Source organism: Daejeonella sp. (genome assembly GCF_037719425.1).
Taxonomy (GTDB): domain Bacteria; phylum Bacteroidota; class Bacteroidia; order Sphingobacteriales; family Sphingobacteriaceae; genus Daejeonella.
In genome coordinates, this window is record NZ_JBBJNI010000001.1 from 1 (window position 1) to 57,671 (window position 57,671).

The 57,671-nt window shown below is 41.2% G+C and carries 52 protein-coding genes (1 of these 52 running past the window's edge); 16 read left to right on the plus strand and 36 right to left on the minus strand.

All coding sequences use genetic code 11. The annotated features are described in order from the left end of the window. Positions 1 to 358: 358 nt before the first annotated feature. Together WKF69_RS00005 and WKF69_RS00010 are read right to left on the minus strand one after the other, a co-directional pair. A complete protein-coding gene (locus WKF69_RS00005; protein ID WP_340378468.1) occupies positions 359 to 703 on the minus strand; it encodes a translation initiation factor in 345 nt (114 codons plus the stop codon). Positions 704 to 709: 6 nt separating this feature from the next. Further along, entirely contained in the window at positions 710 to 1,582 is an 873-nt protein-coding gene (locus tag WKF69_RS00010; RefSeq protein WP_340378469.1) for a diacylglycerol kinase family protein, read from the minus strand. A 212-nt stretch (positions 1,583 to 1,794) separates the two neighbouring features. On the opposite strand from WKF69_RS00010, the gene metK reads away from it, so the two are divergent. The 3 genes from metK to WKF69_RS00025 all read left to right on the plus strand — a co-directional run bounded on the left by metK (position 1,795) and on the right by WKF69_RS00025 (position 4,442). Continuing rightward, complete coding sequence (metK, locus tag WKF69_RS00015; RefSeq protein ID WP_340378470.1) at positions 1,795 to 3,051, plus strand: methionine adenosyltransferase; 1,257 nt, start codon at positions 1,795 to 1,797, stop codon at positions 3,049 to 3,051. Between the two features lie 69 nt (positions 3,052 to 3,120). Next, entirely contained in the window at positions 3,121 to 3,675 is a 555-nt protein-coding gene (locus tag WKF69_RS00020) for an NUDIX hydrolase (protein WP_340378471.1), read from the plus strand. A 26-nt stretch (positions 3,676 to 3,701) separates the two neighbouring features. Continuing rightward, positions 3,702 to 4,442: a lysophospholipid acyltransferase family protein gene (locus WKF69_RS00025; RefSeq protein WP_340378472.1), complete on the plus strand. Its 741-nt coding sequence runs from the start codon at positions 3,702 to 3,704 to the stop codon at positions 4,440 to 4,442. Between the two features lie 83 nt (positions 4,443 to 4,525). On the opposite strand, the gene WKF69_RS00030 is transcribed toward WKF69_RS00025, so the two are convergent. Both WKF69_RS00030 and WKF69_RS00035 read right to left on the minus strand, forming a co-directional pair. Beyond that, positions 4,526 to 5,245, minus strand: coding sequence for a LytTR family DNA-binding domain-containing protein (locus tag WKF69_RS00030; protein ID WP_340378473.1), 720 nt, complete (start codon positions 5,243 to 5,245; stop codon positions 4,526 to 4,528). A gap of 1 nt (position 5,246) precedes the next feature. Continuing rightward, a complete protein-coding gene (locus tag WKF69_RS00035) occupies positions 5,247 to 6,266 on the minus strand; it encodes a histidine kinase (protein WP_340378474.1) in 1,020 nt (339 codons plus the stop codon). Between the two features lie 211 nt (positions 6,267 to 6,477). On the opposite strand from WKF69_RS00035, the gene WKF69_RS00040 reads away from it, so the two are divergent. Genes WKF69_RS00040 through WKF69_RS00050 form a run of 3 tightly spaced genes read left to right on the plus strand, consistent with a single transcriptional unit; the run spans position 6,478 to position 8,363 of the window. Further along, entirely contained in the window at positions 6,478 to 6,654 is a 177-nt protein-coding gene (locus WKF69_RS00040; protein WP_340378475.1) for a hypothetical protein, read from the plus strand. Position 6,655: 1 nt separating this feature from the next. Then, on the plus strand, positions 6,656 to 7,561 hold the full coding sequence (locus tag WKF69_RS00045; protein WP_340378476.1) for an ATP-binding cassette domain-containing protein: 906 nt from the start codon (positions 6,656 to 6,658) through the stop codon (positions 7,559 to 7,561). A 1-nt stretch (position 7,562) separates the two neighbouring features. Then, the gene (locus WKF69_RS00050) at positions 7,563 to 8,363 is read left to right on the plus strand and encodes an ABC transporter permease (protein WP_340378477.1); all 801 of its coding nucleotides are present in this window, start codon (positions 7,563 to 7,565) and stop codon (positions 8,361 to 8,363) included. On the opposite strand, the gene WKF69_RS00055 is transcribed toward WKF69_RS00050, so the two are convergent. The 7 genes from WKF69_RS00055 to WKF69_RS00085 all read right to left on the minus strand — a co-directional run bounded on the left by WKF69_RS00055 (position 8,364) and on the right by WKF69_RS00085 (position 17,384). Then, the gene (locus WKF69_RS00055) at positions 8,364 to 9,713 is read right to left on the minus strand and encodes a M20/M25/M40 family metallo-hydrolase (protein ID WP_340378478.1); all 1,350 of its coding nucleotides are present in this window, start codon (positions 9,711 to 9,713) and stop codon (positions 8,364 to 8,366) included. It lies immediately after the preceding gene. Positions 9,714 to 9,779: 66 nt separating this feature from the next. Further along, a complete protein-coding gene (locus WKF69_RS00060; protein ID WP_340378479.1) occupies positions 9,780 to 11,213 on the minus strand; it encodes an MBL fold metallo-hydrolase in 1,434 nt (477 codons plus the stop codon). Between the two features lie 155 nt (positions 11,214 to 11,368). Continuing rightward, a complete protein-coding gene (locus WKF69_RS00065; protein ID WP_340378480.1) occupies positions 11,369 to 12,136 on the minus strand; it encodes a succinate dehydrogenase/fumarate reductase iron-sulfur subunit in 768 nt (255 codons plus the stop codon). A 107-nt stretch (positions 12,137 to 12,243) separates the two neighbouring features. Beyond that, positions 12,244 to 14,178: a fumarate reductase/succinate dehydrogenase flavoprotein subunit gene (locus WKF69_RS00070; RefSeq protein WP_340378481.1), complete on the minus strand. Its 1,935-nt coding sequence runs from the start codon at positions 14,176 to 14,178 to the stop codon at positions 12,244 to 12,246. Positions 14,179 to 14,221: 43 nt separating this feature from the next. Then, a complete protein-coding gene (locus WKF69_RS00075; RefSeq protein WP_340378482.1) occupies positions 14,222 to 15,007 on the minus strand; it encodes a succinate dehydrogenase cytochrome b subunit in 786 nt (261 codons plus the stop codon). A 137-nt stretch (positions 15,008 to 15,144) separates the two neighbouring features. Then, complete coding sequence (gene pdeM, locus WKF69_RS00080) at positions 15,145 to 15,774, minus strand: ligase-associated DNA damage response endonuclease PdeM (RefSeq protein WP_340378483.1); 630 nt, start codon at positions 15,772 to 15,774, stop codon at positions 15,145 to 15,147. A 104-nt stretch (positions 15,775 to 15,878) separates the two neighbouring features. Beyond that, positions 15,879 to 17,384 carry a Do family serine endopeptidase gene (locus WKF69_RS00085; protein ID WP_340378484.1) on the minus strand — a complete coding sequence of 502 codons (1,506 nt, stop codon included), beginning with the start codon at positions 17,382 to 17,384 and terminating at the stop codon, positions 15,879 to 15,881. A gap of 237 nt (positions 17,385 to 17,621) precedes the next feature. Here WKF69_RS00085 and dapF point away from each other — a divergent pair, with 237 nt between their 5' ends. Both dapF and WKF69_RS00095 read left to right on the plus strand, forming a co-directional pair. Next, positions 17,622 to 18,410 carry a diaminopimelate epimerase gene (gene dapF, locus WKF69_RS00090; RefSeq protein ID WP_340378485.1) on the plus strand — a complete coding sequence of 263 codons (789 nt, stop codon included), beginning with the start codon at positions 17,622 to 17,624 and terminating at the stop codon, positions 18,408 to 18,410. A 195-nt stretch (positions 18,411 to 18,605) separates the two neighbouring features. After that, positions 18,606 to 21,503 carry an SNF2-related protein gene (locus WKF69_RS00095; protein WP_340378486.1) on the plus strand — a complete coding sequence of 966 codons (2,898 nt, stop codon included), beginning with the start codon at positions 18,606 to 18,608 and terminating at the stop codon, positions 21,501 to 21,503. 63 nt (positions 21,504 to 21,566) lie between these two features. On the opposite strand, the gene WKF69_RS00100 is transcribed toward WKF69_RS00095, so the two are convergent. The 13 genes from WKF69_RS00100 to WKF69_RS00160 all read right to left on the minus strand — a co-directional run bounded on the left by WKF69_RS00100 (position 21,567) and on the right by WKF69_RS00160 (position 32,141). Beyond that, positions 21,567 to 22,172, minus strand: a complete 606-nt coding sequence (locus tag WKF69_RS00100) for a trimeric intracellular cation channel family protein (RefSeq protein WP_340378487.1) — start codon at positions 22,170 to 22,172, stop codon at positions 21,567 to 21,569. Beyond that, positions 22,173 to 22,832, minus strand: a complete 660-nt coding sequence (gene aat / locus WKF69_RS00105) for a leucyl/phenylalanyl-tRNA--protein transferase (RefSeq protein ID WP_340378488.1) — start codon at positions 22,830 to 22,832, stop codon at positions 22,173 to 22,175. A gap of 311 nt (positions 22,833 to 23,143) precedes the next feature. Next, the gene (locus WKF69_RS00110; protein WP_340378489.1) at positions 23,144 to 23,836 is read right to left on the minus strand and encodes a TonB family protein; all 693 of its coding nucleotides are present in this window, start codon (positions 23,834 to 23,836) and stop codon (positions 23,144 to 23,146) included. 28 nt (positions 23,837 to 23,864) lie between these two features. Further along, complete coding sequence (locus WKF69_RS00115; protein WP_340378490.1) at positions 23,865 to 24,569, minus strand: peptidoglycan DD-metalloendopeptidase family protein; 705 nt, start codon at positions 24,567 to 24,569, stop codon at positions 23,865 to 23,867. Further along, complete coding sequence (locus tag WKF69_RS00120; protein ID WP_340378491.1) at positions 24,566 to 25,195, minus strand: hemolysin III family protein; 630 nt, start codon at positions 25,193 to 25,195, stop codon at positions 24,566 to 24,568. The genes WKF69_RS00115 and WKF69_RS00120 overlap by 4 nt, the downstream gene beginning before the upstream one ends. Positions 25,196 to 25,198: 3 nt before the next feature. After that, complete coding sequence (gene rbfA / locus WKF69_RS00125) at positions 25,199 to 25,573, minus strand: 30S ribosome-binding factor RbfA (RefSeq protein WP_340378492.1); 375 nt, start codon at positions 25,571 to 25,573, stop codon at positions 25,199 to 25,201. Positions 25,574 to 25,591: 18 nt separating this feature from the next. After that, on the minus strand, positions 25,592 to 26,779 hold the full coding sequence (gene hflX, locus WKF69_RS00130) for a GTPase HflX (protein ID WP_340378493.1): 1,188 nt from the start codon (positions 26,777 to 26,779) through the stop codon (positions 25,592 to 25,594). Between the two features lie 116 nt (positions 26,780 to 26,895). After that, positions 26,896 to 27,714, minus strand: coding sequence for an indole-3-glycerol phosphate synthase TrpC (trpC, locus tag WKF69_RS00135; RefSeq protein ID WP_340378494.1), 819 nt, complete (start codon positions 27,712 to 27,714; stop codon positions 26,896 to 26,898). A 13-nt stretch (positions 27,715 to 27,727) separates the two neighbouring features. After that, positions 27,728 to 28,291 carry an aminodeoxychorismate/anthranilate synthase component II gene (locus WKF69_RS00140; protein WP_340378495.1) on the minus strand — a complete coding sequence of 188 codons (564 nt, stop codon included), beginning with the start codon at positions 28,289 to 28,291 and terminating at the stop codon, positions 27,728 to 27,730. A 111-nt stretch (positions 28,292 to 28,402) separates the two neighbouring features. Next, positions 28,403 to 29,812, minus strand: coding sequence for an anthranilate synthase component I family protein (locus tag WKF69_RS00145; RefSeq protein WP_340378496.1), 1,410 nt, complete (start codon positions 29,810 to 29,812; stop codon positions 28,403 to 28,405). A 269-nt stretch (positions 29,813 to 30,081) separates the two neighbouring features. After that, on the minus strand, positions 30,082 to 30,537 hold the full coding sequence (locus WKF69_RS00150) for a cytochrome B (protein WP_340378497.1): 456 nt from the start codon (positions 30,535 to 30,537) through the stop codon (positions 30,082 to 30,084). A 60-nt stretch (positions 30,538 to 30,597) separates the two neighbouring features. Beyond that, positions 30,598 to 31,596 carry a hypothetical protein gene (locus WKF69_RS00155; RefSeq protein ID WP_340378498.1) on the minus strand — a complete coding sequence of 333 codons (999 nt, stop codon included), beginning with the start codon at positions 31,594 to 31,596 and terminating at the stop codon, positions 30,598 to 30,600. A gap of 164 nt (positions 31,597 to 31,760) precedes the next feature. Continuing rightward, positions 31,761 to 32,141 carry a response regulator gene (locus WKF69_RS00160; RefSeq protein WP_340378499.1) on the minus strand — a complete coding sequence of 127 codons (381 nt, stop codon included), beginning with the start codon at positions 32,139 to 32,141 and terminating at the stop codon, positions 31,761 to 31,763. Between the two features lie 1,375 nt (positions 32,142 to 33,516). Here WKF69_RS00160 and WKF69_RS00165 point away from each other — a divergent pair. After that, positions 33,517 to 33,990, plus strand: a complete 474-nt coding sequence (locus WKF69_RS00165; protein ID WP_340378500.1) for an Lrp/AsnC ligand binding domain-containing protein — start codon at positions 33,517 to 33,519, stop codon at positions 33,988 to 33,990. Between the two features lie 48 nt (positions 33,991 to 34,038). Here the strand turns inward: WKF69_RS00165 and WKF69_RS00170 are convergent, their stop codons facing one another. The 5 genes from WKF69_RS00170 to WKF69_RS00190 all read right to left on the minus strand — a co-directional run bounded on the left by WKF69_RS00170 (position 34,039) and on the right by WKF69_RS00190 (position 43,828). Next, the gene (locus tag WKF69_RS00170; RefSeq protein ID WP_340378501.1) at positions 34,039 to 35,028 is read right to left on the minus strand and encodes a pyruvate dehydrogenase complex E1 component subunit beta; all 990 of its coding nucleotides are present in this window, start codon (positions 35,026 to 35,028) and stop codon (positions 34,039 to 34,041) included. A 94-nt stretch (positions 35,029 to 35,122) separates the two neighbouring features. Next, positions 35,123 to 35,608 (minus strand): IS200/IS605 family transposase, encoded by a 486-nt coding sequence (gene tnpA, locus WKF69_RS00175; RefSeq protein WP_340378502.1) that lies wholly within the window; start codon positions 35,606 to 35,608, stop codon positions 35,123 to 35,125. A 255-nt stretch (positions 35,609 to 35,863) separates the two neighbouring features. Further along, entirely contained in the window at positions 35,864 to 38,740 is a 2,877-nt protein-coding gene (locus WKF69_RS00180) for a PD-(D/E)XK nuclease family protein (RefSeq protein ID WP_340378503.1), read from the minus strand. After that, a complete protein-coding gene (locus tag WKF69_RS00185) occupies positions 38,740 to 42,048 on the minus strand; it encodes a UvrD-helicase domain-containing protein (RefSeq protein ID WP_340378504.1) in 3,309 nt (1,102 codons plus the stop codon). Before WKF69_RS00185 ends, WKF69_RS00180 begins: the two co-directional genes overlap by 1 nt. Before the next feature lie 64 nt (positions 42,049 to 42,112). Then, positions 42,113 to 43,828 (minus strand): glycoside hydrolase family 3 N-terminal domain-containing protein, encoded by a 1,716-nt coding sequence (locus tag WKF69_RS00190; protein WP_340378505.1) that lies wholly within the window; start codon positions 43,826 to 43,828, stop codon positions 42,113 to 42,115. Positions 43,829 to 44,276: 448 nt separating this feature from the next. Between WKF69_RS00190 and WKF69_RS00195 the strand changes: the two genes are divergently transcribed. Next, complete coding sequence (locus tag WKF69_RS00195) at positions 44,277 to 44,888, plus strand: porin family protein (RefSeq protein ID WP_340378506.1); 612 nt, start codon at positions 44,277 to 44,279, stop codon at positions 44,886 to 44,888. Between the two features lie 68 nt (positions 44,889 to 44,956). Here WKF69_RS00195 and WKF69_RS00200 read toward each other — a convergent pair whose 3' ends face one another. Next, the gene (locus WKF69_RS00200) at positions 44,957 to 45,085 is read right to left on the minus strand and encodes a hypothetical protein (RefSeq protein WP_340378507.1); all 129 of its coding nucleotides are present in this window, start codon (positions 45,083 to 45,085) and stop codon (positions 44,957 to 44,959) included. A gap of 322 nt (positions 45,086 to 45,407) precedes the next feature. On the opposite strand from WKF69_RS00200, the gene WKF69_RS00205 reads away from it, so the two are divergent. Beyond that, positions 45,408 to 45,998, plus strand: coding sequence for a porin family protein (locus tag WKF69_RS00205; protein ID WP_340378508.1), 591 nt, complete (start codon positions 45,408 to 45,410; stop codon positions 45,996 to 45,998). A gap of 65 nt (positions 45,999 to 46,063) precedes the next feature. Here WKF69_RS00205 and WKF69_RS00210 read toward each other — a convergent pair whose 3' ends face one another. The 5 genes from WKF69_RS00210 to WKF69_RS00230 all read right to left on the minus strand — a co-directional run bounded on the left by WKF69_RS00210 (position 46,064) and on the right by WKF69_RS00230 (position 53,374). Next, entirely contained in the window at positions 46,064 to 46,510 is a 447-nt protein-coding gene (locus tag WKF69_RS00210) for a nuclear transport factor 2 family protein (RefSeq protein ID WP_340378509.1), read from the minus strand. Next, the gene (locus WKF69_RS00215; RefSeq protein WP_340378510.1) at positions 46,510 to 47,022 is read right to left on the minus strand and encodes a glutathione peroxidase; all 513 of its coding nucleotides are present in this window, start codon (positions 47,020 to 47,022) and stop codon (positions 46,510 to 46,512) included. Before WKF69_RS00215 ends, WKF69_RS00210 begins: the two co-directional genes overlap by 1 nt. Positions 47,023 to 47,345: 323 nt before the next feature. Then, the gene (locus WKF69_RS00220) at positions 47,346 to 50,663 is read right to left on the minus strand and encodes a vitamin B12-dependent ribonucleotide reductase (RefSeq protein WP_340378511.1); all 3,318 of its coding nucleotides are present in this window, start codon (positions 50,661 to 50,663) and stop codon (positions 47,346 to 47,348) included. 802 nt (positions 50,664 to 51,465) lie between these two features. Then, positions 51,466 to 52,896, minus strand: coding sequence for a pyruvate kinase (pyk, locus tag WKF69_RS00225; protein WP_340378512.1), 1,431 nt, complete (start codon positions 52,894 to 52,896; stop codon positions 51,466 to 51,468). 58 nt (positions 52,897 to 52,954) lie between these two features. Continuing rightward, positions 52,955 to 53,374 carry an IPExxxVDY family protein gene (locus WKF69_RS00230; RefSeq protein WP_340378513.1) on the minus strand — a complete coding sequence of 140 codons (420 nt, stop codon included), beginning with the start codon at positions 53,372 to 53,374 and terminating at the stop codon, positions 52,955 to 52,957. A 146-nt stretch (positions 53,375 to 53,520) separates the two neighbouring features. Here WKF69_RS00230 and WKF69_RS00235 point away from each other — a divergent pair, with 146 nt between their 5' ends. The 4 genes from WKF69_RS00235 to WKF69_RS00250 all read left to right on the plus strand — a co-directional run bounded on the left by WKF69_RS00235 (position 53,521) and on the right by WKF69_RS00250 (position 56,617). Continuing rightward, entirely contained in the window at positions 53,521 to 53,757 is a 237-nt protein-coding gene (locus WKF69_RS00235) for an acyl carrier protein (protein WP_008508386.1), read from the plus strand. Positions 53,758 to 53,778: 21 nt separating this feature from the next. Then, complete coding sequence (gene fabF / locus WKF69_RS00240) at positions 53,779 to 55,032, plus strand: beta-ketoacyl-ACP synthase II (protein ID WP_340378514.1); 1,254 nt, start codon at positions 53,779 to 53,781, stop codon at positions 55,030 to 55,032. A gap of 74 nt (positions 55,033 to 55,106) precedes the next feature. Continuing rightward, a complete protein-coding gene (gene rnc, locus WKF69_RS00245) occupies positions 55,107 to 55,835 on the plus strand; it encodes a ribonuclease III (RefSeq protein WP_340378515.1) in 729 nt (242 codons plus the stop codon). Between the two features lie 35 nt (positions 55,836 to 55,870). Beyond that, positions 55,871 to 56,617 (plus strand): lysophospholipid acyltransferase family protein, encoded by a 747-nt coding sequence (locus WKF69_RS00250; protein ID WP_340378516.1) that lies wholly within the window; start codon positions 55,871 to 55,873, stop codon positions 56,615 to 56,617. On the opposite strand, the gene WKF69_RS00255 is transcribed toward WKF69_RS00250, so the two are convergent. Continuing rightward, complete coding sequence (locus WKF69_RS00255) at positions 56,614 to 57,381, minus strand: hypothetical protein (RefSeq protein ID WP_340378517.1); 768 nt, start codon at positions 57,379 to 57,381, stop codon at positions 56,614 to 56,616. The two genes, WKF69_RS00250 and WKF69_RS00255, sit on opposite strands and share 4 nt — an antisense overlap. A 107-nt stretch (positions 57,382 to 57,488) precedes the next feature. Here WKF69_RS00255 and WKF69_RS00260 point away from each other — a divergent pair, with 107 nt between their 5' ends. Next, positions 57,489 to 57,671 carry the beginning of a YicC/YloC family endoribonuclease gene (locus WKF69_RS00260; RefSeq protein WP_340378518.1) on the plus strand. It continues 693 nt past the right edge of the window, so only the first 183 of its 876 coding nucleotides appear in the window; its start codon is at positions 57,489 to 57,491; its stop codon lies off the right edge, out of view.

Genomic DNA, 57,671 nt, shown 5'->3' on the forward strand with positions numbered 1-57,671 from the left:
AACAAAAATATAATTTTCGACTTAATAAAAAATTATTTGTGAATTTATTAATTCTATTTATTCGTTCCTGTTCGACCCCTCCTCAGAATCAAGCAAGAATTTGCTGTTCTAAAAGAAGATAGCCCTTGCTAGACTATCATTTTACAATGAAAACTATTTTTTATTGTAAAAGCAAATTTACCGTTTGATTTTAGCGAATATACAAAGATTACGTTCACGCCTTCACATATAAGTGCCTGATTTTTAGATAATTTATTTATATGCTTAAACTTTGATACTTAAATTATGATCATTTTAGACTTTTTTCAGAGCCTAAGTCATCATCAACGATCAAAAAAATAACAGGGATAGTGCCTTTTTAACCTCCGGCCTTTTTCACTCTATATCCTTCTGTTTGGAGCAAGAGCATGATCTTGTCTCTAAAGTCGCCCTGAATCAGAATTTCTCCGTCTTTTGCTGAGCCCCCTACGCCACACTTTTGTTTAAGTTTTTTTCCAAGTAAAGCCAGGTCTTCGTCAGTACCCCGAAAGCCCGTGACAAGGGTAACAGCTTTACCGCCTCTTTGTTTCCTATCGAGCTGAACACGAAGATCCTGCTCCCGCGGCAGCGGAGTGTCATTTGTCCCATTGGACTCTTCCTGGTACTCAAAATCCGGATTTGTTGAATAAACTACACCGGATAATCCTTTGCTTTTTTTTGACATGTGTAATTAAACTAACACAGATAATGATAAGGGGTTTATATTTATTTGCAACTCGGAAGCCATCTCATACGGTTCACCATCCAGATGAATAGCGCCTAAACCTTCTCTTATAATCCGTATGTCTTTCCCTTTTATTATCTCAACATATTTAGATCTGTGCGTGCTCCGGCTGAACATTTGGAATCCCAATACCGGAAACTGATATAATGGAAATGGTTTAGTAATAACCACGTCGAGAAGACCGTCCTTTAGAGACGCGAAAGGAGATATATGCGCATTATTACCAAACTGGGAAGAGTTAGCAATACTTATCATAAATGCATCGCGTGCTATGCGTTTCCCATCTATTTCCAAAGTATAATGTTGACATTGATAATTTGATATTTCATTAATGGCAGTTTTTACATATCCGCTTAAACCTCTTGTAACATTGTTGGCAAAAATAGCGCTTATGTGCGCGTCAAAACCAATCCCCGCCATATTAAAGAAGTTTTTCCCGTTAAAAATGCCGGTGTCTATCTGATTAACATTCAGCTTATTCAATGTTTCCACTGCAAACCTATCATTCAATGAAATTCCCAGCGAGCGAGCCAGTCCGTTTCCGGACCCATGGGGTATAATTCCCATGACTTTTCCGGATCCCTGTATACCAGACGCGACCTCATTTATAGTGCCATCGCCGCCGACTGCAACGAGGATATCCGCATTTCCCTTAACCAATTCAATAGCCATTTCGCGAGCATGCCCCGGCCCATCTGTGAAAACATATTTAGCATCGAATATGCTTCCATCTAGAAATTTTGCTGCCATGGCAGCAAAATTTAATTTGCTTTTCCCTCCGGAAATTGGGTTAATAAGAAATATAATATTTTTCTTCAATAGTATTTGCTATTAACTGCGAAAATACCGTTAATTTTTTTCAGAACTTAAAAATTATCATACTTTTGCAGTGCAAAAAAAGTGGATCGATTTGCGTTGATTGCAACCACGTAAAAAAAAGTGCTAAAACATACTCTGATTTTTACCCCTCTGCGATCAATTCTTCTTTCTTCGGGATCAAATATTAACGATTTTTAACAAACAAAATTTTTATGCCTTATTTATTTACCTCAGAATCTGTTTCAGAAGGACATCCTGACAAGGTTGCAGATCAGATATCTGATGCTTTAATTGATAATTTCCTCGCCTGGGATCCGGATTCGAAGGTAGCTTGCGAGACGCTTGTTACAACAGGCCTTGTTGTTCTTGCGGGTGAAGTAAAATCACAAACGTATTTAGACGTTCAAAAAATTGCACGTGATGTAGTTCGTAAAATTGGATACATAAAATCTGAGTACATGTTTGAAGCTGACTCTTGCGGAGTAATTTCGGCCATTCATGAGCAGTCTGCAGACATCAATCAAGGAGTTGACAGAGTACAAAAGCAGGACCAGGGAGCTGGAGATCAGGGAATGATGTTTGGTTACGCAACGAGCGAAACAGACAACTACATGCCTTTGGCACTTGATTTAGCTCACAAGATCTTAACCGAACTTGCTGCTCTTCGCCGTGAAAATACTTCTATAAAATATCTTCGTCCTGATGCTAAATCACAGGTAACGATCGAATATAGCGATGATCACAAGCCAATCCGTATCGATGCAATAGTTGTATCAACTCAGCACGATGATTTTGATAGCGAATCAGCTATGCAGAAGAAAATCCAGGAGGATATCATTTCTATTCTGATTCCAAGGGTTAAGGCTCAATTAAAAACAGAGCTTCAGTCATTATTTACTGACGCTATTAAATACCATATTAACCCAACCGGTAAATTTGTTATCGGTGGACCTCACGGAGATACCGGATTAACAGGCCGGAAGATCATTGTTGATACTTACGGCGGTAAAGGCGCTCATGGTGGCGGTGCCTTTTCAGGAAAAGATCCTTCAAAAGTGGACCGTTCCGCTGCATATGCTACCCGCCATATTGCTAAAAACCTTGTAGCCGCAGGTGTTTGTGATGAAATACTGGTCCAAGTGTCTTATGCAATCGGTGTTAAAGATCCAATGGGAATTTTTGTTGATACGTATGGAACGGCGAAAGTTAGTTTCAACGATGGAGAGATCGCTCAAAAGATATCTTCAATATTTGATATGACTCCGTACGGCATTGAAACTCGCTTAAAATTACGTAACCCCATATATTCTGAGACTGCTGCTTACGGACATATGGGCCGTAAGAATGAGACAGTAACGAAAAGCTTCACAGGATCTAACGGTGAGAAAAAAACTGTTGAAGTAGAACTATTTACATGGGAGAAACTGGATTTTGTAAGTACAGTAAAAGAAGCTTTCAAGATCAGCTAACATTTTAGCTATTAAACAAAAAAGCCTTCTTTCATATCTAAAGAAGGCTTTTTTGTTTAATATTACGCGATGTCTAATCTGAATACGAATCCATGGGTAACTCTCTCGGAAAAAATGATCTACGACAACCCGTGGATCAGCCTTTCTGAGCATCAGGTGATCAATCCCGGGGGCGGTGAAGGTATCTATGGAAAAGTGCATTTCAAAAATCTGGCCGTGGGCGTAGTTGTGTTGGATGATGATTACAATACATGGCTTGTCGGCCAATACCGTTACCCACTTGACCAATATAGTTGGGAAATACCGGAGGGAGGAGGTTCGCTGCAAACTGACCCGCTTGTATCAGCCCAAAGAGAACTATTTGAAGAAACTGGCATAACAGCTACCTCGTGGACCGAAATTCAGCGGATGCATCTCTGCAATTCTGTTAGCGATGAGTTAGCTATTATCTACCTTGCCCGCGATTTGACTTTCGGTCAGTCAAGCCCCGAAGAAACCGAACAACTTACTATAAGAAAGCTGCCTTTTAATGACGCTTTAGATATGGTAGTTAACGGCGAAATCACTGACTCAATGAGTGTTGCGGGTTTACTAAAAGTGAAGTTACTAAATATTGTTCCTTAATAAATAAGCTTATACTTTTGCTGGATATGAGAAAGCTCCTGGGCTACCTTTTCACTCCGATACATTATTTTTTTTTTGGCTTGGTTCTCTGCCTGTTCCATCCGGTACAATGGATTTCGCTTAAACTTGGGGGATCGGAAGCGCATAAAAAATCTGTTGATTTGATGAATCTTTTTCTGGTGGGAACATATTTTATTCTTGGCAGCCGGATCAGATTTACCAATAAGTTTGATTTACCCCTTAACAGGCCAATCATCTTTATATCTAATCACCAGAGCATGTATGATATACCCCCTCTGATCTGGTTTCTTCGTAAATACCACGCTAAATTCATCTCAAAGATCGAGCTGACACGCGGCATTCCAAGCATATCTTTTAATCTGAAATATGGTGGCGGAGCAAATATCGATCGTAAGGATAGCAAACAGGCTATCGCAGAGATCCTGAAATTGGGTGAACGGATGAAACACCAAAATTGGTCGGCGGTTATTTTCCCGGAGGGTACCCGCTCCCGCGATGGTAAGCTAAAACCATTCGCGGTGGGCGGTGTTGCAACTCTGTTAAAAAGATGCCCGGATGCATTGATTGTTCCGGTTGCGATAAAGGGCTCCTGGAAATTCGTCCAGTATGGAGCCTTTCCATTAAGCTTCGGAGAAAAAATGAGCTGGACTGTTCTTGAACCGCTTGAAAACACAGGCGGGCCGCTTGAAGAAATGGTGTTAAGGGTTGAAGGCGCTATTGGGCAAAAGCTGAAAGCGGAAAGCTAATGTCGAGGCGGGTTTAATTTAAGTCAGATTACATTGTTAAATGGAAGTCTTGGTTCTTTGATCCTGGTTCGTGGTTCTGTTTCTCAACCAATATTCTTATCCTCAATCTGTTTGAAGAAATATTCACGATAGGTATCCCCAATCGGAATTATCTTATCCCCAATCTGAATTCGGCTTCGCTCGATGCTTTCTATCTTTCCGACTGCAATTATGTAAGATTTGTGTACCCGAATAAAAGATTTCGCTGGTAAGGACTCCTCCATCTTTTTCATGTTTTGAAGCGTAATGATCCGTTCCGTTTTGGTGAAGATTGAAATATAGTCTTTGAGTCCTTCTATATATAGTATATCATCCAGATAGATCTTTTGAATCTTGTGTTCTGTCTTAACAAAAATGAAATCATGGCTGCTTGATGCCGGCGCCTGTTCGGGCGGCGCGGCATTTCCGTTACCGTGATTTTGAAGCACCTTCTGAGCAGCCTTATAAAACCGATCAAACGCAATAGGTTTTAACAAATAGTCTACTACATCAAGTTCATACCCATCTAACGCATACTGTGAATAAGCCGTTGTTAGGATCACATCACATTTTCCGTTTATGATCTTTAAGAATTGAATACCCGTTAATTCAGGCATCTGCACATCAAGGAATACAAGATCTATAGCATCACTCTGAACAAGCGACAAACCTTCGATAGCGCTCGTTGTAGTTTTAACAAGAGTTAAAAAGGGTACTTTACTTATATAATCTTCAAGGATATCAAGCGCAAGAGGCTCATCATCAACAACAAGGCAGCGTATCATTTTATAAATCTAAATATAATTCACAATTATACACCGCTTCGTTATCCTCAATATGAAGACGATACTCTCCTTTGTAAAGAAGATCGAGGCGCCTTTTCACATTTTGCAAGCCAATACCACCTGTTTCGTCCTTGTTTAAATTGCTTTTCTTATTGATGACCTGGAAAAAAAGTTTATTGGAAGTAACATTTAAAACTATTGTGAGAGGATTATCCTTATCGGTGGCAATACCGTGTTTAAAGGCGTTTTCGACAAATGATATTAGGACAAGTGGTGTGATTTTTTTATCATGCGTATCACCATCAATTTCAAACTTGATATAAACTGTGTCTTTAAATCTCAATCTTTGAAGTTCGATGTAATTTTCAACGTATCGGATCTCGTCATCCAACTTCACCAGGTTTTCGTTACTCTCATAAAGCATGTACCTCATAATTTCAGAAAGTTTCAAAACTGCCTCTGGCGTTTTATCGGATTTCTGATAGGCGAGGGAATAGATATTATTTAAAGAGTTGAAAAGAAAATGGGGGTTAATTTGTGATTTCAAAAAAGCCAGCTCGGAAATCAATTTCTCATTTTCCAGGTTGCTCTTTATTTTTTCATTACGGAACCAGTCTATGATAAACTTCAGAATGGTGCTTAGGAATATGAAGAAACAGCTGACCAACGTCGCGCTAAGGAAGTATTCCCAGAAATTAAGTACCCATTTCCGCTTTCCGCTTACCCTCGTTATGATAATATCGTAGAAATAATATGCCAGGCCACATTTAATAAAAGCAAAGAAGATAACAACAAACAGTATTGCCAGGCCGCACCACAAATATTTTTTACGATCCAGAAAAGTGGGGAGTATAAAAAGGTAATTGATATAGAATATTGAAATATTAACAATACCGAAATAAACGAAAATTATTATAGTAGTGCGAGTGATGTTTCCTCCATTCGTATGCATAAACATAAACATCAATAGAAGAGACACCCAAACAAAAATATGAAGCAGTATCTGCCGGAAACTATTCATATTTAAAAGTACCAGTAACGACTTTAAAATGGGCGTTGTTTCGACGAACGGGCAAAATCAATCTGCCAACGCCTTTAATTACGCCCTCTGCTGCTGGAGACCTCAATATTCCCGTTCGTCTGCATAAAAGGCTCCTTGGTCTAATACTTTTTCCAATCAATTTTATTAAGTATTTCTTTGTTTCACTAAATCAGACACAAACTAAGCAATAATGAAAAAACTTACTAATATCGCATCACCATTTATTATGCTATTGGTTCCTTTGTTTTTACTTATAGGACTACTGGCGATGAATGTCAATAATGAAATACCAGCCGAAAAACAAAGAGCCAGTATTAGCCTGCAGGTTCCAGCTCTTAAAAGCTTTATCCAGACAGCTTTAAAATAATATGCCGGCTGATCTTGTAATTGAAACAAGGGATCTCTCTTATCTTTTTGGTGAACAAAAGGTTTTAGATCAAATATCCTTAAAAGTAAGTCCCGGCAGCATTTATGGCTTTCTCGGCCCTAACGGTGCTGGGAAAACAACCACCATAAAGATCCTTCTCAACCTACTGCATTCGGCGGAAAAGAATGTGTTTTTATTTGGAGAGGAATTAAATAAAAACCGGGTGAGCATTTTATCAAAAATTGGTTCACTGATCGAACAGCCAGCCATATATGGCCACCTTTCAGGTCGCGAAAATCTGATCAATCGTGCACGATTGGTCGAGGTACCTGCAAAGAGGGTTGAAGAAATTCTTAGCCTGGTCGATCTTACCGAAAGTGCTGGGAAAAAAGCGAGCAAATACTCCCTGGGTATGAAACAGCGGCTTGGCATCGGTCTGGCACTTTTACCGGATCCACCACTTCTTATTCTTGATGAGCCAACTAACGGCCTGGATCCAAACGGGATAATCGAGGTTCGTCACCTTCTTCAAAAACTTGTTAAGGAGCAGGGAAAAACTGTTTTCATATCCAGCCATCTACTTTCCGAAGTGGAAAAAATGATAACACATGTTGGTATAATTAATCGGGGAAAATTGCTGTTTCAGGGTACGCTTGAAGAACTTCATGACGTAAGTAAAACCCAGATTGTTATTGTTACCGATAATCTTGCTGAGAGTGCGAATTTGTTAGTGAGAAGCGGATATTTCGCTGAAATTATTACTGACTCGATCCGTATTCCATATACCACTCTTTCAGAAGTTGCCGACGTGAATGCTTTACTTGTGGGCAACAAACATAAGGTGTACAGCATCGGACAAAGCAGACAGAATTTGGAAGATCTATTTTTATCTATAACCCAATCATAAGATGCAGGGATTTTTACTTTCGTTACAGTCTGAGTTTTATAAAACCCGCAAGACGCTCGCATTCTGGTCAGCTATCTTATTCCCTTTAGTTTTATGCTGTCTTATCTCATTCGGATTTTACTCGAATTCAGCTAAACTAATACCATTCCCGGCAGAAACCCAATGGTTTAGATTTGCTGGTGCTTTCATTGGAGTAATGGGCAGCCTTTTGATCCCGATGTTAGTAATATTCCAGACGTTCTCCATAAATAACATTGAACACAGAGCTGAGATGTGGAAGAGCTTATTTTCCCTTCCTATACCTAAATGGAGTATTTACTCAGCAAAATATCTTTATGCGGTTTTCCTAAATGCGCTCTGCATAGGCTTGTTCGCCACTTTCATACTAGCCTCTGGGTATTTACTGAACTTTTTTGTTCCGGAGTTTAAGTTCAATCAATACGATATTTCCGGACTTTTATTTAAAATGCACTTGAAGCTGTTCCTTGCATCCATGGGTATTTTATCCATACAATTCGTGCTCAGCCTTCTATGGGCAGACTTTTTAAAACCAATGGGAATTGGCTTCCTTTTTACCGTTTTCGGAATTATAACAGCCAATCTTGGCTGGAAATACGCGTATACCATCCCGTTTGCAAATCCAATGCTGGCATTGCAGAGTATTATGGGACAGATCATGGGGCGCAAAGATCAACAGCGAATTTTTGACCTGATGGGTAAAGAGATCTATGTGAGCTTAGCAGTAGCCGTGGTTATGTTTATTCTCGGCTATTTCGTGATAAACAAAAGAAATATGAAATAGCTATCGCACGGCTTTCGGAGTAATAACCAGGCTTTCGTGTCCTTCAGCGTCCACAGACTGCACGCCAAAGAAGTAATTATCCTTGGAGTAGTTAAGATCTGCCGTTGTATCAGTGACAAAAAATTTCTTTTCCCAAACCGGACTGCTGGTTTCCCTCATAACAACATAATATCCAGCAGGAGATTCGCCTTTTGGCTTTTCCCATTTAAGAACGGTTTTATTGGTTAGCTGGCTGGTAACTACACCGACGTTCTCCGGCTCGCGTGGCGACAAAGCCAGGTTAGCAAGGGATGCAAGATTCATTCTCGCTACCTTTTGTGTATATGCATAGTCCACAAATTCAGGAAGATCCCCATAATCTACGCCATTTTCCTTCCGTACAGTCTGATGTTGACGTTCAAAATTTTCGTTCATCTCTGTAACCCGGATGCCAGGAAATCCTGCTTGTGAGAAAGGTGTGTGATCACCTCCGCGAAGATACCGGTCACGACGGTAGATTAGTTTAACATCAAGCTGATCCACATATCGTTCACCGACTTCTTTTAGATATCTGGCGAACTGCCTTGCCTTTCCATCGTTCTCAGATCCCGTGCTTGTACGTACAGCGGCTTCTGCCGGGGTCTCCACAACTGATACCCCTTCGCTAAAAATCCTCACGCTATTATTATCCTTCAAACCGGTTTCCATTCCATAGGTATTACCCACAATATCATTAGTGATCATTCCCGCAACGTTCCATTTCGAATCTTTAGCTCTTTTCGCAAGATTGACCGCGCCGTACAACCCTTGCTCTTCAGCAACCATAGCGACAAAAATTATAGTACAATTAAATTTGTACTTGCTCATTACCCTCGCCAGTTCCATAACAGCGGAAGTTCCAGAGGCATCATCGTTTGCTCCAGGCGCGAATATTTTTGGATCGTTTACATCGCTTGCCCGTGAATCGTAATGGCCTGAAACTATGAAAACTCTATCGTCTAATGGATCTGTTCCTGGCAGAATTCCCAGCACATTCTTCATAATGGTTGGAACCGGGACCCTCCGGCCGTCAGCGGGCTGAGTGAAGACATCAAATTCTGCCTTTAACCGGCCCCCCGATTCGGTGGAATATCTCCCCATTTCCGATCTTATCCAGTTCCTCGCTGCGCCAATACCTGTTGTACCACTGGTGGTATCACTAAGGCTATTACGTGTTTGGAAACTTACCAGCTTCCTGACATTCGCTTCGATGTTCTTTTCGGATACTTCGTCAACCATTTTTTTGATCTGCTGATCCTGTCTAACGATTGCAGGCTGAGCAAAAGAATATATTGAAGAGAAGAGAAATAGAGTATAAAGTAAATATCTCATATTTAAAAAGCTGATGGTAAAACAGTTAAACTTAAAAAACATGATCCAGCATTTACATCATCGAATCTAGTTATTTAGATCTATATGCTCGTGACGATCCGGTATATCGACGTTTTTAAACCCTTTGTCAATTAATCTGCTCCTAAAAGATTGTTGAACGTCATATTCCCCGTGAACAAGAAATATCTGTTTAACCTTAGCAGGATCCTGACAAGATACAAAATTCAGTAAGTCTTCGTAATCTCCGTGAGCGCTCATTGATCGTATTGATTGTATGTCAGCCCGAACTTCGTACTCTTCCCCAAAGATATGTACGGTTTTATTTCCGTTAAGTAGCCTACCAGCAAGGGAAGCAGGCTCACAGTAACCAACCATCAAAATAGTATTTTTCTCGTTGCCTACGTTGTTTCTGACATGATGTTTAACTCTTCCTGCTTCAGCCATACCTGAGGCCGATATAATCACACATGGTTCCGGGTTTGTATTTAATGCTTTCGATTGAACAGAATCCTGAATAAACGTCAAATTTTTAAAATGAAACGGGTCATCGTCCGTCTTCATAACCTCATGTACATCTCGATTCAGTTCGTCTGAATTATTCTTTACCACGTTCGTCGCTTTTGCCGACAGCGGACTATCCACATAATACTTTACGTCCGGTAGAATACCTTTTTCTTCCATTCCGTTTAACAAGTAAAGCAATTCCTGAGTTCGGCCGACACTAAATGCGGGAATAATAACCTTCCCCTTTCGAATACCGCACGTTTGGATAATAATATCTCTCAAAAGGCCTTCGGCAGCCACGGCATCTTTGTGTAAGGTATCTCCGTAAGTGGACTCAAGTAAGATATAATCAGCTTGCGGGAAACGCTGCGGGGCTTTAAGAATGAGATCATCATAGCGGCCCACATCGCCACTGAAAGAGATTCGTGTAGCCTTTCCATTTTCCTGAATGCTGACGTGTACTGCAGCGCTGCCTATTATATGTCCCGCATCCGTGAAGCTAACCGTTATGCCTTCAGTAATTGGATGATCAGTATTATACTCTACAATCTCAAACTGACGGATTGCACGAATGGCATCCTCTTCACTATAAAGCGGCTTTATTAGTTTCTCGCCTTTACGCAACCGATTCTTGTTGCTATACTCAGCATCTTGTTCCTGAATTTTCGCTGAATCCATCAGCAATATCCTGGTAAGCTCCATTGTGGGAGGAGTACAAAATATTTGACCGGTAAAACCTTGAGAAACTAAACGTGGAATAAGACCGCTATGGTCGATGTGCGCATGGCTCAGTATAAAGTAATTAACTTTCGCCGGGTCGAATCCAAAATACTCATTGAGTTCATCGGTTTCTTCGCCCATACCCTGAAACATACCGCAGTCCAGCAAGATTTGAGTTCCATTATCTAAAGTAATCAGGTGTTTACTGCCGGTAACATTTCGGGCGGCACCGTGGAAGCTTAAGCGCATATTTTTTTTGACTCTATATAGCAACATACCTGCCAATTTTGCGGTAAAATTGACAATGCAGAAGATTCCGTAAAAACCGTAATAAGGATAGTCAAAAACTATGGTGCATAAAAAAGTTCCGCTTTCGCAGGACTTTCAATAATTGGGGATAGTTTAATTAATTTCGATCAGTTATGAGTCTTCTATACTTCTTCTTCCTTAAATAACTTTGCAGTAAAATAATCCCTGTTCATCCGGGCGATGTTAGTGATGGAGATTTCCTTAGGACATTCTGCCTCACAAGCTCCAGTATTGGTGCAATTTCCGAAGCCTTCTTCGTCCATTTGAGCGACCATTGCCTGCACCCTGCGGTAACGCTCCGGCTGACCCTGTGGCAATAAAGCCATTTGAGAAACTTTTGCTGAAACGAATAACATGGCAGACGCATTTTTACATGCCGCAACGCAGGCACCACAGCCTATACATGTAGCAGAATTAAATGCTTCATCAGCTATAACTTTAGGGATTGGGATAACATTTGCATCCGGCACACCTCCAGTGTTAACAGAAACAAAACCTCCGGCAACTTGGATCCGGTCAAATGCCGACCTGTCAGTTGCAAGATCCTTTATCACGGGAAATGCCTCCGCGCGCCAGGGCTCTATCACGACGGTATCATTGTTTTTGAAACTGCGCATATGAAGCTGGCACGTTGCGATACCCTGCTTAGGCCCATGAGGCCTTCCATTGATATGTAAAGAGCATGAACCGCAGATACCTTCGCGGCAGTCATGATCAAAATGGATGGGATCGTCACCCTTTTTTACCAAATCTTCATTAACCACATCAAGCATTTCCAGGAATGACATGTCCGGAGATACGTGGTCGGCTTTGTAAGTAACGAAATTACCCTTAGTGTCGGCATTTTTTTGACGCCAAACCTTTAACGTCAAATTCATATTTTCACTCATTTGTGTAGTATTTAGTAGTTGGTTGTTAGTAGTTAGGTCCCGTTTCAGTTTATCATAGAATTTAGTAATTGAGAATCGTCTAATCACTAAATACTAATCACTAACTACTACTTATAGCTCCTCTGTGATAATTTAACATTTTCAAATACCAGCTCTTCTTTATGTAGTTCTTCAGGCTGGTTATCCCCTTTGTATTCCCATGCAGCTGCGTATGCGTAATTTTCGTCATCACGCAAGGCCTCTCCCTCATCGGTCTGGCTTTCCAGGCGGAAGTGACCTCCGCATGATTCATTCCGGTCCAACGCATCATCCACCATTAATTCACCAAGTTCCAGGAAGTCCGCAATACGGCCTGCATTTTCGAGATTTTGGTTGAACTCTTCGTTGATGCCGGAAACCCGTGCATTTTGCCAAAAATCAGCTCGCAGCGCCCTAATCAATCCCTTTGCCTTAATCAAGCCATCTTCCGTACGAGCCATACCGCAATATTCCCACATAATATGGCCAAGCTCACGGTGATATTCATTAGCAGTTTTTGTTCCTTTTAAGGACAGTAACTTATTAATGCGTTCAACTACATTTCTTTTGGTTTCTTCAAAAGCAGGATGGCTGGTGTCAACGCCTTTGGGTCCGATAGTAGCCAGATAATCTCCCAGGGTATAAGGGATCACAAAATATCCATCTGCTAAACCCTGCATTAAAGCAGAAGCACCTAAGCGGTTGGCACCATGGTCAGAGAAGTTGGCCTCACCCAGGCAATAAAGTCCTTTAACCGTTGTTTGTAAATTATAGTCAACCCAAAGACCGCCCATAGTATAGTGAACAGCAGGATAAATCCGCATTGGTTGCTTATATGGATTTTCGTCAGTGATCTGCTGATACATGTCGAAAAGGTTACCATATTTTGCGCGAACTGTATCTTCTCCCAAGCGGCCTATTGCTTCAGCGAAATCAAGATAAACAGCAATGCCAGATGCACCCACACCTCTGCCTTCATCTACCATCTCTTTTGCGTTACGAGATGCCACATCGCGGGGAACCAGGTTCCCAAATGCAGGATATTTACGTTCCAGGAAGTAATCCCTGTCTTCTTCTTTGAGATCTGTAACCTTTAATTCTCCTTTACGAAGCTTCTGCGCAAGTTCAACTGTTTTAGGAGCCCAAACGCGTCCGTCGTTACGTAATGACTCAGACATCAGCGTCAATTTCGACTGATGGTCACCAGTTACAGGGATACATGTTGGGTGGATTTGAGTGAAACATGGATTTGCAAAATAAGCACCCCGCTTGTGTGCCTTCCATACAGCTGTCACATTGCAGCCCATCGCATTGGTTGAAAGGTAGAAAACGTTGCCGTATCCACCTGTACATAAAAGCACCGCGTGTCCTCCGTGTGTTTCGATGGCTCCGTTGATCAGATCACGGGTTACGATACCTTTAGCTTCACCGTCAACAGTAACTACATCCATCATTTCATGACGGGTGTACATCTTCACTTTACCAAGATTGATTTGACGGTTTAGAGCTGAATATGCTCCCAGCAATAATTGTTGTCCGGTTTGACCGCGAGCATAAAACGTACGCGATACCTGTGATCCACCAAACGACCGGTTATCAAGCAAGCCACCGTACTCCCGGGCAAATGGAACACCCTGAGCCACACACTGATCAATTATATTTACAGAGACTTCGGCAAGCCTGTATACATTACCTTCACGTGCACGATAGTCACCTCCTTTAATTGTATCGTAGAATAAGCGGTGAACGCTATCACCATCATTCTGATAATTTTTAGCAGCATTTATTCCTCCCTGTGCAGCGATTGAGTGCGCACGTCTCGGACTGTCCTGAAAACAAAATGCTTTTACGTTATAGCCAAGTTCCGCCAGAGAAGCCGCAGCCGAAGCTCCGGCTAAGCCAGTACCCACTACAATTACAGTATACTTTCTCTTGTTAGCCGGATTAACCAGTTTCAGGTTAAATTTATGTTTTGACCACTTTTGGGCCAACGGCCCTTCAGGAATTTTAGCATCTAATTTCATCTCAGAAATTTATTTTAATCTGATTGCTCAGAGAATGTAATTCTTATTTTAAAAAGTAAAAATAAACTGGCATTGCAGCAAAGAGCACGGGGATCAGTACACCAAAAATCCAGACACCCAAAAATCGTATGATCGGCACATATTTTTTATTATCCCACCCAACAGTTTGAAAGGCGCTTCTAAAACCATGTATTAAATGGAATGACAATGCAGCCATCGATATAACATACAGCAGCACATACCAGCCTGTTTTAAACGAATGTGAAACTACTTTATAAAGATCCTTTGAAACAATAACCTGTTTGCCAGCTTGAGTGTCAACATAATCGGAATGAACAAGTCTTTTCGCATCCCATGGAAGTTCTGAAACTGTAATATTACTTGGATCGTCGAGGCTGATTTCATATTTCGCATAGGGTAATTCCGCGTTATGATATTTCCACCAAAAATTACTCATGTGAATTACGATGAATACGAGAAGCACCGTACCCAAAATTCCCATATTGCGCGATGTCCATGGGCTATTCTGATTGCCGGCCTGAACCGCATATCCGATAAGGCGTGCTTTTTTATTGCCCATTGTGATTACCAATGCATAAACAGCGTGTATTATGATTGACGCGTACAGTAAATAAGATACAACTTTGATGGGAACAAAATGTGTCATGAAGTATGCGTAAGCATTAAATGCCTGCCCTGCATCATCTTTAAATAACTGAAGGTTCCCAACTAAATGTACGATCAGGAAAGTGCAGAGAAATAAGCCTGTAGCGGCCATTATCAGTTTTTTTCCCAATGAGGATGAGAACGTTTTTGCGAAATTGCTCATTACCTGGTGTTATAATATTTATTCAGGAGCAAATTTATCATTATATGGTAAAAAATTCTCTGCAACAAAAGGTATACGCGCAAATACTATCTATTTAGAATCGATCTAAATTTTTACGAGAAAAGGTGTTTTGAGGGTTAAAAGCTGATAACTTTATTTTTCACAACAGCAAATACTTTGTCGCCTCTAACATTCTTCACACATACTTTACCAGTAAACCTTCCGAATGCGGGAATGATAGCCTGTTTACTTCCAAAGTGGAAACAAGGCAAGGTTAACATTTGCCTCGCGCCACCTTTCAGTGTTACCCCGGGATGAATATGTCCGGATATCACATACGCGACATCCTGGAGAAGAGCCTTAGCTTTTAAAGGTTCATGAGAAAACAAAAAGGGACCAATGTTCAATGTATCGTGGAGCTCGAAATTCAAATCCGTGTAGAACTTGTTATTGAGTATATCATGATTGCCGAGCACCAGTACCATGTCGATCTTTTTGAACATGGAACGCCACAAGACCAGCCAACCCCAGTCATTATTCATATCACTGTGGAAAAGATCTCCCAGAAAGATGATTTTTACGGGTTTATGCTCATGGATAAGGTCCGAAATAAGGGCAAGATCATCCTGCTCCATTTGTTTGGGAATTCCAATTCCTGCTTTCCTGAAATGCCCTACCTTACCCAGATGGATATCTGCTATGATCAACGTTTTTTCTTCATCCCAGAAAATTGCTTTCTCGGGCAAAAGAAGAAGGGTCTGATTCAAAAAATTGAAAGAAAGAGGCTCGGAGATCATTCATACAAAAATACGAAAGCCTCCCCAAAGATTGGGAAGGCTTTCATATTTAAGATTAGCGCAATGCTGAAACCTTATCTTCTTATTGGAAATTGATATTTCATTGAGCCACCGTCGGGGGTAAATCCACTGATGGTCACCATGTTATTCTTGCTGGAAGTTATCGCAGTTTCGATATCTTGTGTTTTGTTCACCGACTGCCCGTTAACTGTTGTGATAACAGTACCCTGCGCAACTTCGATCTGGTCAAAATAACCTCCCTGCTGAACACTTGTAACTATAACACCCGATCCTATGTTGTATTTCTTCTTAAGGACATCGCTTACCGGAGCAAAGCTTGCACCCAGATTCTTGGTAACAACGCTTGCGGTTCTGGTGTCATTACTTTTAATTGAGTCCTCACCTTTCAATGTAACAGTCTTGCCATATTCCTTACCATCTCTCAGATAAGTTAAGTTGACCTTGTCACCAGGCCCCAGACGACCGATCCGTTCCTGAAGATCCGAAGGGTCGTAAATTTGTTTACCTTCTACTTTAATTATGATGTCGCCTTCTTTCAATCCAGCCTGAGCAGCACCACCACCGGGCACAACACCGTTTACATAAAGTCCATTGATTTCATTAACACCAAAGCGTTTAGCCTGCTCAGCATCCAGACCGGTAAAATTAACGCCTATAAACCCTCTTCGCACGGAACCGAATGATTTGAAATCATCCAATACCTTTTTAGCCAGGTTAATAGGGATAGCAAATCCGTAACCTTCATAGTTGCCGCTCTGAGACGCTATTGCAGCATTAACTCCAATTAGCTCGCCTCTTGTATTTACAAGCGCTCCACCACTGTTACCACGATTAATTGCCGCATCTGTCTGAATGAACGATTCGATTGCAGTCCGTGCCTGAGGCTCTCCATTTTCCGCAGGCTCTGCATTATCAAGGATTCCAATCTGTCTTCCTTTAGCACTTACGATCCCGGCCGTGACAGTTGTGTTTAACGCAAATGGATAACCCACGGCCAGAACCCATTCGCCTATGCGAACATCATCCGAGTTGCCCAGCTTTACAATAGGATAACCTGAACCTTCGATCTTAATCAACGCCAGGTCAGTATTAGCATCCCGGCCAATAACCTTGGCAACTAATGAACGCTTATCTGGTAGGATAACATCTATCTTATCTGCTTTATCAACTACGTGATTATTGGTAACGATATACCCATCAGTAGAGATAATTACACCCGAGCCCGAACCCATTGCCGGGCCACGTGAACGGCGGCCACCTCCACCAAAGAAATCTTCAAACATATCCTGCATCTGATCACGACCTCCGCTTGTGCCCGGATTATTATAAGTTGTTTTGATGTGCACTACCGCTGGCGTAACCGCAGCCGCAGCTTGTGTAAAATCCAGATCTCCTGTCGACGAGTTAACAGCCGGCATAGGGTTATTTGTAAAATGAACCTTTTGCTTTTCTTCAAACGACATTCCGTCCTGATACTTGTTTTCGATCAGCTTGTAAGAGCCGACAGCAACTGCCCCGCCAAGGCAAGCTGCCAAAAATGTAACACCTATCTTCTTCATATTTAAAATTATTATTTTCTTTTATATCTGTAAGAGCTGTTCAAAATTAGTACCACATAAACGTAGATCATACATTTGATGTATCGAAAATATGTTAAAATATGTTAAATACATCCTATTGTTACAGTGATTTTTACATCTCGCCGATGTTGGCTTTAAATTATAATTCCGAAATTTAAGAAATGTTTAGTGACATATTTTATTCTAAGAAAATTATCGGCTGTTGATCCTGAAAAAATGAATTTAAGGTTTTATAAATATGAAGGTGCCGGCAACGATTTTATCGTTCTGGATAACAGAAAAGGAGAATTCAACTCCAGTTTAAACCCGGAAGCGATAAAAAAAATGTGTGACCGGCATTTTGGTATTGGCGCTGACGGTCTGATGGCACTCCAACTAAAAGACGGTTATGATTTTGAGATGCTTTACTTCAACGCTAACGGCAATGAAGGAACAATGTGTGGGAATGGCGGACGCTGCATAGTAGCATTTGCCGAGTACTTGCGTTTAATAAATGGCGAAACTAACTTTCTGGCAGTCGACGGGCTTCACTATGCCAAAATTTCAGAAAAAGGAGGTTGGGTCAGCTTGAAAATGATCGACGTGACAACGGTCGATATAGATAATGAGGCTATGGTTTTAAATACCGGATCACCTCATTATGTTCTGCTAACAAACGACCTTCAAAATAAAGATGTATTTAAAGAAGGACAAGGGATCCGTTATAGCGATCGATATGTAGACGCAGGGATCAATGTAAATTTTGTCGAAGATATGGGCACCCATTATTTCGTAAGAACGTACGAAAGAGGTGTAGAGAATGAAACCTATGCCTGTGGAACGGGTGTTACCGCAGTCGCTATGGCAATGGCAAAGACTAAAAGCCAAACAGGCGATATCGCCACTTCTTTGCGTGTTCTTGGAGGAGATTTAAAAGTGAGATTTAATTATGATGGAAAAAGCTTTACAGAGGTTTTTCTTGAGGGACCGGCAACTTTTGTGTTTGAAGGGGCTATTAAACTATAATAAAAATTCTGATTGTCTCCCAAACTACTCAGCAAATTGGCCTCCACACGACATTTTGCGTCATATTCCTGTAACATTGTGTTATTTTTTTACTAAAGGTCAAATTTCTCATCTATTAACTTGAAAACGGCTAAAATTCTACTTAAATTTAGAATTTTTTAATGCTCAACTTGCTTAAAATTTGTCTGAATACCTATGTTAAGAGTTGACAGCAGCAAACCCTGTAAAATTGTGTACTCTATATGCAAGCATGATTTCCTCGGATTTCTGATTGAGCCGCATATTGTACAATTAAATTCAGATGGGGGCTTCTCTTTAACGTATCAACGAATCTTCAGCACTACCGCAAGCGAATTTGATTCTCAGCTCGACGAAACTGACCATAAGCTAATCAAGCTGCTGGAAGAGACTGAACAGGGGCACATTATTAAACGCTATCATAAAAAAGCTATCCGGCCGCTGGAATACTTCAGTACGATCTTTAACGAAAAACTTTACGAAACCCTAAGGCCGAAGATCGAAAAAAGGTTGGTCGAGGCTTTTAAACTCCTCGCCGACAAAGAGCTTTATTTGATGAGTAAAGAAGGCTGGCCGGTAGAACGCCAAATAACTATTGCGGCAGAGCCTGCCTCCGTGTTATTCCATTTCAGAAGGGGAATGACTGAAACACGATATTTCCCAACGATTAAATTCCAGGGGCTGCGCATTGAATTCATGTTCAAGGATGCGCAGATAATTTGCAATCAGCCGGCCTGGCTTCTGCTTGACGACGTACTATATTATTTTGAAGAGGAAGTAGAAGGTAAAAAACTGCAGCCTTTTTTAAATAAGCGATTTATTTCCATTCCCAAAACATCTGAGAAAACGTACTTCGAAAAGTTTGTAGCACCTCTTATCGAAAAACATGCTGTATATGCAGAGGGTTTTGAGATACGTACAGAAAAATTTGACGCCACTCCGGTCCTGAAATTATTATATGTAGACAGTGAAAAGCCACAGCTCCAGTTATATTTTAGGTATGGGGATTATATCTTTCCGGCGGGAAGCGACCGGAGAATATCGGTAAGGACCGAAAAGAAAGATAATGATTATATTTTCCATCGTATTAAGCGTTCCCTTAGCTGGGAAAAAAACAAGCTTAACATACTCCAGGAACTCGGGCTTAAGTCAACCGGATCTTTGTTCTTCAGTGTATTCACAACGGACCCGACAAGCCCCGAAGAAGATTCACCATTCAGCGTGATCAACTGGCTAAACGAGCATCACGACGAGCTTGAAACGAAAGGATTTACTTTCGAGCAGACGGATGGTGAAAAACGCTTTGTAATAGGCAAAAGTAAAATTGACCTTGAGATACGGGAGAATAACGATTGGTTTGATATCCATGCCGTGGTACATTTTGGCCCTTATCAAATTCCATTCATCGATCTTAAGAATCACATTATAAATAAGATTCGGGAGTTCAAACTGCCGTCTGGAGAAATTGCGGTTATTCCCGAACACTGGTTCGCTCAATACAGCAATCTCCTTCAATTTACCGAAGGGACGAAAAACCTCAAACTAAAGAAACACCATATTGGGCTGGTGAATGATTTTGCCAACAGTGAACTGGCAAATGTCAGCATGGACAGGAAGCTCCAGAAACTTTCAGATTTCGAAGAAATTGAAGATTCTGACATTCCCAAAGCATTTAATGGAGTTCTGCGTCCTTATCAAAAAGCTGGTTATAATTGGTTTCATTTCTTACGCAAGTACAATTTTGGAGGGTGCCTTGCCGATGATATGGGTTTAGGTAAAACTGTTCAAACACTTGCATTACTTCAAAAGATCAAGGAGGAGAATCAGGAAGAGGGGATACATACAACCTCGCTTATCATTATGCCTACTTCTCTTGTTTATAACTGGCTAAATGAAGCCAAGAAGTTCGCGCCTAAGCTGAAAATACATCCCCATACGGGAAGCTTCCGTAATAAAGAAGTTGAGTTGTTTTCAAATTACGATGTAGTGATCACAACTTATGGAATAACGCGGGTTGACATTGAGCTTTTAAAAACACTGTACTTCAACTATATAATTTTGGATGAAAGCCAAAATATAAAAAACCCGGCTTCAAAATCATTCAAAGCGGTGAAGACCCTCAAGTCAAAGCATAAGCTTATCCTGAGCGGAACACCGGTTGAGAATACAGTAAATGATCTGTGGACACAGATGTCATTCATAAATCCCGGCTTACTCGGAAACCAGCACTTTTTCTATACTGATTTTGTCGTTCCGATTGAAAAGAAAAAGGACGAAGAAAAAGCAGCGAAATTACAGGCATTGATCAAACCTTTTGTCCTGAGGCGTACCAAAGCGCAGGTGGCAACGGAACTTCCGGCTAAAACAGAGAACCTTTTCTATTGCCAGATGAGTGAGGATCAAAAAGAATATTACGAAAAGATCAAATCTGAATACAGGAATGCTTTGCTTGCTAACCTCGAGGACAGTTCTTTCAAACGATCTCAGATCCAGGTATTGCAAGGACTGACCAAGCTTAGGCAGATAGCTAATCATCCACGGATGATCGATGAAGGGTATGAAGGCGATTCCGGAAAATTTGAAAACGTGATACACACCCTTGAAAGTGTCCTCTCCCGTGGCCACAAAATTCTGGTGTTCTCTCAATTCGTAAAACAGCTGGATATTTACAGAAGATATTTTAACGACCAGCATATTCCGTTCGCATACCTTGACGGTGCTACATCAAAACGCGGCGAGGTTGTTAAGGAGTTTCAGGCGAACAAGGATATAAAGCTTTTTCTGATCTCAATAAAAGCCGGTGGTGTCGGATTAAATTTAACTGAAGCTGATTATGTCTTCATTCTGGATCCATGGTGGAATCCAGCAGTTGAACAGCAGGCTATAGACAGAACTCACCGCATCGGACAGGATAAAAATGTCTTTATCTATAAATTCATCACCAAAGATACTGTTGAAGAAAAGATCCTTGCCCTGCAGAACAGAAAGCGAAAGGTCGCTGAATCTCTCATTACCACTGAAGAGAGTTTTGTGAAATCATTGACAGCTAAGGACATCGCAGATATTCTGAGTTAGAGGTTTTGGTTGGCCGTTGTTAGTTGTTGGCCTAGACGCCCAGCCCGGCAACTGACAACTGACTTACCGGGATTTAGGCAGAGTCAGCTGGTATTTAACAGATATGACCCTGATGAGGATAATAATGAAGACGCTGACAAAGGAATTAATGTTATCATCGACTTCCAGAAGCTTTAGACCAACAAAGATGGCTGCTCCCGATAAGCAGGCAGTTGCATAGATCTCCTTCTTAAAAATAAGAGGGATTTCATTTATCAGGGTATCCCGTATCACACCACCCATTACCGCCGAAAACATTCCCATGATTATCGCTGCCAAGGGAGAAACTCCATGTTCAAGTGATTTCTGAACACCAACCACAGTGTACAGAGCAATTCCTATTGTATCGAACAGAAAAAATGTCCGCCGATACTTGATTATATAATATTTGAATGTCATCGCAAATAATACTCCAATAGTAATGGCTATCAGATAATTACCATCCACAACCCAGGTAGGCCGCACTCCCAGGATCATGTCCCGGAGCGTACCACCGCCGACCGCCGTTACAAAACTCGTAAACGTTACCCCGAAAATATCCTTATACATGTTTTTGTCTGATGCCGCCAGCGCACCGGAAACAGCAAACACGAGTGTTCCTAAAAGATCGATGTAATAAGGTAACTGCACCTAATATTTCTTTTGAGGTAATTTATAAATTTTCTTCAGATATGTCAGATACTCCTGTCTGCTGATTAATTCGGCACCCATGCTTTCGAGATGCTTTGTGTGCACCTGACAGTCTATCATTAAATACTCCTTATTCCGACACAGCCAGATCAATGCAGCTTTAGAAGCGTTGCTAACGTTGCTAAACATACTCTCTCCGCAAAAAACACTATTTACAACTACACCATATAAGCCTCCGATCAGAACATCATTTTCCCAAACCTCAACCGAATGTGCCAAGCCTAGCTTGTGCAAATTAATATAAGCTGTTTTCATTTCCGAAGTTATCCAGGTTCCCTTTTCTCCCTGACGCCGTATGCTGGCACAAGCCTCAATCACCTTGTCAAAAGCAGTATCAAAAGTGATTTTAAATTGGTCGCTGTTGATCACTCTGCTCATTGATGAAGAAACTTTAAGCCTTTCCGGGAACAAAACAAAACGCTCATGAGGAGAATACCAAAGAATTGGGCTGTCGTCTGAATACCATGGGAAAATTCCATGTGAATAAGCCAGCATTAATCTTTCCGGGGTAAGGTCTCCTCCTACAGCAAGCAATCCATCGTCTTCTGCCAGTTCGGGTTTTGGAAACCAGATTTCAGTATCGGACAATTGGTAGTACATTTTTCGAAACCTTTTTTGTTTATCCCAGCGCTATTAGCAAGACGATAGTTGCCATCGATACCAAAGCAGAATACAGTGCTAAAGATCTCGGATTGAAGCGTTCTTTCCAAAATACATAAAGGGAATATAAAGGCAAACAAAAAAGAAGCGCAAGACTAGGGAGATTCAAAAGTTCAAAAACAGCGCCGGTAAAGGCAAAATAATAGACGTTCAAGACACTGCCCAGAAGCCGAAAAATTGCAATCGTTATGCTCACCAGGAATAATACCTTACTCTCTCTTGAATTACGAAAGGAAGTGTTCATTCTCTGTTTATTTACAATTCTGCTCTATCAGAGCTGCGGATATAACGCTTCCCAGGCGGCGAATGGTTTGGGCGTCTTCACAAGCTCCTTCTTTGTCACCTTGCTTCAATTTACGTTGGGCCTGTTTTAAAAGCCGGTCGATAAATTTATTATCGTATCCTAGCTGAGCTTTGAGGGCAATTACCCTAGCCTCCTCAACCTGATTATAAGAGCCCTCTGCTTTTTTATCATAGAAGTTATAAATAGCATTGTTTAATCCCAGCCTCGCATGATACGCATTGATCGCCGAGTTGATCTCATCCCTGGAACGCTGCTCGCACTTAAAATCACGAAGCGTGAAATTTACCGGAAGAACAAGAGATATTGTTGTGTCATGATTGACCGGCATTATCCATTTCCCTGAAGTTAGGCGTATTATCCGCAGAGCCTCCACGTCCAGATCCACACCAAAACCTTTCTGAACCTTAGAGTCGAAAATTTTTCCTTGTTTATTAAGTTTAAAGCTAACCTGGATAGTTCCCTGAAGGCAATTATCCTTCGAGAATGCAGGATAAATTAAATGATTATCGATAAAGCTGATGAGACTCTTCTGCCCGCCTTTGAAAGCCGGTTGTTCATATGCTACCGAAACTAATCTTTTTGAAGGAGCAAAAAGAAGGGAAAGACTTACAAGGAAACCGAGTATTAAGTTCAGGTACATATTGTAATTTAACGAAAAATAAACGGAACTAATATCTGAAGGTATGCTTTAAAATTAGTTCAGGATCAGGGCAATTGCTTAGAAATAGTTCTCTTTCAGAATATCGGCAAACTCCTGGATAGTCTCCTTCAAAGTTTCCCATATCGAATATTAGTTGGAAATGAAGATGGGGAGGCCAATGGCCATTATCGATAATATCGCCAAACTCAGCGATCATTTGCCCTTTTTTAACTGGCAAATCTTTTACTAAACCGTCAATACTCGACAGTTTCAGGTGACCATAGAGTGTGTGAAATATTAAGTTCTCAGCCTGGTGCTCAAGAATAAGGGTTGCACCATAATCGCCAAAATTATTGTTAAATCTAAAGCTATGTATCTTTCCGCTCAATGGCGAGAACACCGGTGTACCTTTCGGGCCCCAGATATCTACGCCCAAATGAAGACGCCTGGGCTCCTCATCCATATCAAACAGGGCACTTCGGGAATATATGGTTCGGTGTTCATTATAACCCCCGATTCCATACCGGCAATTTTCTGACGCGAGCTCCAGGCGAACCCAGTCTGAAAAGGCTTCGGTATCTTCCAAAATAGCTGGATCCAGCTCCGTGTTAGAAGCCGTAAAATTGAGAGGATGTAGTTCATCAGATCCTTTATCGAAAGGAACCACGGCCGAAATATCTTCAGGATGCTCCTTAAAATATCGCTTTAGCGCGATTGATTGTTCGGCACTCATGCGAACAGATAGAAATAATTATAAACGTAATGTGAAAGTGCACCGGCAACTACAAAAAGATGCCAGATCTCGTGGCTATGCAGCAGCTTTCCCATCGGCTTGTCCTTATAATAAAAGAATGTCCCCCCGACATAGAATAAACCGCCGAGCAACATCCAACCGATAGCCAGGAAAGATAGTTTCGCAGACATCTCACTGAGAAGAGGTACTATTAGCGCACCCATAGCAATATAAATGGTTAGAGAAAGTATAGTGTTTTTTAATCGGTTAAATATCTTTAAAAGGCATCCGGCAAGAGCAATGGTCCATATCATTGCGAAGAGCGTCCAGCGGATGTAACCGTCAAAAACTAACAAAGCAGTTGGCGTATAGGAACCCGCAATCATCAGATAGATGCAGCAATGATCGAACTTTTGCCAAAAACGAATTTCTTTTTCAGTTACAGGGTAGCTATGATAGGTAGAACTAATCCCGAAAAGGACGAAAGTACAAATACCATAAATCCAGGCAGCTGTGTCTTCTGCCTGTGAATTTGCCCGCATTAATAATAAGAAAGTTCCGGGAATCGCTAAAATTGCCGGAATAACATGCGTATAAAAATTGACAGGCTCACGAATCGTCCTCATCTTCTAATCTTCCTGCTCCGGCTGACGTGGTTCTTTACTTATCTTATCGAAGATCTTGTCCATCCGCTCAACGTATTCGCTTGTATCATCAACAAAAAATTCGAGCTGAGGAACTATCCTTGCCTGATCTTTTATCCGGCTCCCAAGTTTATAACGGATCTCACCTGCGTGGGCTTTAATTGTATTGAGCGCAAGGCTATTATTAGTGCTGTTAAAAAAGCTCAAATAAACGCGTGCAATTGCCAGATCTGATGTTACCCTAACCTTAGTTATTGTAACCATGATATTAGGAAGTAGATTCGCTCCCTCACGCTGAAATATTTCAGCCAAATCCTTCTGGATAACTCCTGCAAACTTTTGTTGACGTTTTGATTCCATAATTAATAAGGCTACGGATTAGTATAGTAATTTGTCGTAAGGGTAACGGGCTGTATGGATTTCTTTTACTTTCTCATAAAGCAGCGATCTAAACTCCTCAATATTTTCTTTGTTTAAGGCCGAAATAAATATTGCTGGCGCCCTGTTTTTGTTCATCCAGCTATTTTTGAAATCGGATAAAGTCAATGGCGGATGTTCTTCCTGAGGATCAAAATCCGCCGGTACATATGCATCGATCTTATTGAATACCATAATGACCTCCTTATCGATCGCACCCATCTCTTTTAACGTTTCATTGACTGTATTGATCTGGTCTTCAAAGTTCGGATGAGATATATCAACGACATGGATCAATATATCAGCTTCACGAACTTCATCCAATGTAGATTTAAAACATTCGATCAAGTGGTGAGGTAGCTTTCTGATAAAACCTACCGTATCTGACAGAAGAAAAGGTAAGTTTTCTATGACCACTTTCCTTACTGTTGTATCCAGGGTAGCAAAAAGTTTATTTTCAGCAAAAACTTCAGATTTCGAGATCATATTCATGATCGTAGATTTCCCGACGTTTGTATATCCGACAAGGGAAACCCTGACCAACTGGTTTCGATTCTTTCGCTGAGTCTCATTTTGCTTATCAATCTCCCTTAAGCGCTCTTTTAAAAGTGAGATTTTGTTTAAGATCAAACGACGGTCAGTTTCGATCTGGCTTTCACCTGGTCCCCGCATACCGATACCACCCTTTTGCCGTTCAAGGTGAGTCCACAAACGAGTTAGACGTGGTAACAAATATTGCAACTGAGCAAGCTCTACCTGCGTTTTGGCTTGTGATGACTGTGCACGTTTGGCGAATATATCCAGGATGAGGTTACTCCTGTCAAGGATTTTTACCTGGAGCTCATTTTCAATATTTCTTAGCTGAGAGGGTGATAGTTCATCATCAAAAACGACTATATCGATCTCCTCCGATTTAACGTACGCATTGATCTCTTCCAGTTTTCCGGTCCCTACAAATGTAGCCCGATCAGGCCGTTGCATTCTTTGCGTAAATGATTTATGCGTTTCGCCCCCGGCAGTATCAACCAAAAAAGTTAACTCATCCAAATACTCCCGTGTCTGTTCTTCCGTTTCCCCCGGAGTTATAATCCCCACTAAAACCGCTTTCTCAGGTTTTATCGCTGTATCAAAAAATTTTTGTCTTGGCATTTAATTAGTTAACAATTGTCAAAGATAAGGGTTTGATTAGAAGCAAGAGCCAGGAACCAAGAGCCCAGACGTCGTAAAGGATATTCGCTATGTCTTGATTCTTGGTTCTTGGCTCTCTAAATTCTGTTTACAAACTCAGTCATAGCTTTACCCGGGTCATTTTGCTTCATGAAATTTTCGCCGATCAGAAAACCATCAAAACCCGCAGTTCTTAATTCGGTAATGGTTTTGGGATCACTTAATCCACTTTCTGAGATCTTTAAAAACTCGGAAGGGATATGCTCCGCCAAATCGTATGAATGCTGGACTGAAACTGTAAAATTTCCCAAATTTCTATTATTCACTCCCACGGCATCTAGTTCCGGGAACAGGCTTCTGTCGAGTTCCTCGCGGTTATGCACTTCAAGAAGCACACTCATACCCAAGCCTTTCGCAAGCCTTGCGAGCTTTTGTATTTCTGCCGGTTGGAGAATCGCCGCTATTAATAGAATAACATCGGCTCCCAGAGCTTTCGCCTCCACAACCTGATATTCATCCAGCATGAACTCCTTTCGCAGAACGGGAATTTGATTTCTCTTCCGGGCTTCGATGAGGTCACGTTTTCTTCCTCCGAAAAAGCTTCTATCGGTTAATACAGAAAGCGCAGAAGCGCCGGCCGCAACGTATCCGTTTGTTACTTCCCTAACACTTACCGTGTTATTAATTATCCCTTTTGAAGGTGATTGCCTTTTAAATTCAGCAATGATACCTGTGCGCGCAGGATCTAGAATAAATTCACGAAAGGAGTAGCATTCTCTGAAAAAATTATCGGATTCCTCAAGCCTGACTATTGGTGCCCGGCGCCGATCTGCTTCAATCTCCTGCTTTTTCTTAGCAACGATCTTATCCAGAATATTTGCCTGCTGCTTTCCGGATTTTATTTCATTTTCATTCATATTCAAATCATTATCAGCTAAGCCAGTTTGATATTAATAGTTTTCCATGCTCAGTTAACACTGATTCAGGGTGGAATTGAACACCGCGTACATCAAGTGTGCGATGCCTTAACGCCATGATCACTCCATCAACATCGGTTGCCGTTATTTCGATATCCTCTGGTACATTATCGTTTTTCACCGCCCATGAATGATATCTTCCGACTTTAAATTCGGACGGGCAGTTTTTAAATAGCTTTTCGTCTGTATCCAGCACTTTAATCTCGGTCGCACGACCATGAACCGGCCGTGAAAGATTGTATAGCTCTCCGCCAAAAACCTCTCCAATTGCCTGAAGCCCGAGACAGATACCAAGAATACTTTTGCTCGCAGAATAGGTGCGGATAACATCCAGTAGTAAACCTGATTCAGAAGGAATTCCAGGTCCGGGGGATAAAAGGATCTTATCGAATGCATTTACATCCGCAAGTTTGAACTTATCATTACGCCATACAGTCGCCTCATGCCCGGTTTCGTTTAAAAGGTGCACCAGATTGAAGGTAAAGGAGTCGTAATTATCTATAACGAGTATATTCATTTGTTGGTTGTTAGTTATAGGTTGTTAGTTGCTGGTTATCGGTGTCTAAATGGGGGCCGTTTGAAAATTGAATTTGCCCGCTTTCAACTCTCAACTCTCCACTGTCAACTTTTAAAGCTCTTCCGCCATTTCCAGCGCCTTTCTTAACGCCATTATCTTGTTATTAACTTCATTTAATTCACTTTGCGGATCCGAATCTGCAACGATGCCTGCTCCAGCCTGATAATGGAGAACATTGTTCTGGCTTAGAAATGAGCGGATCATGATTGCATGATTAAAATCTCCATTGAAGCCCATGAAACCTATCGCACCACTATAAAATCCACGCTTCTGGCCTTCGAACCTATCGATCAGTGTCATAGCCATATACTTTGGAGCACCGCTCAGAGTGCCCGCCGGATAAGTATCTCCGACCACATCAAATGGATCTACGAATTTTTGCAGCTGGCCGGTAACTTTGGACACCATATGGATCAGGTGAGAATAGTATTGAATTTCCTTGAAGGATTTTACCTCAACTTTATCACAATGCCTGCTCAGGTCATTTCGGGCAAGGTCGACTAACATCACATGCTCCGCATTTTCTTTAACATCCTGTTTTAGATTTTCGGCAAGTTGGGCATCAAGCAAGCCGTCGCCAGTTCTTTTGAACGTACCGGCAATGGGATAGATGGTAGCCTCATTGTTCTTGATCGTTAGCTGTGCCTCAGGTGATGAACCGAATAGTTTAAAATCACCATAGTCATAATAAAAAAGATAAGGTGAAGGGTTTATGGATCGCAAAGCCCTGTAAACATTGAACTCATCCCCAAGAAAAGGTTTTGAGAAAGCCCTGGAAGGAACGATCTGAAAAACGTCTCCACGGAAGATATGTTTCTTTACACCCTTTACTGTTTCAATAAATTCCTCATCAGTAAAATTCGACTTTTCCTCACCATTTAAATTGAATTTATATTCAGGAAAATTCTTATTCTGGATCAGGTATTGGATCTTCTCAAGGCTATCGGGAGTTTTCTTATCAGTTCGGTGCTCCAGCAGGTATAACTCATTCTTAAAGTGATCGATAACAATGATATACCGGTAAACATGATACTGCATAAGAGGGATATTTCTTCCCTCCGCAGCTGTAGCGGTCAATTTTATATCCTCGAAGTGTTCAATCGTTTCATACGCAAAATAACCAAACAGGCCATTTGAAATAAATTTAAAATCATTAGCTGATGTCGATTCAAACTGATTTCTGAACTCAGAAACCTGTTTCTTCAGGTCAACTTCTTTCAGCGGATATTGGTCACGGGTTCCGTCCGGAAAATATGTCTCCAGCTTATCACCTGTCAGTGTTATTCCTGCAATAGGGTCACAGCAAACGTAACTCAAGCTGTTTTCACGACTATGGTAATCAGAGCTTTCAAGGAGTATACTGTTTGGAAATACATCTCTCAAACGCAAATAAATACTCACAGGCGTTGTAGTATCGGCAAGTAATTTTTTGTGTGATGTATATAATTTATAATTCTTCATATCTCTATTGTAGATCCATAAGGATACTTTTAGCCATAAAAAAACCCGACGGGTTTACGCGTCGGGTTCATGTTGATTAGGTTTTGGTTGATTAATATTATCTCAAAATACCTGTCCCGTGCGCCGCTCTTTTAAAGGGTACCACCAATTTCCAGTATTCTGTGTCATCTTCATCGATCACAAAAATATAAAGAAATTTGACATTGCAAATTTTTTGAGGATATAAATTTTTGAAAAAGACCGCTCTAGTATGGTTTTTCCTTAGTCTATCAGGGATTTCCCATAGACATCCCCAGCAATGGGCGACCGCTTTGATAAATTGCTACAACAATCACCAGCACCGCCAGGCCATAGTAAAGGGCTATTGCCCGGTGTTTATTTATAGCGATGTCGCCTTTCTTCGACCGGGCATGTCCCACGGTTATCAATGCAACAGCGAACAACATTAATACAGCATGTTCCACAGTCCAGTAACGTGTTACTGTATTCTTCATAGCTTCACCCATGTTTCCGTATTGTACAAAAGGACTAACGAAATACAAAATTAATCCTGCCAGCAGTTGAGTATGCGTAGCGATCATTGCAAATAGATTGACTTTCCGGTTTGTTTGGGTATAATCTTTTTTGCCAAATAGCGCTGTTACCGATAAAACGATCGCTAATGCAAGAAGCAATAGAACGATATAGCGTAATCCCGAATGAAGTCCTAGTAGGAAATTGTACATATTGCCTGTGATTTTATATAGACAAAGTAAAGAAAAAAGTATGAATCACAAGGACCGATTTTATCTGGCATCAAGATAAATGGCTTCAGGGGAAGATGACAAGGTTGCTGTCCGAAAAGGCGTAACATTGTTTTTATCCAGGAACTTAAAAACAAGGATCCTTTTATTAGCCTTTTCTGCAACGTAGATAAGGTCCTTATCTATTCTTGTATCCCACGCGACATCAACGGGGTTACCTAGCCCCGTTGCCGCTCCCGAAATAATTGTAGTGGGTGTTACTGGTCCTCCTGCAGTAAACTTTGCTGCAACGCCGGTGATAATATAAATAGCACCATCGCTATTAGATGCTGCTGCACCAATATCGGTAAGAATTAATGCGTCTCGGGCGGAAGAATATGTGATTCCATGCAACCTCATGGCTCCAGCTATAGTGATTTTTTTGGTCGGAGCGACGGTGCCAACCTGTAGCGAAGATGCCTTTTCGAATAATTGTACTTCAACCCTACCCTGATCCATAACTACAAACAGATTATCATCTTGCAGATGGATCCCCCATGGCTGTCCGGAAAGCTTAAGTTTTTTGGTCGCCCGGGCGCTGCCGGCTATGGTGTCTACACCTACATATACATACAGAGCGCTATCACTATTACTCGCCACATAAAGAGTTTTCCGTACGCGATCGAAAGCGATCTCCCTTGCACTTGTTAGAGCATCATCTATAAACGAGGCCTTTTGCGTAAGGGAGCCATCAGTCTTCACTGTAAATGTCCGGATATTTTTAGCCTGCCTGCTTACCTGAAAAACAGTTCCAGAGTAAGCATCGAAAACGATACCGTTTCCATCGGGCAGTTTAGTATCAAATTTATCTGGGTTATCCAACGTCGCGCCATCCGCCGGATCAAATATCACTGTGCTCATTACTGATGCATCGGTATCTGCATTAGATACATACAATCTGGACACAGTGCTTTGCGGCAGAGGCTCATTGTCATCTTTAGTACAACCAGAAAACAGGATAGCCGAAATAAGAAAAAAAGCAGATAAGATATGACGGTTCATAATTTCACCTTAAAGGTAAGGGTTCATATCACAATACGTAATTTTTTAACCGAGCGATACAGCGGAGCGATCAAACAAAAATCAAAAATGTCTGCAGAGTTTACAAATCAGCATTGTCTCCAATTTGAGAACATATTGCTCACGCAGGAGATTGGTTAAAATACTTAGTCGTTGTTAACTTTTCCAGATTTGAATGCCTTATTTACTACTTCTTCTAATTGACTAATACTAAATGGCTTAGCAAGTGTATAATCCGCTCCGGCGTTTTCTGCCAACTCGTCTATATCATGGCTTCCTGTAAAGTACACTACTGGTATAGATTTGTGGACAGGATGGTTCTTGATGGTCTGTGTAGCAACGACTCCGCCATGAGTAGGGATCTTATTATCCATGAAAATGATGGAGGGTTTTAGATCCTCTATTTTCTCAATTATATTGTCACAATCGGGAATTGTATAAACTTCAGCCATATTACTGTCTACAAGGATGATAGCCACCACCTCGGAAATCGTTATATCATCATCGCAAACCAGTACGCGTCTCATTATTATATATTTACTTGAACCTAATAATACAACATTCAAGCCATTATTCAGATTTTATTCAAGCTTGCTCAAAAAAAGGGCAATTAGCATTTCGTCCTAAAATAAAATAAGCTCCTGATGGGCAGGAGCTTATTTAAACTAACCAATTATAAACCTGTTGAAAGGTTCGCTGTAGGGGAAGGAGTCGAACCTTCACGAAGCAGTTATTTCCCTTTTACGGTATTTCCCAAATCTTCGCCACCGAGACGAGGAGGTGTGTCTGCCAAATTTCACCACCCTACAGTGTGTAAGCTTTCAAGTATTTCCGATTGCTTGATACAAATGTAATACATCCCGCAATTCCTTGCAAATTTTTTAATGATTTAGTTATATTTTTATGTAAATGAAAATATTTAAATATAATTAATGCTGATATCGTAATTTATTCGAAAATTAAATGGTTTAAATTTCAATATTAATAAAGGCCTTGTACATATTACGATAGTTATATTGTTTTTTACTTTGATGAGCTTAAATAATCGAATACGAAAGGATATAGTTTGAAAATTTAATAATTTGAAAAGCAGGGCCTGTGATAATCGGAAAAAGCAATCGGGCTCTCCGCTGTAGTTTTTGCCATGAATTTTGGTTTTAACCAGCTAAATTGACGTGGGGCAAAAAGCTGCCGCTTCGATCCCGTTTAGATAGCAGGGATTATGCTGCTGTTATCGTCAGGCCCAATATCGATCGAATGTTGTTCCGTTAGGCTATGCAAGCTACCGCAGCAAAGAACTTCTGTCCTACGTAAAATAAACCGGATCGAAGCAAGTAGCCTTTGCCAGCTGATATTTCATTTTGAACATACAATTTTATTGGCAAAGCTACCTGCCTACCGGCCAGGCAGGCTGCGCAGAGCCGGACTACCGGGACCAAAGAGACACAGGCCTTCCTTTCCAATAGATTAATAAAAATATTCTTCAAGATAATCGTAGAAAACAGTAGAAAAAACCTGATCATTAATAAATGACTAATTAGCATTCTCGCTGCTTTTTAATAGCAATTGTCCTAAAATAAAATAAGCTCCTGATGGGCAGGAGCTTATTTAAACTAACCAATTATAAACCTGTTGAAAGGTTCGCTGTAGGGGAAGGAGTCGAACCTTCACGAAGCAGTTATTTCCCTTTTACGGTATTTCCCAAATCTTCGCCACCGAGACGAGGAGGTGTGTCTGCCAAATTTCACCACCCTACAGTGTGTAAGCTTTCAAGTATTTCCCGATTGCTTGATACAAATGTAATACAAAGGGCAATTCCTTGCAAATTTATTAACAAAATATTTTAATTTTTACATTTTTAATAATTATATTAGAGGATTGTTAAAAATATACTAATTGGAAATGGAAAACCGTAGTCAAAATTTCGAACCTGATAATCTTGATTTGCAGATCCTCGGGATTCTGATGGAAGACGCAACTATCCCTTATACTGAAATTGCAAAGAAACTCATCGTTTCGGGGGGAACTATTCACGTAAGAATGAAGAAGATGCAGGATCTAGGAGTTATAAAGGGATCTCACTTAATGATCGATCCCCAGAAAATAGGCTATGATATTTGTGCCTTTCTCGGAATCTTCCTAGAAAAAGGATCACAGTATAAGGATGCGGTAGAAAATCTCAAAGCCATCAGAGAAATCGTAGAGCTCCATTATTGCACTGGCTCATATAGCATGTTTGCTAAGATCATCTGCAGGGATACCAATCATCTGAGACATGTTCTTAATGAAGATATCCAGGGTGTTAAAGGAATACAGCGAACGGAGACATTTATATCGCTCGAAGAAAGTATAAAACGTCAGATCACATTGCAGTAAACAAAAAAGCCTGCGCTTAAGAGTGCAGGCCTTAAATGCTTTATTTTTTTATTTAGCTTCTAAGTACATTACGCTTTTTACTGCTGCAATAACTTTCTCTGCATTAGGAAGTGCTTCCTTAATTAAGGTCGGTGCATAAGGCAAAGGCACATCGGCGCATGCCACGCGCAGAACCGGTGCATCAAGGAAATCAAATGCATCCTTTTGAACCTTAAATGCTACCTCAGTAGCAATAGATCCCAAAGGCCACGCCTCTTCCACAAATACCATTCTGTTTGTCTTCTTAACAGAGGCAATCACAGTTTCGTAATCGATAGGACGAACAGTCCGAAGATCTATCACCTCGGCATTAATGCCTTCTTTTGTTAATTCTTCTACAGCCGGCATAACTACGCGAGAAAGCATCTTCCCGAAAGTAACTATTGTTACATCAGTACCTTCTTTCACAATATTTGCTTTGCCTATTTCAATGTAATATTCTTCTTCAGGTACTTCACCTTTATCGCCATACATAACCTCAGATTCCATAAAAATAACAGGATCAGGATCGATGATAGATTGCTTTAGCAAGCCTTTAGCTTCATATGGTGTTGAAGGAACTACTACTTTAAGACCGGGACAGTTAGCGTACCAGTTTTCGAAATTCTGGGAATGCTGTGCACCAAGCTGACCGGCGTTACCTGTCGGGCCTCGGAAAACTATCGGACAAGAAAATTGTCCGCCGCTCATAGATAAAACTTTAGAGGCGGCATTTATTACCTGATCAATAGCAACAAGAGAGAAATTGAAAGTCATAAATTCAATGATCGGATTCAATCCATTCATTGCAGCACCGATACCAATGCCAGCAAAGCCAAGCTCAGCAATAGGTGTATCAATAATACGCTTGGCGCCAAACTCATCAAGCATTCCCTGACTCACTTTATATGCTCCATTGTACTCAGCAACTTCTTCACCCATTAAAAAGATCTTGTTGTTTTTACGCATCTCTTCATTTAATGCTTCGCGAAGTGCTTCTCTGAACTGTATTTCTCTCATCTCGAAAATTCAATTTTTGGAATGCAAATATACCTATCAATTACGAAATATCAATTACGAATTACGAAGTGCCTCCGACTCACGCCAGTAACGGCTATTCCCATACATACCTCTCGTCATAATCAACCTTATACAATTTTAATATTCCGCGGAATTCATCCTTAAAGGTTTGGCTTTTATGATGTTCATGTTGGTTAGCAATATAATTACTCACTGCGTCTACTCCTTGGTAATTTACCGAGAATGCTCCATACCCATGTTGCCAATAGAAGTTTCCCAAAGTGCTATCTTTTGATTTGATCCATTTAGATGAATGGGATTTAAGCTCTTCTAAAAGGTTCATTAGTGCAATCTTCTTTGACAGCATACATAAGATGTGGATATGGTCCGTGTAACCGCCAATTTTCACTGGATAACAATGCAGATTATTGCAAATCCCACCCAGATAAGCATGCAATTCCTCTTCGTAAGGTGCAAAAATTAAGGGTTCACGATATTTTGTACTAAATGTTATGTGGAGATAATTTTTGACGAGTGACTGCCCCATGATGCTATAAGATTTATCCACTAAAATATTCATTGATCTGATATAACGCCCCTTCAGGGCTTGGACGGGTCGTATTAATTAGCGAAGGGTTGCACCCATCGCTAATTATAGCACCCTTTCAGGGCTAATGCCGGTGATTTGTTGGGCAGGAGCCGATATTCGTTACAGTTAATCCCACGCTTTCAGACTCCTCGATAAAAATACCTTGAATAGCCCTGAAAGGGCGAAACACACCAACACAAGGCGTAGCCCTGTGTGTATATGATGCGATCCTCTGCGTGCTGGGACCTACCTCTGACAAATTTTCTTAAACGGACAATACTTACATGTATCCAAATTCGTGGTTTGGACAAACGGGATACTCACATCGAAGATCTCATTTAGCTTTTCCGTCAGCTTGAGTTCAAACTGCTCTTTGAAATAACCGAGGTTTTGATCCGACAGCTGTAAGCCTTCTTTACGTTTTTCGCTGAACAGGGTCCCGCTTTTGAAATCTTTGACCGTATAAAGATGCGGCTCAACATTCTGTACCACTTTAGCCTTTTCGTAGACATAGGTGTAAAAAAGCGTTTGTATTAGAGCTTTATTCTGATCTTTTCCCTCTTCAGAAAAAAGGCCTTCAAAGTCTTTGTACTTTAGGTGGTCTTTTCCGGTTTTATAATCTACGATCCTGATTTTTCCCTGATGAGAATCAACCCTGTCGATAATGCCCAACAGCCTTACCTGCTCTTCTCGTCCGGATACCTGCAATTTGAGCAAAGGAGTATAGCTCTCACGATTTTCAAGTTCAACAATTGTAAACGGCGCAAGGCTCTCGTCGTGCCTGATCACCCTCAAAGCATATTGTTCAAGCACCTTTAATACTATTTGCTGTAAAGCATCCTGCTTCCTCAACGGATTTTTAGGATCTGTATTCAATGCAACAGCTAGTGCGTCAACACAAATTGCAGGCAGATTTTTTTCCTGTAATTTTATAAACTCTGCAGTTACTTCACTGCCAACCGAGCTCTTATAAAAGCTTTCCATTACAGTGTGAAGCATGGTGCCAACCAGGCTTGATCCAATCTGGTCGGGCAGATCTTTTGGTTCTTTCAAGCCAGCGATCCTGCTGTAGAAGAACTTTAGCGGACAGCTTACATAATCTGTAAACGCGGTTGCTGATATCTTCTTTTCATATTTGGTTTCTGGTTTTCGTTTAAGATATTTCTCCAGCCTTTCGCGAACAAGCCCCGTTTTCTCAACGATAATTTTCTGTTCGCCATAATTCTCAACCGACTGATTTTGCTGCACCACATGCTTGAACTGACAATTTGTTTCAAATTGTAGTTGTTTAATGAATCGGCTTTCTTCGCCCGTGCTTTTCTCATCGGTTATACCATTGTATACCAGCGTTATTTTTTTTGCGCAGTGCAGCAGGCGATAGAAGAAATAGGAAAAGATCGAATTTTGGTTTTCCAAAACAGGTAGACCAAACGCTCTTCTAACGTTGTCTGGAATAAACGATGGAGTAATACTAACCTTTGGCAATACACCTTCGTTCATCCCCAGAACCATGAGTTCATCGAAATCAAGGCAGCGACTTTCTAGTAAACCCATAACCTGCAATCCAGATAGTGGCTCACCATCGAATGGCACCGAAAGACCTGTAAGAGCTCGTCTGATTGTCCGGAACACGAATTTGGCGCCCATTCCTGATACAACTTCATTTTGTTCCAGCTCTTCAAAGCTGTCCAGAAGAACGTTCAGCGTTTTGACAGCCTCCGCGATAAGCAGGCTGTCAAGTTTGCGCAGATTTTCCAGCTGTTCTGACAATATCAGCAGCAAGCTTCCAAAGTTACGGATCGTATCGGCGGCACTTTTGTAAGGTGAAAAGCTTAAATCGCTGATCTTACCAATTGCCCGAAGTTCCGTAAGGTCAAACCGCGACTTTTTGCCCTCTATTATTTCCTCGTGAATACGATTCCGGTGATTGGCTTCTATATTAATGAGGGGGTTGAGGATATAAGTCAGCACCTTGTTGTATACTATAGAATTTTGATCACCAGCGGCAATTTCCTCCTGAATATCGAGCCAAAGATCGCATAAGCCAAACACTGCCGACTGCTCAAATGGATACCCCATCGTTATGTTCAGCGTGTCATCAGAAACAGTTTGTAAAACCGGAAGCAGTAAAGCTTCATCAGCAAGGATAATAGCTTTGGTGTCAGCAGACGTCGAACTAGCTGATGATAACAAATTAGTTAACAATTTGCCTTGAGCCACATTACCTAAGGCCTGCACAACTGTGAAATCCTTAGCAGGGTCGTTGATTCTATTTTCAGAAACTTCGAACCTGTTTATGAGTCCAACTTTATTTATATTTCTTCGAATAAAATGACCGGCCTCCTGTTTTGGATCTCCGAAGTAGTGTTCGTCTGAATCAAAATAAAACGAGCATATGCCTTCGTCCTGCCATTTCTTGAATAAAAGCTCCTCGGCTTTAGAAAGCGCATTAAATCCAATAAACACAACATGTGAAAATTGATTCAAAAAGCCCGGGGCCGCTGATTTACCCTCGGCAAGATTACGATACATTTTGGCGCTGCTAACCAGATCCTGATCCTCCAGTTTTTTATGAAAGTTCTTATAGAGTGCCGGCATCCTGTGCCACATCTCAATGAATTTTTCCTGGATCTTGCTTTGCTTTTCTCCTGAGAATGAAGACCAGAATGATTTCATAAATTCGAGCTGCTCCTCTTCGAAATTCGGGAACTGGTGCTGCAGCTCTGCGATGCTTCCTATCAAGTTGAAAACCTTGGCGGGATCTGCAAGGTAATAATCGATCTGAGAAAAATCTGAAACGATTATTTCTGCGAGTGGGTAAAACACATCAGCGCTAACGAGTTCTTTTCCTTCCGATTTCAGCAACAGATTGTATTCCGTGAAAAGCACAAAGAATTGCTTTAGCTGCGAAGCAGACACCTGCGTTGTTGAGCCTGCAAAGAACTGCTGAATAGTGTAAAAATGCGGGCTCCAAATAGGCTTTCCGCTTAATTCGGATAGATATTTTTTCAGAAAAAGCTGTGGGCGTTTGTTATTGAAAACAATAGCGACATTCTGAAGGTCATCCCCAAAACGGTCCAGCAGATCGCCGGCAACGCGATATAGAAACTTATCCTCGTTCATTATCCAACTTTCTGAAGCTTGCGTTCCTGAGCATACCATAAATAGGCGTGAACTTCCTTAAACTCCCCCATTTTCATTAGACTATCGCGATATAAGCTGATATCACCAACATATTTGCTTTGTTCAGCACCAAACTTGAAATCCAGCAAAACCGCATGATCATCAAACACGAATAATTTATCAGGCCGTTTAACGACGCCTTCGCTCAGGATAATATCTTTTTCACTTATTACTGCTTTGGCAGTACTAAACCAAGAGTGGATTTCGTCCTGCATTAACACATCCCGAACGGCTGTCCTTATCTCAGCTTTCTCAGTTACTCTGATAAGACCTTCCTGTACTTTTTCGTTGATGAGCTTGTCCAGATTCTCGAGACTGCTGATCGTTTCAAGAAGCCCGTGTAATACCACTCCCTTTCTTTGGCGTGCATTAAACCAGGTATCTTGCTTTTGACTATTTCTTTTAAACCGATCGGTCAATTCCTCATTGACCTGATAGGTGTTAACGATCAGAGGATCATTTTCTTCCTGCGATTTCTGAGAAGGAATTGATACCGTATCACCAAATACAAAGGTCTCATCTTCCTGAATGAATTGCGGATCCTTGCTCCCAGCTGACATCAAAAGCTCCGATAGGATGAGCTGAATATCGTTAACGGGACCATGCTTGGGTTTCTTTGGCAGCTTCGGACATATCATATACAGATAATCTTTTGCGCGGGTTGTAGCCACATAAAGGGTATTGATGATGTCCATGTAGTTGAGCAGCATCTCTTCAAAATAATTCTCTGCAAATGCTGTAGAGGCAAGGCTTTTATTATAGTCTACTGGTAGCGAGTTAAATCTCCCGAAGCCGGCTGCATTGGCGTCTACCCACAATAATTTTTTGATGTATCCGCTTGATGTATTTAATTTCCAGCTGATAAATGGAATAATCACTGCTCGGAATTCAAGTCCTTTGGATTTGTGAATTGTCATAACCTGAACAGCATCCTGATTCTCAGATGACGGCAAGGCTTTAGCCGACCCTTCTGTATCCCACCAATTTAAAAACTCTCCGATACCCTGATCACCTCCTGAGGAAAACACGGCCACCTGGTCTCTAAAAGCAAGTAAAAATGGAATGTGAGTGGAAGTACGCGTTGTACCCAGCTCATAAATATTGATTAATTTCTCCGTAAGCTCGGAAACAGGTAGCTGACGGAAAGAAGTAAACTCGCTGCATAATCTCGGTGGCAAAACGTTATCCAGATCATCAATATTCCTCATTGCCAGATCAATCCATTGGTTACTTGCCAGATCGATTATTTCACTTTCAGGGTTTTTTATCTGATGCCAGAGTCGTGCACACTCTGTTTTAAAAATTCCATTTTCATGCTCGTGAGCTGAGAGAATCCTAAACGTGCTGACCAATAACTGTACGGCGGGGTTGTTTAGAATTTTCAGAGCTTCACCCGAAATAACCTGGAAACTCTTTGATGCCGCTTTACTCAGTTTTTCCTGATTGCTTTTTGTGAAAATACAGCTTAAGATTTCCTCTGCTTCGCGGTTGGTTTTAACAAGTATTCCAATATCCTTCATAGCAACTCCTCCTTCCAGCAGTTCGATCAGCTTAGATATGGTGTAGGCTGCTGCAATAGTCTGGTCTTCTTCATCCTCAAACTCCTCATCTTTGCAAAAAAACTTAACCTCAACTTTTCCACCTGGCGAAGTAAATTCTGTGCTGTTTTGCAGGCTGCCCTCATATGCTTTTTCAATCAGACGGTTATTCTCGCGACCCCAAATTTCATGCAAATGTTCCCGTGCTGTGTCAGTAAAAACCTGATTGATCTGCTGCTGCAAAAGCGCTGGAAGCTTTGAATAAACAAAATTATTGAAACGGATAATGTTTTCAGAACTTCTGCGATTGAATTCAAGGTTCTCCTGACTGACATTATCTATCAGCAGATCGTTGCTCACATTGCTGTGAAGGATTCGCCAATCACCGTTACGCCAGCGATAGATCGATTGCTTAACATCGCCCACAACCAGGTGTTCGGATTGCTCTCGCGTGCTTTCAGCAATAGCGTTTTTTATCAGGGGAAGGAAGTTCATCCACTGGAAGGTGCTCGTATCCTGAAATTCGTCGAAAAGAAAGTGTTTGTATTTATTCCCTGTTTTCTCCCAGATAAAGGAAGGATTATCGACATCAGAACCTGTAATACCTTTCAAAAGCTGCTGGGCGTCGCTGATTAGCAAGGTCCGGTTTTCCGAGCGGTAATTTTTTAGAAGGTCTGCCATTCCCTGCATCAAACGCAAGTACGAGCTGTTCTTACTTATCGCAAGATAGGTTTCATACTTTTCGCTGCCTTCGTTATAAAATTGTGTTAGCGACTTAATTTCAGGATTTAAACTCTCATATAAAGCCTGGACTCCGCTGGTATCACTTAGGGATCCATGCGGCCACTCGCTGAAATCATCAATTAATTTTTCAAGCGAGGGAACATGTGAAAGGTCCTCCCCGAGAATCTTCTCAAGCTTCAACAAAGGGTGTCGTGATTTTTGATTCAGCTCATCCGACAGGATACCCGAAGAGTCAAAAATTTTCTTGATGCTTCCTGCTTTTTCTAAAACAGCATCTTTAAATTCTTTAATCCCGAGACCTACTATTTCCCTAAGACTATTGAACTCTTTGCCCTGCTCATTCCCCATGGCAAGCATAGCTTCCTGAAACGGGTAATACCGTTCTTTGAAAATCTCATTGGCAAGATCTTTTAAAGCCCGCTGGTAATCCCAGTCTTTACCATCACTTATTCGATCTATAGCCAGGTTAGTAACCCATTCTAGTAAATCGGGGTCATTCTCGAGGTGAAGGTTCAGGGCTTTTATGAGCTCGTCCTTTACCTTGTCCTGATTCATTTCCAGTTTATACCCGCTATCGAGATTCAATTCAAAAGCGAAGCTCCTGATCAGTTGTTGGACAAACCCATCAATTGTGCTGACGGAAAACCGGCTGTAATCGTGAAGAATACTACTGTAGATCTCTGATGCTTTCGATCGAATATCCTGATCACTGACTTCAGGGTAATTTTCCTGCAGAATAGCGCTGAACTTCGATTTTTCATATCCGGAATTCGCAAGCTCTTCCAGAGAAGTAAGGATTCGCTCCTTCATCTCCGCGGTTGCTTTATTAGTGAAAGTAACCGCCAGAATTTCTCTGTACTTTCCGGTGCCACTGAAAAGCAGGATTAGGTAATGAGCCGTCAGGGTAAAAGTTTTACCCGAGCCCGCTGATGCACGTATTAGCTTAAGAGGTTTGTGGCGAGCCATCGACTGTATTCTACTTTTTATCTGTGATAGCTAAACGATCATACGATATCCCTGGAAAAGACGATTATTGGGTTACTCCATCTCCATTTTTAAACGACGCGCTTATACTTACAGGTAGTTTTCCGCTAGCTTTAAGTTTCCCTGAAAGCACCCGGGCACTTGCTTTTTGTGCTTCCTCTGAGTTTTGATAATTAAGAACTATTGTTTTAGCTGCTTCGATACCAGGAAGACCGGCAATTGTGTACGGATTAGCGAATACCACCATTGTGCTGTTCAATTTAGCAAGATCAGCTATAAAAAGCTTCATATTATTGCTATAGTCTAATACGGCCGGCGGGCGTTTGCGCATATCCTGTATGCCTACTATTATCTGATCATAGTTACTAAGCTCTCTGTTCACATTTGCTATATCAGTCGATGACGCGTTCTTGGCCAGAACAAAGTGAACTGAATTATCAAAATCCATTTTAAGCATATTATGGAAGGTGTTCTCAGCAGTTGTACCCATACTGATAATAGCAGTTTTCTTTGTTCGCTCTAAAGCCTTGATCTGGCTATCGCTTTTTAGAATTGTAACCGCCGCATCTGCGAGGCTTTGATTAAGGGCAATTGCTTCAGGACGGTTTAGCTCAGCTACAACGTTTGTGGTCTTCAACGGGTGTAAGTTATTAAGGCCCACCCAATACTTGGCCACAAGGATCTTTCGTACACTTTCGTTAATACGGTCCCAGCTTAAACGGTTTGTCCTTATAGCTTTCCTCACAAGTTTTACTGCCCTCGCCGAATTTTCAGATAGCTCAATTACATCGTTTCCGGCAATAATTCCCCGTACATCAGCTTCTCCGTTAGGAAAGAATTTCACAACACCCTTCATTCCCATAGCATCAGAAAAAACCAGCCCTTTAAAGCCCATTTCCTCTTTAAGGATAGTGGTAACAATAGGCTGGGATAAAGTAGACGGAAGGTTCTTAGTATTATCCAGGACAGGGATATTCATATGCGCAACCATGACACCAGAAGCACCCTGCTTAATAAGCTCCCTGAAGGGATACATCTCAAGTGAATCCAAACGTGCACGTGAAAACGGCAGCTGAGGAAGGTCATAGTGAGAATCTACATCAGTGTCTCCATGTCCAGGGAAATGTTTCAGGCTTACCATCACGTTATTCTCCTGCAAACCTTTCATATATGCGCCAACTTTTGCAGTAACATTATATTTATTGTCTCCAAACGATCTAAAACCTATTACAGGATTATTAGGATTATTATTAATATCCGCATCAGGCGCGAAATTTACGTGCATGCCCAGACGTTTAAAGTCCAGAGCCACCTGTCTTCCCATTTCATAGATCAGGTTATTATTCTGAATTGCACCCAAGGTCATCTGGTAAGGATAAGAGATCGTGCTGTCCAATCGCATCCCGATGCCCCATTCAGCATCCATCGCTATTAATAAAGGCACTTTGCTTAATGATTGATACTTGTTTGTAAGAATTGCCTGTCTGCCCGGACCACCCTGAAAGAACACAACCCCGCCAATGCGCTCTTTCTTTATCACGCCGGCTATCGAATCTTCGTAGGCTTTCCCTTTGTCGGTATGCGCGCGCACCATGAAAAGCTGTGCAATACGCTCCCGTTTGTTAAGCTTATTAAACGCGGAATCTACCCACGCGTTCGGTGCATTTAAAGATTCAATGAACGGCACCGGTGCCTGAGCCAGGCTAATACCTGGACACATAAATAAAATGGCTAATAGTAGGTTCTTAAACTTCGTATACATAATGGTTCGTCAATAGATGGTTGTTAAAATATCATTAGAGAAAAAACTTAACGCAAGCAATATTAATAAAAAAGTAAGGCTCAAGCTCAAGGAAATACTAAACATCCACACTGAAAGCTCGTCTTTAAGCCGGGGTTTAAGGAATTTATGCAATAAATATATGCCTGCGCAGTTTAAAAGGATATAAATAAAGCACAAAAGAACTAGGTACATCCCGAGAATTATTAGCCAGATAAAAGTATGAAATTATACGTTGGCAAGACAGTTATCAACGTTTAGCTTATGCTCTTTGTTTTTTGGCATAATTTTTTCTTAAGGCTGACAATTAAAAAGATGAACATGAAAACTCCATGAGTTCGCAGCTTATAATACACCATGAAATAGCTCATGCAAGCCCTGCCTACCGGCAGGCAGGTTCAATAACGTTTAAAAATTAAATTATAAACACATGAAAAAAGTATTTATTCTAGTAATAGGAGTGTTGCTCGCAGGAGCGGCGAATGCGCAAACATTTGGGATTAAAGGCGGGGCCAATTTCGCAAATATTATTAAAACAGGAGATGAGGATTTTAACACTGAGCTTAAAACTGGGTTTAATGCAGGGATATTTGTTGAAATTCCGATTGTTTCCAGCTTTAGCATTGCACCCGAGCTTATGTTCTCTCAGAAAGGCTATAAGACTTCAGGAACAAGCTTGCTGTTCGGCGCTAATGAATATTCTGTAACTACTAATTTTATTGAGTTACCTATTCTGGCCAAAATCAATGCGACCAATAAATTCAGCATTGTGCTTGGCCCCCAAGTCTCTTTTTTGACTGCAACGACCGAGAAGTTCACTCAGGGATCTGATAGTTACAAAAATACGATCAGAGAGGAGAATGATAATTTAAAGAAAAGCCTTTTCGGAGGAGTGGGAGGGATCAACATCGGATTATCTGAAAGCTTAAGCCTCCACGGACGTTATGCTATTGATTTCCAAAAGAACAATGAGAATGGTACCTCAGCAACACCGATTTACAAAAACCAGGTATTTCAAGCCGGTCTCGCGATAAAGCTGTAATTGATTTATTTGAACACAAAAAAGTTCCGTACTTAACAGTGTGGGACTTTTTTTTGCCAATTGTGCCATTACATACTATCCTTGGTGACTGTATCCGTCACTACTCTCAGGGTTGTATCAGTCATCATAGTATCTACAGCCATGCTGTCAACACTCATAGAATCGGCATACTGCTCCCTTCCTGGGTGGCACTGCATGACGATAATGCTGTTAAAACAGATCCAGCAATCAGCATTGGAATTAATAACTTCTTCATTTTGTGTTTTTCAGGTTTAGTCAGAATAAGTCTATTTCATCCGAGTTTGCAAGAATTTACATAAAGTCTTTCTTGATTCCTGAACAGTTTCTTACCTTGATTTTCGAAAACGCATATGATGCATAGACCCATAAAAATATTAGTTAATTCGTTGTAAATCAACTTCTAATATCTGTGAGAATGTAGTAATTCTGTAACAATGGCGTTCTTGGCATGATTGTTTCATAATGACCTGCGATTAATTAAATCAAGAATTAAATATTATGAAAAAGATACTTATTTTAAGTGCGTGCCTGTTATGTGCAGGTTTTGCACAAGCACAGAGTACAAAATTCGGTATTAAAGCTGGAGTAAACATCGCAAAATTTGCGGGTGATCCTGATCCAAACAGTGAATTTAATACTGGTTTGGCTGCGGGTGTTTTTGCTAATGTCCCTCTTTCCTCCGGATTTTCATTTGAACCGTCACTGGAGTATTCTCAAAAAGGGGCTGAATTTACGACTTCCGCTAACAGTGAAGCTAAATCTAAAATTACTTATTTAGATCTTCCGTTAATGGGAAAGTATAATTTCACTCCCGCGTTCGGGCTATTTGCAGGTCCGCAGGTTTCCTTTTTCCTGAGTCAGGAAACTAAATTGGTTACTGGAAACTCCTCAACCACTTTCGAGGGCAATAACGACTCTTACAGAAAATCACTGGCAGGGGGTAAAGTAGGTTTTAGCTATAACTTTGGTTCGGTAATGATGAACGCAAGTTATGCTACCGATTTCCAAAACCTATACACTGATGCTTCGGGCAACAGGGATCTGAAAAACCAGGTGATTAACGTTGGATTGGCTTTTGGATTTAAATAAGAGAATTCTCCATAAAAAAAGCCCTCCGTTCTCGGTGGGCTTTTTTTATGGGGCTATTTTTTGGTCTATTGCCCATTTATAAGGATTTCGGAAACCTTCCATCCTGTCTCAGTCTTTTTGAATTTAAGCGATAGTTTATAGGTGCCGGAAATGTCGTTACCAGACATGCTTCCTTCCACGGTATAATCAGCAGAGCCACCTGCTTCTTTATCTGCAACCATAAATGATTTGTTGCTGGCAGATGATTTCGTGATATCATATACCCCGCCTGAAAAAGCGTGAATTGTAGCTTTCTTATTCAACTGTTCTCCAGAAGGGGCGTAGGTAACACAGTCCTCTGTAAAATTAGCTTCCATCCAGGCTTTGTCTTTTTTCGACATCGCGGTTGCAAAACCATCCGCTATCACAGTCAGGTCTTTCTGGTCGTCAGCAACTGAAAAAGAGAAAGCGCTGGCAACAATAAACAGGCCAAGCAGTGTTGCTCCTAAGGTTTTTCTAAAACTAGTCATCATTACAAATATTTAGTGAGTTCTGGAGACATTGGAGTAACTGCAGAACGGAACCTGTGGATAAGCTCTCCTTTCTCATTGATCAGGAACTTCTCAAAGTTCCATTTGATCTCACCGGTAAAGTCCGGGTTTGACGCTGTAGTCAAATACTTAAATAGCGGATTGATGTCATCTCCCTTAACACTGCTTTTCTCAGCAAGCGGGAATGTAACTCCGAAATTTTTCTTACAGAACTCCTTAATGTTCAGATTCTCGCCGGGCTCTTGTCCGCCGAAATTATTAGCCGGGAATCCAATAACCACCAATTTGCCTTTATAGGCATCAGAAAGTTTTTGAAGATCTGCGTACTGTTTAGTGTAGCCGCACTTTGATGCAGTGTTAACAATAAGGATCTTCTTTCCTTTATATTTTTTTAGATCTAATGTCTTTCCATCAATATTATGAAGCTTGAAGGTATATATTGTGGATGGTGCAGTTGACAAGATCATTGCCAGAATTAATACAAGTGTTTTCATTTGTTTATTTTTGTTTTTAAGGGTAATGAAATCCGCCCGGCCGAGCCTTTCGGACAGGCTTGCCTGAGCTGTAATTCACTTCTTCCCGCCAGCGGTTAGCTCCGGCAGATTTCATATTTATAAAATTACTATATAAGTTTCGGAATATTCATATTAAAGCCTGTAGTTGTATGATTATTACATAGATATGATCTCCTATATCACAACTAGTATCTTCGTCAACCGAAAAAAGCCCCGCTTTCGCGAGGCTTCCTCAATTTAACATACAGTTCAAAACTAAAACCGGAAACTAAAACCCGGGTATCATGAACATTTTTTGCGATTTAGGAGCATCCTCCCTGCGTACCACAGTTCAAACACTTGTAACAAGTACCTGATCTTACCATGATGTGACCGCAGTTTCCGCACGCCGGTGCATCTGATTGACCGCCTCCTGAAATATCAAGAACTGGTTTCAATTTCAGATTTGATGCTGTTGCAGGGTTTGAAACAGTTGCTTCTTCTAACGTATTTGTCGTATCGGTATTTACATCTTCATCAACCATTTGAGGATTTCCCAACACAGCTTTCTGCTCAGTGAGCACATGAACAAGATCGGTACGGCTCAGGTACTCATAACCAAGCATTCTGAAGATATAATCGATGATCGATGTTGAGCTCTTGATGTTATCGTGTCCGCTTACCATGCCTGATGGCTCGAAACGGGTGAATGTAAATTTATCTACAAACTCTTCTAATGGAACTCCATACTGTAATCCCACCGAGACAGCTATTGCAAAACAGTTCATCAGCGAACGGAACGTTGCACCTTCTTTGTGCATATCCACAAAGATCTCCCCTAATGTTCCGTCTTCATACTCTCCCGTACGAACGAATACTGTTTGGCCACCAACTGCAGCTTTCTGAGTGAATCCACCGCGTTTACCGGGCAAGTTCTTACGTTCAACAACAGATGATAACTGACGCTTAAATTTGGTGTCAGTGGAACGCTCAAGGATCGCTCTCGCAGCTTCAAGCACCTGATCAGCAGTAAGATCGCTAAGTTTCACATTGCCAGCTTCTCCAAGTACTTCTTCAACTGTATCCAGTTTATCTTCTTTGCTGTCTGATGATTTGGTAGATAGTGGCTGAGATAATTTACAACCGTCACGATAAAGTGCATTAGCTTTCAGAGCCAGTTTCCATGATAGTTCGTAGCAGTCTTTGATTTCTTCAACTGTTGCTTCGTTTGGAAGGTTAACAGTTTTAGAGATCGCCCCTGACAGGAACGGCTGGGCAGCAGCCATCATTTTGATGTGTCCGTGAGCGTGAATATAGCGCTCGCCCTTCTGGCCGCACTTGTTAGCACAATCGAATATTGGATAGTGCTCCTGCTTTAAGTAAGGTGCACCTTCAACGGTCATAGTACCGCAAATAAATTCATTTGCTTCCGCAATCTGCTGGCGGTTAAAGCCGATGGCACGTAACAGATTGAAATCAGGGGATGAGTATTGTTCAGATTTAAATCCTAAACGTTTCAGGCAGTCTTCGCCAAGGCTCCACTGATTGAATACGAATCCGATCTCGAAAGCAGCAAGTAAAGATTTGTCAATTTTCTCAAGCTCATCCTGAGTAAATCCTTTAGCTGCAAGGCTATCGAAATTGATATGCGGAGCTCCTGCAAGAGTTGCGGCGCCTTTAGCATAATTTACGATCGCCTGGATCTCGTGCTCTTTGTAACCCTGGTTACGTAAAGCAGCCGGAACTCCCTGGTTGATGATCTTGAAATAACCACCACCTGACAACTTCTTGAATTTAACCAATGCAAAATCAGGCTCAATACCTGTTGTATCACAGTCCATCACAAGTCCGATTGTTCCGGTTGGTGCGATTACAGTGGTTTGGGCATTACGGTAGCCGTATTTTTCTCCCAGTTCAACCGCTTTATCCCATGAGTTACATGCAGCAGAAAGCAAGTAATCAGGACAGAATTTAGGATCGATTCCCGGAGGCGCAATTTCAAGGCCTTCGTAAGCATCGTTATTGTAGGCAGCATAACGGTGATTACGCATCACACGAAGCATATGTTTTTTATTCTCGTCGTATTTCTTGAATGTACCAAGCTCTTTAGCCATTTCAGCTGAAGTAGCATAAGCAGTACCAGTCATCACAGCAGTGATTGCTCCGCCAATTGCCCGGGCCTTGTCACTGTCGTAAGGTATACCGGCAACCATAAGCATAGAACCAAGGTTAGCATAACCTAAACCTAGAGTACGGTAATCGTAAGATAATTGCGCAACTTCTTTAGACGGGAACTGAGCCATTAAAACGGAGATCTCAAGAACTACAGTCCACACGCGGCAAGCATGTTCGAAACCCTTTACGTCAAAAATTAGGGTTTGGGGATCGAAGAAATGCGCCAGGTTTATAGATGCCAGATTACAAGCAGTATTATCCAGGAACATGTACTCAGAGCATGGATTAGATGCATTGATACGTCCTCCTTCAGGACAAGTATGCCATTCGTTTATTGTGGTATCGTATTGAATACCAGGGTCCGCGCATGCCCAGGCAGCAAAGGAAATATCGTTCCAAAGTTTTTCTGCGGAAATGGATTTAACTGGATTTCCGGTGATACGGCCAATTAAATCCCAGTTTCCGCCATCATTCAGTGCTTTAAAGAATGTGTTAGGTACCCGAACAGAGTTGTTTGAATTTTGGCCTGAAACCGTGCGGTAAGCTTCGCCTTCATAATCTGAAGAATAACCCGCGGCGATTAACGCTGCCACTTTCTTTTCTTCTTCAACTTTCCAGTTAACAAAACCTTCAATTTCCGGATGATCAAGGTCAAGACAAACCATCTTTGCAGCACGGCGGGTTGTACCACCTGATTTGATCGCTCCGGCAGCGCGGTCGCCGATCTTAAGGAATGACATCAAACCAGAAGAGTAACCACCACCTGAAAGTTTTTCGCTTTCACCACGGATAGCAGAGAAGTTAGTGCCTACACCAGATCCATATTTGAAAATCCGTGCTTCACGAACCCAAAGATCCATGATACCACCATCGTTTACCAGGTCGTCACTTACTGACAGGATGAAACATGCATGTGGCTGCGGACGCTCGTAGGCAGACGTTGATTTCTCCAGTGAGTCTGTTTCAGGATTCACAAAATAATGTCCCTGCGGTTTGCCTGTGATACCATACGAACTGTGAAGCCCGGTGTTAAACCACTGAGGTGAATTTGGTGCGGCAAGCTGACCAACTATTGTATAAACAAGCTCATCGTAAAATACATTAGCATCTTCTTTACTCGCAAAATAATTGTAGCGCTCACCCCAGGTTTTCCAGCAGTTAGCCATGCGATGTGCTACCTGTTTGATGCTGGTTTCAGATGATGTTGATCCATCTGGTTGCGGAACTCCTGCTTTACGGAAATATTTTTGTGCAAGAATGTCTGTAGCCACCTGGCTCCAGCTTGCGGGCACTTCAACATTCTTCATTTCAAACACAGCATCGCCCGCCGGGTTGCGGATCACTGAGGTTCGTTTTTCGTAATTGAATAGATCGTATACGTCTACGCCTGCTTTTGTGAAATAGCGTTGGAAACCTAGACCCTTTCCGGTTCCTTTTGCCGCTGTGTTTGAAGATGCTTTACCCATAATATTATAATTGATTTCGTTAGTGAGCTCGTTAGTGTTGTTATTGAGTGACTTACCTCTTTAAAAAAAGTTTAGAGGTTTTTAATCAAATCTATCAGTTGAAGGCATTTTTATCGAACGAGAGTTTTCCACAGCTTGTTAGTGTATCGACACCTCAACACTTAATCAATAAGTAACGGTATGGTTTAAAGATCGTTAGGTGTGTGGAAAACTCAAAAAAACGGCGGTTGTTGACGATTTTTCTTACACGGAATCACACTCGCGAAAAATCCCATAACAAGTTGGGAAGAGGGAATATCCAAACTCCGCGACTAGTCACAATTTTGACAAAGAGTCAATAGGTTTATTAACACTTTTAGCTCAATTGTTTAAAACTAGAACGACTAGGATTGCTCAAGTTTCAATTATCTTTGGGTATACAAAATGAGGAAGAACAGCTGTCACTGTCTTCCTCAATACATCCATACAAAAGGACGTTGATTTGTAAAAAATGTTCCAAGATCAGGCACTCATACAAGGAGTGTTTTCTGTTAGGCACCGAGAAATTCTCGGTGCTTATCTCATTTGTAAAATTACCCCGCACGAAAGGAGTTGTCGAACGAGAGTTTTCCACAGCTTGTTAGTGTATCGACACCTCAACACTTAATCAATAAGTAATGGTATGGTTTAAAGAACGTTAGGTGTGTGGAAAACTCAAAAAAAGCGCCAAATTTCTGGCTTTTAGTAACACACAGATGGGAACGAAAAAAGCCGGCGAAAGCCAGCTTTTTAACTAATTTATTAATGTTATTTAAGGGCTGACCTAGTCGATCACGGTAACTTTGATCATGTTTGTTTTGCCCTTTTTCTCAATAGGAATTGCCGCAGTATTGATAACCACGCTGCCAGATTCAACCAGTTTCTCCAGCTTAAGAATTTGATTTACTTCCCGGATGGTTTTATCAGTGCTCTCAAACTTGTCATAATAAAAGCCCCTAACTCCCCACAGTAAACTAAGAGTATTTAAGAGCTTGATGTTACTTGTGAAAATGAAAGTTGCTGCCTTAGGGCGATAGCTTGAAATCTCGAATGCGGTATAACCCGAAGATGTCATAGAAATGATCCCCACTGCGTTGGTCTTCTCCGCAAGGAAAACAGCCGATCCGCAAACCGCATCACCCATGTATGTCGATAATTCCTTATTCAAAACCTTAGGATTGTTAAACGGATAATCCGTTTCCTCAACATTCCGCACAATTTTCTGCATAGTTTCGATAACGATAAGCGGATAGTCTCCTACAGAGGTTTCACCGCTAAGCATTACCGCATCAGCACCGTCAAGAACTGAATTGGCAACGTCATTAACTTCAGCACGTGTTGGACGAGGCGAAGTGATCATACTCTCCAGCATTTGTGTTGCTACGATAACCGGTTTTGAAGCAGCACGGCACTTTTTAGCAATCATCTTTTGGAGCATCGGAACCTGTTCCATTGGCATCTCAACACCAAGATCACCGCGGGCAACCATAACTCCATCAGTTGCTTCTATGATCTCATCGATATTATCGATGGCTTCAGGCTTTTCAATTTTAGCAATCACCCGGGCAGCGTTGCCACTTCTCGCGATAATGCGTTTTAATTCAATAATATCATCAACGGAACGAACAAAAGATAAACCAATCCACTCTACATCATTTTTCAACGCGAACTCTAGGTTATTTAGATCCTCCTCCGTTAAACTAGGTATAGATACCTTAGTATTTGGAAGGTTAACGCCCTTCCGGGAAGTCAAATTACCGCCATACACAACTTCACACAATACAGAATCCTTGTTATTTGTCGAAATGACTCTCATCTGGATCTTTCCGTCATCAAGCAAGATAATCTCACCCGCCCTGACATCACTTGGAAAGCTCTGATAAGTAATATAGATCTGCTTATCGTCGCCGATGAGCTCTTTAGTGGTAATTTCTATTTTCTGGCCGCCCACCAGGTTAATACCGCCATCTTTTACAAGCCCGATACGGATTTTCGGGCCCTGAAGATCGGCCAGGATCCCTACGTTAGTCTTGTACTTTTTATTTATATCGCGAATAATATCAATAACCTTTTGATGGTCTTCCTGACCGCCATGCGAAAAATTCAACCGGCAAACATCTACTCCCGCCTTTATCATGCTCAACAAAACCTCTTTCTTAGAAGAGGCCGGGCCGAGTGTGGCCACTATTTTAGTTCTGTTATGAACCGCTTTCATCTTTATTTCTTTTATTTAGATAATATCATACTAGTGTACAGAGTACACCATCCATCGGCTAAAATATGAGATTTTCTTTGGATTTCAATTTTTTAGGGTCAACTTCCGCTGCCACCAACACCTCTGGAATCTTATTTAATCCGCTTATAACACGCCTCAGATCCTCTTTATCAATGTAATTGCGTATGAGTAAAAAGAAATCCACTTTACGCATTTCGGGTACTAAAAATCCTTCTGTACCCTTGTTTGCAATAATGTAATATTCCGTCTCAGATTCGGGGGTCAAATAGAAATACCTGCTGAAATAAAATAATTCTTCATCATTACTAAATAACATCTCTAAATCAGTAATTTTAGAAAAATCAGTACCAAGTTGTTTGTTGATTTTGAAACAAAACACATAATCCTTTAGTTGTGCCGTGATTGCCACCAACACAAAATCGAGATCTAATTCGAATTTTAACGTAGTTTTATTCAATACTATAAGAAAAGTTAAATTTACAAAAGTAAAACGCTTTAGGCTCTTAATTGTATGATATATGTCACCCAAAACAAAAAGGTTTGAAAATTGACAGAATTTATTTTTCTTTGCACAGAATTATTTAACAATTAAACTAAAAAACCATGTCTGATATCGCTTCAAGAGTTAAAGCAATTATCGTTGAAAAATTAGGTGTTGACGAAAGTGAAGTTACACCAGAGGCATCTTTCACCAATGATCTTGGTGCTGATTCATTAGACACCGTGGAGTTAATCATGGAGTTTGAGAAAGAATTCAACGTAGCTATCCCTGATGACCAGGCTGAAACAATCGGCACCGTTGGTCAAGCTATCGCTTATTTAGAAAAGAACGTGAAGTAATTTTACGACACCCTCATATAAATGGAGCTTAAAAGAGTTGTTGTTACTGGACTAGGTGCGCTTACTCCGATTGGAAATACTATACCCGAGTTTTGGGATAGTTTACTCAATGGGGTAAGCGGCGCCGGTCCTATAACTCATTACGACCCTGAAAAATTCAGAACAAAGTTTGCTTGTGAAGTTAAAAACTTCAATCCTGAGGACTTTTTGGATAAAAAAGAAGCGCGTAAGCTCGATCCATTTGTACACTATGCAATTGCTGCTTCAGATGAAGCTATTAAAGATGCAGGACTGGATTTCCCTTCCCTTGATACTAACCGTATCGGTGTAATCTGGGGTTCAGGAATAGGCGGTTTAAAAACCTTTACTGATGAGGTAGTGAACTTTGCCAATGGCGACGGTTCACCGCGATTTAATCCATTCTTCATTCCCAAAATGATACTGGATATAGCACCAGGCCATATATCAATACGTCACGGCTTACGTGGCCCGAATTTTTCGACTGTTTCAGCCTGTGCTTCCTCAACAAATGCCCTGATCGACTCCTTTAACTATATCCGCTTGAATATGGCTGATATAATTGTATCCGGAGGCTCAGAAGCTATTATTTATGAAGCCGGCCTTGGTGGTTTTAATGCCATGCACGCCCTTTCGACACGAAACGACGACCCCAAAACAGCCTCAAGGCCGTTTGATAAAGATCGCGATGGTTTTGTAGCCGGAGAAGGCGCGGGAAGTCTTATCCTCGAAGAACTCGAACACGCAAAAGCACGCGGAGCAAAAATTTATGCGGAATTAGTGGGCGGCGGAATGAGTGCCGATGCTAATCACATTACAGCGCCGCATCCTGAGGGACTTGGAGCAAGGCTGGTAATGACCAACGCTTTACGCGATGCCGGACTTGATCCTTCTGATATTGATTACATCAATGTTCATGGAACTTCCACGCCCCTTGGAGATATAAGTGAGGTCAGAGCAATTGTTGATCTCTTTAAGGAGCATGCGTTTAAACTTAATATCAGTTCTACAAAATCCATGACAGGCCATTTACTGGGTGCTGCCGGTGCTGTAGAAGCTATTGCAGCTGTCCTCGCTGTTAAAAACGATATTGTACCTCCTACAATCAATCACTTTACTGATGATCCTGGCTTCGACCCGAAATTGAACTTTACATTTAATAAAGCTCAAAAGCGGACAGTAAACGCTGCGTTATCCAATACCTTTGGTTTTGGTGGTCATAATGCTTCGGTTATTTTCAAAAAATATCAAGCATAAAATTCTTTTTCCTGCAATCATTCCGGATCATAAAACTGTATATTAGTTAGTCTTTATCCGATTTATATTCATTGATGCCCGTTTCCAGAATCTACAAACTTTATTTATCTCCGGATCGAAAGTATATCAGGTCTTTAAAGAATCTTTTAGGGTTTGTACCGGGAAATCTAAGGCTCTACCGGATGGCATTCAGGCATCGCTCTGTAGCGGTAGAATTAAAGAACGGTACGAAAAATAGCAATGAAAGGCTGGAATTTTTAGGCGACGCCATTCTCGGAGCTGTTATTGCCGAGCTGCTGTTTAAAATGTATCCTTACAAAGACGAGGGCTTCCTGACAGAAATGCGGTCTAAGATCGTTAGCCGCTCAAATCTTAACCAGCTGGCTAAACGTCTGGGCCTCGATGAACTCATAGAATTTGACACCAGAATCCTTTCATACTCTAACAAACAAGGATCTCTACTTGGCGATACTTTTGAGGCGATGATCGGAGCTATTTACCTGGACAAGGATTATAATTTTACCCGCGACTTCCTGATTACCCGCATAATAAAACCTCATATCGATATTCACACACTTGAGCTTACTGAAACTAATTTCAAAAGCAAGCTTATTGAGTGGTGTCAGCGGCATGGAAAAGATATCTCTTTCGAGGTCGTTCCCAATGCAGAAGGTGAGAATGTGAAGTTGTTCACCGTTCAGATAACTGTAGACGGAGAAAATAGTGGCATTGGCCGTGATTACAACAAAAAGAACGCCGAAAAACTGGCTGCTGAAAAATCCTGTGAGCTTCTAAGTATTTAAATCCTACGTCATTTTTGCAGTAAGAACAGAGTTTGATGAACGGAATAAAACGAATATTCTCTCTTTTATTCATGATATGGGGCTTTGTGACCTTCATTGCAGCGATGCTCCTCGTCTTACCCTTTATATTTATAATTTCTGCACTCTTTAAAGGCAAAAGAGGTTCAGACATCATTTTCGTTTTTTTGAATATCTGGGGATGGATTTTTTGTACTCTTTGCTTTTACCGGATCAGAACGCAGAACAGATTGGTCATCGATCCTCAAAAAGCTTACATCTACGTTTCCAACCATAATTCCTACCTCGATGCGGTCGCTATTGTTCTCGCGATACCGAGCTCTTTTAAGCCACTGGGAAAGATAGAAATGGTTAAGATTCCTGTTTTCGGCTTAATTTACCGCAGGGTCGTGGTCATGATAGACCGGGCCAGCAAGGAAAGTCGCTTACAAAGCGTCGAGGAATTAAAGCAGGATCTTGCAAAAGGACAATCCATCCTGATCTTCCCGGAAGGAACAATGAACCGCAGTGATAAACCGCTGACCGATTTTTATGACGGTGCATTTCGATTGGCCATTGAAACCCAAACGCCAATTGCACCTATGGTCATCATCAATGCGAGAAATTTATTCCCCAGAGCGGATCCGCTAGCTGCCCGCCCAGGTGTGATAACCTGCATCTATGACGAACCAGTTGAAGTTAGTGGCTTAGTTACTGAGGATCTTGAAACTTTAAAAGCAAAGGTCTTTAGTAAGATGGAAGCCCTGATCAGGATGTCTCCTTAATATTTCAGATTTTTTTCAGTGAGATCGGGTGCCTTGGGTAATGGCGGCAAGCTAAGTAATCCTTTGGGCCGGCCTGATTTATTGAATGTTTCAAGTGACCTTTTCACATAATTAATGAAAGCATATTCGTCCATTCGCGATAAGCTTTCGTAATCCGGCCGATAGGACGCCATGAAATTTTTAAGATCTGTATCTGTCAACTCCGTTATCTTGCTCACAGCGAAAGAATTAAACCGCCGGTCAATCTCCGTCTGCTCCAGTTCTTTGAGATAGAACAAATTAAAACGTCGTGCCTGATTAGGAGTTTTGCCAAGCAGTTCATATAACGCAGTAACAGGCTGGAAAACGTAGGCTAACAAAGGAGGTTTACCACCATAGAAAGATCCTTTTTTTCTAAACTGATCCCTATACTCATCGAGTTCTTCCTTTTTGCTTTGGCCTGTAACTCTCACTTCATCCAGCTCGATGACCCGCTGCATTTGAAGAATGAGATCGGTCATTGATATCAGTGGTTTTACGATATCGGAATAACCATATTTGGAAAGTATGAGCGTGTCGCCCACAGAAGCAGCGATTTTAAACATGCCCAGCTCATTGCTTAAAACTCGTGCACCGTTTTTCTTGTTTATAACTGAAACGTTAGCGATCCTTGAAATCCCCGATTTTTCAATCACCAGGCCCTGAACAGTATTCTGCGCGCGAGACGAGACGGCGCACAAAAGAATCGTCGTGATGAAATATATTCTGAACAGGATCTGCTTCATTAGAATAATCAAAATTAAGAATTAGAGAGCCGTAAATTCCTTAAATAATGTTAAATCTGATTTAATCACCTTCGGTACCTTTAGGTATTAAATCTTATCTTTGCCCGATGATAAAATCCATGACAGGATACGGTTTGGCTACTAAAGATTTTGCAAACGCAAAATACACTGTGGAGATTAAATCATTAAACAGTAAGTTCCTTGAACTCTCTTTAAAGGTCCCAAAAGCTTTTTCAGATAAAGAGTTTGTTTTAAGAAACGACTGCAGCAAACAGATTGAACGCGGTAAA

What these genes read in the sequence shown, in the direction of transcription:
- WKF69_RS00005 (WP_340378468.1), bottom strand. Translation starts at nt 703, where the DNA reads ATGTCAAAAAAAAGCAAAGGATTATCCGGTGTAGTTTATTCAACAAAT.
- metK (WP_340378470.1), top strand. Translation starts at nt 1,795, where the DNA reads ATGCCTTATTTATTTACCTCAGAATCTGTTTCAGAAGGACATCCTGAC.
- WKF69_RS00020 (WP_340378471.1), top strand. Translation starts at nt 3,121, where the DNA reads ATGTCTAATCTGAATACGAATCCATGGGTAACTCTCTCGGAAAAAATG.
- WKF69_RS00025 (WP_340378472.1), top strand. Translation starts at nt 3,702, where the DNA reads ATGAGAAAGCTCCTGGGCTACCTTTTCACTCCGATACATTATTTTTTT.
- WKF69_RS00030 (WP_340378473.1), bottom strand. Translation starts at nt 5,245, where the DNA reads ATGATACGCTGCCTTGTTGTTGATGATGAGCCTCTTGCGCTTGATATC.
- WKF69_RS00035 (WP_340378474.1), bottom strand. Translation starts at nt 6,266, where the DNA reads ATGAATAGTTTCCGGCAGATACTGCTTCATATTTTTGTTTGGGTGTCT.
- WKF69_RS00040 (WP_340378475.1), top strand. Translation starts at nt 6,478, where the DNA reads ATGAAAAAACTTACTAATATCGCATCACCATTTATTATGCTATTGGTT.
- WKF69_RS00045 (WP_340378476.1), top strand. Translation starts at nt 6,656, where the DNA reads ATGCCGGCTGATCTTGTAATTGAAACAAGGGATCTCTCTTATCTTTTT.
- WKF69_RS00050 (WP_340378477.1), top strand. Translation starts at nt 7,563, where the DNA reads ATGCAGGGATTTTTACTTTCGTTACAGTCTGAGTTTTATAAAACCCGC.
- WKF69_RS00055 (WP_340378478.1), bottom strand. Translation starts at nt 9,713, where the DNA reads ATGAGATATTTACTTTATACTCTATTTCTCTTCTCTTCAATATATTCT.
- WKF69_RS00060 (WP_340378479.1), bottom strand. Translation starts at nt 11,213, where the DNA reads ATGTTGCTATATAGAGTCAAAAAAAATATGCGCTTAAGCTTCCACGGT.
- WKF69_RS00065 (WP_340378480.1), bottom strand. Translation starts at nt 12,136, where the DNA reads ATGAGTGAAAATATGAATTTGACGTTAAAGGTTTGGCGTCAAAAAAAT.
- WKF69_RS00070 (WP_340378481.1), bottom strand. Translation starts at nt 14,178, where the DNA reads ATGAAATTAGATGCTAAAATTCCTGAAGGGCCGTTGGCCCAAAAGTGG.
- WKF69_RS00075 (WP_340378482.1), bottom strand. Translation starts at nt 15,007, where the DNA reads ATGAGCAATTTCGCAAAAACGTTCTCATCCTCATTGGGAAAAAAACTG.
- WKF69_RS00085 (WP_340378484.1), bottom strand. Translation starts at nt 17,384, where the DNA reads ATGAAGAAGATAGGTGTTACATTTTTGGCAGCTTGCCTTGGCGGGGCA.
- dapF (WP_340378485.1), top strand. Translation starts at nt 17,622, where the DNA reads ATGAATTTAAGGTTTTATAAATATGAAGGTGCCGGCAACGATTTTATC.
- WKF69_RS00095 (WP_340378486.1), top strand. Translation starts at nt 18,606, where the DNA reads ATGTTAAGAGTTGACAGCAGCAAACCCTGTAAAATTGTGTACTCTATA.
- aat (WP_340378488.1), bottom strand. Translation starts at nt 22,832, where the DNA reads ATGTACTACCAATTGTCCGATACTGAAATCTGGTTTCCAAAACCCGAA.
- WKF69_RS00110 (WP_340378489.1), bottom strand. Translation starts at nt 23,836, where the DNA reads ATGTACCTGAACTTAATACTCGGTTTCCTTGTAAGTCTTTCCCTTCTT.
- WKF69_RS00115 (WP_340378490.1), bottom strand. Translation starts at nt 24,569, where the DNA reads ATGAGTGCCGAACAATCAATCGCGCTAAAGCGATATTTTAAGGAGCAT.
- WKF69_RS00120 (WP_340378491.1), bottom strand. Translation starts at nt 25,195, where the DNA reads ATGAGGACGATTCGTGAGCCTGTCAATTTTTATACGCATGTTATTCCG.
- rbfA (WP_340378492.1), bottom strand. Translation starts at nt 25,573, where the DNA reads ATGGAATCAAAACGTCAACAAAAGTTTGCAGGAGTTATCCAGAAGGAT.
- hflX (WP_340378493.1), bottom strand. Translation starts at nt 26,779, where the DNA reads ATGCCAAGACAAAAATTTTTTGATACAGCGATAAAACCTGAGAAAGCG.
- trpC (WP_340378494.1), bottom strand. Translation starts at nt 27,714, where the DNA reads ATGAATGAAAATGAAATAAAATCCGGAAAGCAGCAGGCAAATATTCTG.
- WKF69_RS00140 (WP_340378495.1), bottom strand. Translation starts at nt 28,291, where the DNA reads ATGAATATACTCGTTATAGATAATTACGACTCCTTTACCTTCAATCTG.
- WKF69_RS00145 (WP_340378496.1), bottom strand. Translation starts at nt 29,812, where the DNA reads ATGAAGAATTATAAATTATATACATCACACAAAAAATTACTTGCCGAT.
- WKF69_RS00150 (WP_340378497.1), bottom strand. Translation starts at nt 30,537, where the DNA reads ATGTACAATTTCCTACTAGGACTTCATTCGGGATTACGCTATATCGTT.
- WKF69_RS00155 (WP_340378498.1), bottom strand. Translation starts at nt 31,596, where the DNA reads ATGAACCGTCATATCTTATCTGCTTTTTTTCTTATTTCGGCTATCCTG.
- WKF69_RS00160 (WP_340378499.1), bottom strand. Translation starts at nt 32,141, where the DNA reads ATGAGACGCGTACTGGTTTGCGATGATGATATAACGATTTCCGAGGTG.
- WKF69_RS00165 (WP_340378500.1), top strand. Translation starts at nt 33,517, where the DNA reads ATGGAAAACCGTAGTCAAAATTTCGAACCTGATAATCTTGATTTGCAG.
- WKF69_RS00170 (WP_340378501.1), bottom strand. Translation starts at nt 35,028, where the DNA reads ATGAGAGAAATACAGTTCAGAGAAGCACTTCGCGAAGCATTAAATGAA.
- tnpA (WP_340378502.1), bottom strand. Translation starts at nt 35,608, where the DNA reads ATGAATATTTTAGTGGATAAATCTTATAGCATCATGGGGCAGTCACTC.
- WKF69_RS00180 (WP_340378503.1), bottom strand. Translation starts at nt 38,740, where the DNA reads ATGAACGAGGATAAGTTTCTATATCGCGTTGCCGGCGATCTGCTGGAC.
- WKF69_RS00185 (WP_340378504.1), bottom strand. Translation starts at nt 42,048, where the DNA reads ATGGCTCGCCACAAACCTCTTAAGCTAATACGTGCATCAGCGGGCTCG.
- WKF69_RS00190 (WP_340378505.1), bottom strand. Translation starts at nt 43,828, where the DNA reads ATGTATACGAAGTTTAAGAACCTACTATTAGCCATTTTATTTATGTGT.
- WKF69_RS00195 (WP_340378506.1), top strand. Translation starts at nt 44,277, where the DNA reads ATGAAAAAAGTATTTATTCTAGTAATAGGAGTGTTGCTCGCAGGAGCG.
- WKF69_RS00200 (WP_340378507.1), bottom strand. Translation starts at nt 45,085, where the DNA reads ATGCAGTGCCACCCAGGAAGGGAGCAGTATGCCGATTCTATGAGTGTT.
- WKF69_RS00205 (WP_340378508.1), top strand. Translation starts at nt 45,408, where the DNA reads ATGAAAAAGATACTTATTTTAAGTGCGTGCCTGTTATGTGCAGGTTTT.
- WKF69_RS00210 (WP_340378509.1), bottom strand. Translation starts at nt 46,510, where the DNA reads ATGATGACTAGTTTTAGAAAAACCTTAGGAGCAACACTGCTTGGCCTG.
- WKF69_RS00215 (WP_340378510.1), bottom strand. Translation starts at nt 47,022, where the DNA reads ATGAAAACACTTGTATTAATTCTGGCAATGATCTTGTCAACTGCACCA.
- WKF69_RS00220 (WP_340378511.1), bottom strand. Translation starts at nt 50,663, where the DNA reads ATGGGTAAAGCATCTTCAAACACAGCGGCAAAAGGAACCGGAAAGGGT.
- pyk (WP_340378512.1), bottom strand. Translation starts at nt 52,896, where the DNA reads ATGAAAGCGGTTCATAACAGAACTAAAATAGTGGCCACACTCGGCCCG.
- WKF69_RS00235 (WP_008508386.1), top strand. Translation starts at nt 53,521, where the DNA reads ATGTCTGATATCGCTTCAAGAGTTAAAGCAATTATCGTTGAAAAATTA.
- fabF (WP_340378514.1), top strand. Translation starts at nt 53,779, where the DNA reads ATGGAGCTTAAAAGAGTTGTTGTTACTGGACTAGGTGCGCTTACTCCG.
- rnc (WP_340378515.1), top strand. Translation starts at nt 55,107, where the DNA reads ATGCCCGTTTCCAGAATCTACAAACTTTATTTATCTCCGGATCGAAAG.
- WKF69_RS00250 (WP_340378516.1), top strand. Translation starts at nt 55,871, where the DNA reads ATGAACGGAATAAAACGAATATTCTCTCTTTTATTCATGATATGGGGC.
- WKF69_RS00255 (WP_340378517.1), bottom strand. Translation starts at nt 57,381, where the DNA reads ATGAAGCAGATCCTGTTCAGAATATATTTCATCACGACGATTCTTTTG.